The organism is Nocardioides sp. Z24_21, assembly GCF_058134345.1.
In genome coordinates, this window is sequence record NZ_JBYTTH010000005.1 from 274506 (window position 1) to 330422 (window position 55917).

The following is a 55917-nucleotide window of genomic DNA, read 5'->3' on the forward strand; positions in this document are numbered from 1 at the left end:
AGGCCACGTTCGTGGGCCGCTGAACGACGCCGGCAAGACACCGGAAGACACGGGAAGACACGGGGAGGCACTGCGCTGTGGTCACCAAGATCCGGGCGACGCTCGCCCAGCTCATCTGGCTGGCGTGCGCGCTCGCGGCACTGCTGCTGGCGGTCGGGGCGCTGCTGATCGCCCTCGAGGCCAACAGGTCCAACGCCCTCGTCGACGTCGTGCTCCGCGCCGCCGACCTCGCCGACCTCGGGGTGTTCTCCCGCCACGACGGGATCAAGGACTTCCGCGGGCGGGGCGCGGAGGTCAAGAACGCGCTGCTCAACTGGGGCCTCGGCGCGGTGGCCTGGCTGGTCGCCGGGCGGATCCTCGAGCGCATCGTCCGACCCTGACGCCGTCGGCGCCATTGTGCGCCACTGTGAGCCACCGCACCCGCACGACCATTCCGATCGGTCATGACCGGCCGGTAGCCTCACCCACACATCCGAGTGCACAGGAGGGGCCGCGAGGCCACACCACCATGAACATTGTTGTCTGTGTGAAGTACGTGCCGGACGCGACGGCCGACCGCAAGTTCGAGGACGACTTCACGGTCGACCGCGTCGGCGTCGACGGGCTGTTGTCCGAGCTGGACGAGTACGCCGTGGAGCAGGCGCTGCAGTTCCGCGAGAAGCGCGAGGGTGAGGAGATCACCGTGACCGCGCTGACCGTGGGGCCGGAGAAGGCCGTGGACGCGGTGCGCAAGGCGCTGCAGATGGGCGCCGACGCCGGTGTCCACGTGGTCGACGACGCGATCGCGGGCTCCGACTACCTCGGCACCTCGCTGGTGCTGGCCAAGGCGATCGAGAAGGTCAAGGCCGACACCGGTGCCGACCTGGTGATCTGCGGGATGGCCTCGACCGACGCCGCGGGGTCCGTGGTGCCGGCGATGCTGGCCGAGCGCCTGGGCCTGCCGCAGGTGACACTGGCCTCGGTGGTGGAGTCGCAGGGCGACCAGGTGCGGATCAAGCGTGACAACGAGGGCTCGACCGAGGTCATCGGCGCGACGCTGCCGATCGTGCTCAGCGTGACCGACCAGTCGGGCGAGGCCCGCTACCCGTCGTTCAAGGGCATCATGGCGGCGAAGAAGAAGCCGCTGGAGACGTGGTCGCTGTCCGACCTCGGGCTCGATGCCGACCAGGTCGGGCTGTCGGTGGCCTACAGCCGGGTCGAGGACACCACCGCGCGTCCGCCGCGCACCGCCGGTGAGATCGTCACCGACGAGGACGGCTCGGGCGCCGGCGCGCTGGTCGACTTCCTCGCGTCCAAGAAGTTCATCTGAGCCGGCTGCCGAGACTGGAGAGAGACACCACATGTCTGAGGTTCTTGTTGTCATCGACCACGCCGCCGGCGAGGTCAAGAAGCCGACCTACGAGCTGCTCACCATCGCGCGCCGCCTCGGCGAGCCGTCCGCGGTGTTCTTCGGCTCGCCCGAGCAGGGCGACGCGGTGGCCGAGAAGGTCAAGAAGTACGGGGCCGCGAAGGTCTACGTGATCGACGACGCCCCGATCAAGGGCTTCCTCGTCGCGCCCAAGGCCGAGGCGCTGCAGCAGCTGGTCGAGAAGAGCAACCCGGCCGCGATCCTGCTGCCCTCGACGTTCGAGAACAAGGAGGTCGCCGCGCGGCTGGCGATCAAGATCGGCTCCGGGCTGATCACCGACGCCGTCGACGTGCAGGAGGGCGGTGATGGTGGGGCTGTCACAACGCAGAGCGTGTTCGCCGGCAACTTCACCGTCCAGGCGAAGGTCACCACCGGTACGCCGATCATCACGGTCAAGCCCAACTCCGCTGCTCCGGAGGAGGCCGAGGGCGCGGGTGTGGTCGAGGCGTTCGCCGCGACCGTGTCCGACGCCGCCAAGGGTGCGCAGGTCGTGGCCACCCAGCCGCGCCAGTCCACCGGTCGTCCCGAGCTCACCGAGGCCGCGATCGTGGTCTCGGGCGGTCGTGGCACCGGCGGCAACTTCGACCCGATCGAGGGCTTCGCCGACTCGCTGGGTGCCGCGGTGGGCGCCTCGCGTGCCGCGGTCGACTCGGGCTGGATGCCGCACGCGTTCCAGGTCGGCCAGACCGGCAAGACCGTCTCGCCGCAGCTCTACGTGGCCAACGGCATCTCCGGTGCGATCCAGCACCGCGCCGGCATGCAGACCTCGAAGACCATCGTCGCGGTCAACAAGGACCCGGAGGCCCCGATCTTCGAGCTCGTCGACTTCGGTGTCGTCGGAGACCTCCACACGGTGCTGCCCGCCGCCACCGAGAAGATCGCCGAGCGCAAGGGCTGAGCGACCCGCACGCCCGACCGTGCACAGCGACCCGGCAGGACTCCTGCCGGGTCGCTGCGCGTCCGGGCCACGACCCCGCCGTCGTGATGCGAGACGCCGCCCGCGGGCCGGCCGGCTCGGCCTACCCTCGTGCGCATGAGCAGCGAGGACGACGTCAGGCAGGCGGCCCAGCGCGCCCGGACCGCGAGCCACGACCTGGCCACGGCGACACGGGCGACCAAGGATGCCGCGCTGCGGGCGATGGCCGACGCCCTCGTGTCGTCCAGCCCGGAGATCCTGGCCGCCAACGCCGAGGACGTCGCCCGGGCCGACGCGGCCGGCACGCCCGCCCACATCGTCGACCGGCTCCGGCTCGACGACTCCCGCCTCGAGGCGATGGCGCAGGGCCTGCGCGACGTGGCCGCGCTGCCCGACCCCGTCGGCGAGGTGCTGCGCGGCAGCACGCTCGCCAACGGCCTGGAGCTGCGTCAGGTGCGGGTGCCGTTCGGGGTCGTCGGGATGATCTACGAGGCGCGTCCCAACGTCACGGCCGACGCGGCCGGGATCTGCCTCAAGGCCGGCAACGCGGTGCTGCTGCGGGGCTCGTCGAGCGCCCGGTCGAGCAACGGCGCCATCGTCGCCGCGATGCGCGGTGCGCTGGCCGGCAGCGGCCTGCCGGAGGACGCCGTGCAGCTCGTGCCGGGGGAGTCGCACGACAGCGTCAAGGCGTTGATGCGGGCGCGCGGCCTCGTCGACGTGCTCATCCCGCGCGGCGGTGCCGGGTTGATCCGCAGCGTCGTCGAGGAGTCGACCGTGCCCGTCATCGAGACGGGGGTGGGCAACTGCCATGTCTACGTCGACGCCTCGGCCGACCTCGAGCAGGCGCTCGCGATCGTGCTCAACTCCAAGACCCACCGCACGAGCGTGTGCAACGCGGCCGAGTCGCTCCTCGTGCACGAGGACGTCGCCGACGAGTTCCTGCCGACCGTCGTCGAGGCGTTGCAGGACGCCGGGGTGCTGATCCACGGCGACCGCTCGTTCGCGGAGTACGACGACGTGGTCCCGGTGACCGACGAGGACCACGCCGCCGAGTTCTTGGGCCCGGAGATCTCCGCAGCCGTCGTCACCGACGTCGAGGGCGCGATCGCGCACATCCGCCGCTGGTCCTCGGGCCACACCGAGGCGATCGTCGCGCGCGACCAGGCCACGATCCGCCGCTTCGTCGCCGCCGTCGACTCCGCCGCGGTGATCGTCAACGCGTCCACCCGGTTCACCGACGGCGGTGAGTTCGGCTTCGGGGCCGAGATCGGCATCTCCACCCAGAAGCTCCACGCACGCGGCCCGATGGGGCTCCCGGAGATGACGTCGAGCAAGTACGTCGTGGTCGGCGAGGGCCACGTCCGGTGATGCCGGTAGGGTGAGCCCATGCTGAGCACCGTCATCCCGCTTGCCGCCGAGACCGGCGAGCACTCGCCCGCGATCCACCCCTACGCCGTGGGGGCCATCGCCCTGGGCCTGCTGCTCGTCCTGCTGTTCGCCGTGGTCTCCTTCGGTGGCGGTCGCGAGCACAGCTGAGCCCGTGGCCGGTCCGGTGGGGCAGCGTCGCGTCGGGGTGATGGGTGGCACCTTCGACCCCATCCACCACGGCCACCTGGTCGCGGCGTCCGAGGTGCAGGCCTGGTTCGACCTCGACGAGGTCGTCTTCGTGCCCACCGGCGACCCGTGGCAGAAGAGCGACCGGGAGGTCGCGGGCGCCGAGCACCGCTACCTGATGACCGTGGTGGCCACGGCCGCCAACCCGCGCTTCAACGTCTCCCGCGTCGACATCGACCGCGCGGGCAAGACCTACACGATCGACACGCTGCGCGACCTCAAGGCGGAGATGCCCGACGCCGAGCTGTTCTTCATCACCGGTGCCGACGCGCTCGCCGACATCTTCACCTGGCGCGACGCCGACGAGCTCTTCGCGCTCGCCAACTTCGTGGGCTGCACCCGGCCCGGCTACGAGATGGACCCCAGCGCGCTGGCCAAGATCCCGGCCGACCGGGTGACCATGGTCGAGATCCCGGCGTTGGCGATCTCCTCGACCGACTGCCGCGAGCGCAAGCGTCGCGGCGAGCCCGTGTGGTACCTCGTGCCGGACGGTGTGGTGCAGTACATCGCCAAGCACGGCCTCTACACCGACGGCGCGTCGGCTCCCGGCCGCTCCGGCCCCGGGGCCGCCCGCGTCACCAGCAGCACTCCCCGCAGCACTCCCCGCAGCACCTCCAGCAGCACCTCCAGCAGCACCTCCAGCAGCAAGGACACGGCATGACTGCCACCGACCACGCCCTCGACCTCGTCGCCGTCGCGGCCCAGGCCGCCCACGACAAGAAGGCCGACCAGGTCCTGGCGTTCGACGTCAGCGACCAGCTCGCGATCACCGACGCCTTCGTGCTGGCCAGCGCCAGCAACGAGCGCGCGGTCGGCGCCATCGTCGACGAGGTGGAGGACAAGCTCCGCGAGGTGGGCGCCAAGCCGATCCGGCGCGAGGGCCACAAGGAGGGGCGGTGGGTGCTGCTCGACTACGGCGAGATCGTCGTGCACGTGCAGCACGAGGAGGAGCGCACCTTCTACGCCCTCGAGCGCCTGTGGAGCGACTGCCCGCTCATCCCGCTGACCTTGACGTGAGACGCCTCGTCCTGCTCCGCCACGGCCGCACGGAGTGGAACGACACCGGGCGCGCGCAGGGCCACGCCGACGTCCCCCTCAACGAGGTCGGTGAGGCGCAGGCCAAGGCGGTCGCACCCGTCCTGGCCGCGCTGCGGCCCGTCGCGGTGTGGTCCTCCGACCTGGCCCGGGCGGCCGCGACGGCGGCCGTCGTGGCTGCAGAGGCCGGGCTGGAGCCCGTGCTGGACCCGCGGCTGCGCGAGTACGACGTCGGGCGCAACCGCGTCGGGCTCACCGACGAGCAGTACGCCGGCGCCCACCCCGACGAGCACGCCGCCCTGCTGGCCGGCGACATCGCGGCGATCCCGGGCCGGGAGACCCGCGCCGACGTGGTGGCGCGGCTCCTGCCGGCGCTGACGTCGTACGCCGACGGGCTGGGGGAGGGCGAGACCGGCATCGTCGTCTCGCACGGGGCCGCCCTGCGCACCGCGGTCCCTGCCTTCCTCGGCTGGGGCGACGACGCCGGGGACGGTCTGGGCGTGCTGGCCAACTGCGGGTGGGTCGAGCTCACCCACTCGGCCTCCGCGTGGACCGGTGGCGCCGTGCGCTGGCGGCTCACGGCGTGGAACCGGGTCGTGGCGTGAGCGAGCGGGCCCGCGAGGTCGACGTCACCCTGAGCCGCCAGCTGGCGCGGGTGATGGACGACGCGGTGACGGTGCCCGGGACGCGCATCGGCGTCGGTCTCGACGCCCTCGTCGGGCTCGTGCCGGGCATCGGCGACGCCGTTGGCAGCGCCCTGTCGGGGATCATCGTCCGCGACGCCATCCGTGCCCGGGTGCCGATGCCGGTGCTGGCGTGGATGGGCCTCAACCTCCTCGTCGACGCGCTGCTGGGCCTCGTCCCGGGGGTCGGCGACCTGCTCGACGTCGCCCACCGGGCCAACCGCAAGAACGTGCGCCTGCTGATGCGCGAGATCGAGCGCCAGCCGCTGCGCGAGCCCCCGAGCACGGCGTACGTCGTCGGCGCCGTGGCGCTGATGCTGGTGCCGGTGGTCGCCGGTGTGGTGGCGACGGTGCTCGGGATCTGGTTCCTCTGGCGCTGGCTGACCTGAGCAGGACCCCCCGGATTTCACCTGCCGTCGGGCGTCGGCTAGTGTTCTCGGCTGTTGGGGCTGTGGCGCAGCTGGTAGCGCATCTGCATGGCATGCAGAGGGTCAGGGGTTCGAGTCCCCTCAGCTCCACCAGGTGGAGATGGACACGAGAGGCCGGGCCTGAGGGCCCGGCCTCTCGTTCTTTCGGGGGGTGCCGCGCCGATCGCGGTGGCGCGCGGCGCGCCGCCGCCACGCGCGGGCGGGCGGCTTACCGTGGATGGCATGGCCACCGACCCGACCGCACAGCCCGACGTCGCCGCTGCTCCGCCCGACCGGCGGCGGTGGTACGGACTGGTCGTCATCAGCCTCGGCGTCTCGCTGATCATCGTCGACTCGACGATCGTCAACGTCGCCGTGCCGTCCATCATCGACGACCTCGGCATCACCTCCACGCAGGCGCAGTGGGTGCAGGAGGTCTACACGCTGGTCTTCGCGGCACTGCTGCTCGTCTTCGGCCGCCTGTCCGACCAGTGGGGACGACGACGCCTGTTCGCCATCGGCGCGCTGGTCTTCGGGCTCTCGAGCATCCTGGCCGCCACCGCCGAGAGCGGCGCCTGGCTGATCGGCGCCCGCGCGCTGCAGGGCCTCGGTGGCGCGATGATGCTGCCCACCTCCCTGTCGCTGCTCAACGCCACCTTCCGTGGCCGTGAGCGCGGGATCGCGTTCGGCGTGTGGGGCGCGACGATCGGCGGCACGGCCGCCCTCGGCCCGCTCCTGGGCGGGTGGCTCACCACCGACTTCTCCTGGCGGTGGGCGTTCGGGCTCAACGTGCCGTTCACGATCGTCGTCATCACCGGCCTCTACCTCCTGGTCAGCGAGTCGCGCGAGCCCAGCACGAAGAAGGGCCTGGACTGGGTCGGTGCGCTCCTCGCCACGCTCGGCTTCGGCGCGGTGGTGTTCGCCCTCATCGAGGGGCGCACCTACGGCTGGCTGCGCACCGACGAGACGCTGACCCTCCTCGGCCGCCGCTGGCCGTGGGAGGTCTCGCCGATCCCCCTCTCGTTCGTCATCGGCCTCGCCCTGCTGGGGATGTTCGTCGCGGTCCAGCGGCGGCGCAACGCGGCCGGCCGGGTCGCGATGCTCGACCTGTCGCTGTTCGGCATCACCTCGTTCCGCAACGGCAACATCGCCGCGTTGATCGTCAGCCTGGGCGAGTTCGGGCTGCTGTTCGCGCTGCCGCTGTGGTTCCAGAACGTGCTGGGCTACACGGCGTTCCAGACCGGACTCGTGCTCCTCGCGCTCGCCGTCGGCAGCTTCGCGGCGAGCGGGATGACGACGGTGATCGGACGCAACCACTCGCCGGTCTTCATCGTGCGCCTCGGCATCTCGCTGGAGATCACGGGCATCGCGGGCATCGCGCTGCTGCTGCGCACCGACTCGCCGTGGTGGGTCACGGCTCCGCTGCTGTTCGTCTACGGCGTCGGCGTCGGCTTCGCCACGGCCCAGCTCACCGGCGTCGTGCTGGTCGACGTCCCGGTCGAGCTCAGCGGCCAGGGATCCGGCACGCAGAGCACCGCCAGGCAGGTGGGGTCGGCGTTCGGCATCGCGATCCTGGGCACCATCCTCTTCACCGTGCTGGGCGCCCGGCTCGACGCGCACCTCGCCGACCAGGACGTTCCCGACCAGGAACGCACCCGCATCGTCGAGGCGGTCAAGGGCAGCGCCGGCGCCGCGATCCCGGAGCTGGGCAAGAACCCGGCCACCGCGTCGGCGGCGCAGGACGCGCGCGAGGCGTTCACCGACGCGACCCGCATCTCCGCGGCCGCCGCGGCCATGTTCTTGATCCTGGGCCTGCTCGCCAGCCTGTCGCTGGGCCGGTCGCGACCGGAGCAGCCAGCGACTCCGGAGCACCGGTCCGCCGAGTCGGCGAACTGAAACACCCGGTGGCACGATGGGCCCATGACCGCGACCGACGTTCCGCACGGCACCACCCCCGCCGTCTCCGAGCGCACCCGGGCCCACATCGAGGCCACCGAGCGCTACGCCGCGCACAACTACCACCCGCTGCCCGTCGTCCTCGCCGAGGGTGAGGGCGCCTGGGTCGTCGACGTCGACGGCAACCGCTACCTCGACTGCCTCGCGGGCTACTCCGCGCTCAACTTCGGTCACTCCAACGAGCGCCTCGTCGCGGTCGCGCGCGAGCAGCTCGGCCGGCTGACCCTGACCAGCCGCGCGTTCTTCAACGACAAGCTCGGCGGGTTCGCCGAGGCGCTGTGCCGGCTGACCGGCAAGGACATGGTCCTGCCGATGAACTCCGGGGCCGAGGCCGTCGAGACCGCGATCAAGGTCAGCCGCAAGTGGGGCTACGAGGTCAAGGGCGTGCCGGTCGGGCAGGCCACCATCATCACGATGGAGGGCAACTTCCACGGCCGCACCACCACGATCGTCAGCTTCTCCGACGACGACGTCGCGACCTCGGGGTACGCGCCGTTCACCACCGGCTTCCGCGGCGTGAAGTACGGCGACATCGAGGCGGTGGCGTCGGCCATCGACGAGACGACGGTCGCCGTCCTCTTCGAGCCCATCCAGGGCGAGGGCGGCGTCGTGATGCCGCCCGAGGGCTTCCTGCGCGACCTCCGCGCGCTCTGCACCGAGCGCAACGTGCTGATGGTCGCCGACGAGATCCAGTCGGGCCTGGCCCGCTCCGGGCGCACCTTCGCCTGCGACCACGAGGACGTCGTGCCCGACATCTACGTGATGGGCAAGGCACTCGGCGGCGGCCTCTACCCGGTCTCCGCGATCGCGGCCGACCACGAGGTCATGGACGTCATCACGCCCGGCTCCCACGGCTCGACGTTCGGCGGCAACCCGCTGGCCGCCGCCATCGGCACCGAGGTCGTCGCGATGCTCGAGGAGGGCACGTTCCAGAGGCGCTCGACCGAGATCGGCGAGCTGCTCGAGGCGGGCTTCTCGCCGCTGGTCGGTCGGGGTCTGTCCGAGGTCCGGGTCCGCGGTGCCTGGGCCGGCATCGACATCGACCCGACGCTCATGACGGGCCGGCAGATGTCCGAGGCGCTGATGGCGCGCGGCATCCTGGCCAAGGACACCCACGGCTCGACCGTCCGCTTCGCCCCGCCGCTCGTCGCCAGCGACGAGGACGTCGCGGTGCTCGTCGCCGCCGTCACCGAGGTCCTCACCGCCTGACGACCCGCCAAATGGCTGGACGGTGCTCCTAGCCTGTCGGGCATGGAGGCACGCTTCGACCACCTCGTCATCGCCGTCGCCGACCTCGACGAGGCGGCGCAGCGGTGGCGCGCGGCCGGCATCCGCGCCGAGCGCGGGGGAGCCCACCCGGGCGGCACGGAGAACCTGCTCGTCCGCGGCCCACGACCGGCCTACGTCGAGCTGGTGGCACCGGGGAGGCACGCGACCGGCCCGTGGCTCGACCGGCTCCGTGCGAGCCGTGGACCGATCGCGTGGGCGATCGCGGTCGACGACCTCGACGACGCGCGAAGGGCACTGCTCGCCGCGGGCTTCGCGCCCGATCCGCCGATGCCCGGCTCGCGCCGCACCCCCGACGGGGAGCTCATCGAGTGGCGCGTGTGCGAGGTCGACGGAGGGTCGGACGAGGGCTTCCTGCCGTTCCTCATCGAGTGGACGTCGCCGATGGGCCCGGGGCCGGGCGACGGGCCGGTCGTGGAGCACCTTCAGCTGACCCCGCCCGACCCGGACCGGCTCGCCGACCTGCTGCTGGCCCTGGGCCTCCACGCCGACCGCCACTTCCCGCGCCGGGTCTTCCTCGAGCCCGGCGGCACCCACATTTCCCTGCTGCCGCTCGGGCGCCCGGAGCGGAGCGAGGGCGTCGTGTGGGCGATCGTGGGGACGGACGACGGGCCGGGGGAGCTCGCCGAGCTGTCCCTCGCGCTGCCCGTCGAGGCGTCCACCCGCCTCACCCTGGACGGCGTCGTGGTCACCACCCGCCCCGATCGTCGGCGGTTCGCCGCCGCCGCGCTGCTCCCGGCGGTCGACGAGGTGTTCGCGCGGCTGCGCGGCGACCTCGCCGACTGGCCGGACCCGCACCCGCAGGGTGCCCCCGCGGACGAGGAGGAGTACTCGCGCTGCCTCGACCCGGGGAAGTACCGGCTGCTCGCCGTGCGTGCGGACGCGTGGGTGGAGGCCATCGTGTCGGCCGGGCTCGGCGTCGCCGAGCAGGTCGACCCGCGGTCGGTGCGGTGGGGCGCGCCGGTGCTCGAGCCCAGCCGGGTCACCGTGGTCCGCGGACGAGCGGGCACGCAACCGGTCGTCGTGGGCGTCGCGCCGTCGCCGGGCGCCACCGAGGCGTTCGTCGCCATCGGGGTCGGGGACCCCGCGGAGGTCCTGGTGAGCCAGCCCGACTGCGGCTGCGACGCGTGCGACACCGGGTCCGCCGACCTCCTCGAGAGGGTCGACGACGCGTTCGTGCTGGCCCTGTCCGGCGGCGTCTACGCGGTCCGCGACGGCGAGCGGGTCGTGCGCCGCTCGCTCGACGGCTGGGGGAGCTCCGGGGTCGACGACGGCGAGCGGTGGCTCGCCGACGCCGCGCAGGGACGGCGCAGGGACGGCGTCGTCGCCGGCGCGGCCTGGCTCTGACGCGCCCGACCCCGGCCGGGGCCGGCTCGGGCCGGGCTCAGGCGATCGTGAGGCCGCCGTCCACCGGGATCATCTGCCCGGTGACGTAGCCGGCGGCGTCGGAGGCCAGCCACATGGCGGTCGCGGCGAGCTCGTGCGGGCGGCCGGTGCGTCCGGCGGGCACGCGCTGCAGGGCGAGGTCGAGGTAGCCCTCGGGGTAGGTGTCGGTCATCTCGGAGGCGAAGAAGCCCGGCGCGAGCGCGTTGACCCGGATCCCCTTGCGGCCCGTCCACTGCTGGGCGAGGTCCCGGGTCAGCCCGCCGAGCCCGGCCTTGGACGCGGAGTAGGCCGCCTGCGGGAGGGCGCCGGTGGTGATGCCGAGGACGGAGGAGATGTTGATGATGCTCGATCCGGGCTGCATCACCCGGCCGCACGCCTGTGCCATCCAGTAGCAGCCGTTGAGGTTGACGTCGATCACCGAGCGGAACTGCTCGGGCGTCTCGCGCGTGGCCGGCACCGCGGTGCCGACGCCGGCGTTGTTGATGAGCACGTCGACCCGGCCGAACGTCGCCATCGTCTCGTCGACGAGGTGCTGGCACTGCTCGGGGTCGGCGACGTCGGTCACGACGGTCTGCACGCGGCGGCCGGTCGAGCGCACGGAGTCGGCGACCCGCTCGAGCCGGTCGGCGCGGCGGGCACCGAGCACCACGTCGGCCCCGCCCTCGGCGAAGCAGTGGGCGAACGCCACGCCCAGCCCGCTCGACGCGCCGGTGACGATGACGACCTTGTCGTCGAGACGGAAGAGGTCCATGACGGTCATGTCGAGACCCTACGGCGTCGCGCCGCTCGCCGTCGCCGCCGGTGCGACGGGCGCGCGCGGCAGGGTGCGCACCGACCGCGAGCACAGCACGAGCGCGCAGATCACGGCGTAGGCCACCCCGGAGGCCACGAGCACGCGGTCGTTGCCGAACACCTCGCCCAGCGGACCCCACGCGAGCTGGCCGATGGGCATCGCGATGAAGGAGCCGAGCATGTCGTAGGAGTAGGCCCGCGACAGCAGGTGGTCGTCGATGTTCTCCTGCATCGCCAGGTTCCACCCCATGCCGAAGACCTCGAGGCCCATCCCGCCGACGAAGGCGGCGACGACGAGGGCGACGAGCACGGGGTCGAGGCCGAGCATGAGCATCGGCAGGGACATGGACGCGCAGGCGAGCATGCCCCACAGCAGCGGCCGCTCGAGGCGCACCCGCAGCAGGATCACCGTCATCACCAGCAGGCCGAGCGCCTCGGCGGACAGCACGTAGCCCCACCCCTGCCGGCCGATCGTGTCCTCGGCGACCACCGGCCCGAGGGTGAAGATCGCGCCGTGGTGGATGGCGTTGAGCCCGCCGAAGCCGAGCACGACCACCCACAGCCAGGTGGTCCGGCGGAAGAACGTCCAGCCCTCGCGGAGCTCGGCGATGGTGCTGTCGGACGCGGCCCGCTCCAGGGGTGGGATCCGGACCCGGGTCAGGCACAGGGCGGCCAGCGCCCAGGCGAGCGCGTCGATCGCGAGCGCCCAGCCGGCACCGGCCGTGACGACCAACAGGGCGCCGATGGTCGGGCCGAGGACCGTGAGCCCGTTGCGGGTCAGCGACAGCAGCGCGTTGGCCGGCTGCAGCTGCTCGCGCGCCACCAGCTGGGGGACCATGCCGGCCATCGCCGGCAACGAGATCGCCGACACCGCACCGTGCACCGCGCTCAGCACGATCACCATCCACAGCTCGGCGGTGCCGGTGACGACGAGCACCGCGATCAGGCCCTGGGTGAGGGCGGAGGCGATGTTGGAGGCCTGGAGCACGACCGCCCGGGGGAAGCGGTCGGAGAGCACGCCGCCCCACAGCAGGAGCAGGATCATCGGGATCGTGTGGGCGGCCAGCACCTGTCCGATGGCGACGGCCCGGCCGTCGATGTCGAGCACCGCGAAGGTCAGCGCGATGTTGGCCATCATCGTGCCGAGGGTGTTGGTGGTGCGGGAGGCGAAGTACCACGCGAAGTTGCGGTTGCGCAGCGGAGCCAGGGCGCTCGACCAGGTCACGACGACTCCTGGCCCGGGTCGGACATCCGGAAGGCGAACAGGGACGCGCTGACGTGGATGGTGCCGGGGGAGCGGGGCGCTCGGGCCTCGGCGTGGAGGAGGTCGCCGGCCTCGCGCAACAGGTCCACGGCCCGGGCCCAGGTCTCGGGATCGACCCAGGTCTCGATGTCGGACATCTGCCCGACCCCGGAACGGTGCGAGAGCTGGCGTCGGGTGATCTCGCGGGCGGTGGCACGCACGTAGGCGATGCGGTCGTCGTTGCTCGCGCGCGTGGCGGGCGGGGCGTCGACCACCACGTAGCGGTAGCGCTTCGCGACGCCGCCGCGGATGCGTTCCTCGCTCTCGACCACCAGCTCGCCCGCCTCGTGCAGCACCCGGAGGTGGTAGGACGCGTTGGCGTGGGTCAGGTCCAGCTCGCGGGCGACCTCGGCCGCGCTCATCGCCTCCGCGGTCAGCAGCGAGAGGATCCGGAGTCGCACCGGGTGCGCCACCGCGCGCAGTGCCGAGACCGCTTCCGGGTCCGTCAGGTCGTCGGTCAAGGCTCCCCCTCCAAGAAGTCTTGGGGGGGCAAGTCTGCGCGGGTGGGTCTCGACTGTCAAACACTTCTTGGGTGGTCTGGCCGGCCGACTATGGCTCGGCTGCGCCGGAGGCCTCCGGCACACCCCTGACCCGACCCTGAATCCACCCCTGGATCCGGCCCTGAATCCGGCCCTGAACCGGGTCGAACCACGTGATTCGGCGCCCTCGACGTGCTTGGCTTGCCTTGATGAGAGCGGGCGCCCGGCCCGCCGAGGAGTGAGCCAGATGTCCGACCAGTACCCGAGCCCGTACGACCAGGGGGGCTACCAGCGGGACCCCCAGCAGCCCACGACCGCCTACCGGGCGACGCCCACGACCATGTCGCCGCAGGACGAGCGCACCTGGGGAGCGATCAGCCACGCCGGCGCGGTGGTCGCGATGGTGTGCTCGGCAGGCTTCCTCGGGTTCCTGGCGTCGATCGCCGTCTACGTGGTCCACAAGGACCGGGGCCCGTTCGTGCGGGCGCACGCAGCCAACTCGATCAACGTGCAGATCTCGATGTTCATCTGGCTCCTCGTCGCCGGGGTGCTCTACGTCGTCCTGGGCGTCATCACGCTCGGCATCGGCTTCGTCGTGTTCCTGCCGGTGTTCGCGGTCCCGTTCGTCGTCGCGGCCGTCCTGCACGTCATCGGAGCGGTCAAGGCCTACAACGGGGAGTGGTGGAACCCGCCTTTCACCCCGCAGTTCGTCCGCTGACCCCACCTGGGCCCACCTGATCCCCACCCGAGCCCACCCGAGCGAGCCGACGCGCCGAGGCCCCGACACGTTCACGTGCCGGGGCCTCGGGGGGTGCAGCCGTGTCGATCAGCGGCCGAAGGCCTGGAACTCCGTCGCCCGCACGTTGAGGTCCTGGTCGCTGCCTGCCGAGCAGTCGCTCACCGCACGCGGGTCCTGGTCCTGCTCACCGGCGTAGTCGGGCCCGCCGGTGCACTGGTTGGTGACGACCTGGAGCCACAGGTGGGTCGCCTTGGTGCGCCGGATGTCGAACGAGCGGAGGATCAGGTCCGGCGCCCGCGGCCGGGGGGCCGTGGCCGGGAACGCGTCCTCCGGGCTGACGAACACCCGGGTGAACTCGTCCTGCTCGTCGCAGTCGACCCCGCGGGCGATGGAGCACGACCAGACCTCGAACTGCCGCAGGGCCGAGTAGCGGCTCTGGCTCGGCTCGGCCGGGGTGCCGTCGGGGTTGGTCCGGGCCGGTCGCAGGTGGGTGCTGACCTGCACCCGCCGCACGTCCTGGCGCTTGGTGCCGGCCAGGTCGACGATCACGTGCTGCTCCGCGACCGGAGCGCCCAGGGCCGCCCACTGGGTGCCCTCCTCGTCGTCGACGAGGCTGACCAGGTCGGTGCCCGTGCCCTCGACCGCCGCGCCGTTGGTGACGGACGCCAGGTTGGTGTCCATCCGCGGCTTGAGGGTCTTGGCCCGGCCGGCGGCGAACGCCGTCAGCGGGATGCGGGCGTGGCCGTGCCCGGGGGCGCGGGCCACGAACTCGTAGTTGCCCGGCACCAGCTCCACCCGGTTGGGCAGCGCCGTGGTCGGGTCGGTGTCGGCCACCGGCACGGCCCGTGCCTGGTAGTGGCCCACGAAGAGCTGGGCGCCGCGCACCAGGCGACCCTGCTCGTCGCGCGGCGCGAAGGTGACCGCCGACTCGTCGGCGTAGGCCGAGCGGAAGCTCGGCACCGGGTCGGCGTCGGCGTTGCCGGCGCTGGTGGCACCCTCGCCGAGGCCGCGACGGGCGAAGGCGTTCCAGAGGATGTCCTGGTTGGCCCCGTTGAAGCGGAGCAGGTCGGCGGCCAGCATCGCGTTGCGGGAGTCGACCTGACTGACCTGGCTGTTGGCCATCAGGAGGAACGAGTCGAACACCAGCTGCATCCAGCGCCGGTTGCCCGGGCACCCGCTGACCGGTGTCTGGCCGTTGGCGCACGACTTGTTGAGGGCCGCGTCGCCGGCACCGTAGCGATCGATGAAGGCCTGCCGGATGTCGAAGTTGGTCGCGGTCCAGATCTCGCCGTCGGCGTGCACCTGCGGGCCGGTGACGTCGTAGCCGATGTCGGTGTAGTTGAGCGGGCTGCGGCTCATGTTGTAGTTGCGGATGCCGGCCACCGGGTCGCCGGTCGTGTACTGGCCGATCGTGAAGGCCTGGAGACCGGAGGCGGCGTAGCCGTGCTCGTGGAGGTACTCCATGGCCAGCTGGTCGCTCCAGCTCTCGCTCATGCCCTGCGGCGAGCTGACGCCGCCGTTGGGGCCGGCGATCATCCGGTTGCTGATCGCGTGGCCGTACTCGTGGCCGATGACGCTCATGTCGTAGTCGCCGTCGACGCACGGGGCGTAGAAGGAGCCGGCGATCGGCTGCCACATGTACATGTTGGTGATCGGCGCCTGGCCGTCGGGCGGGGTGAACTGGTTGGCGTTGTTGCGCGCGGCGAAGGTCGGCGGACCGCCCGAGATCGCGCCTGCCTGGGCGTTGCCCTGCTCGTAGTCGTTGCCGAGGCCACCCCGGCCGAGGTTGTCCTTCTGCATGTTCCAGGTGCTCTCGACGAACCCGAGGTGGTAGGACCAGTCGTGCATGCGGTTGTGCATCGCGAAGAGGTTGGCGCGGGCGGCGTCGAGGTCGACGTTGTCGGGGGACCCGAACGTCGCGGGGTTGCAGCCCTCCTCGTACCACTGGTTGGTCCACGGGTAGGCGTAGTCACGGGTCGGCGACGCGGTCGCCGTCTCGGTGCCGACGGTCCGCGAGTTGTTGCTGTTGCGGTTCTCGACCGCGATGGCGTTGTTGCCCAGCGTGGTGAACGTCGGCAGGTTGGTCGCCGGGTCGACGTCCCAGGGCAGCGAGGCGCTGGTGCCGACCGTCTCCTCGCAGCCGGTCAGCGGCGTCCAGCACCACGTCGCCCGGGCGTCGCGGGAGGAGTAGTCCACCGGCGGGCTGCTCGGGAACACCTCCCACTCGGGGTTGTCGGCGTCGTGGTCGACGAGGTCCTCGCGGACCAGCACCTCGCCGGAGCGGGCGTCGACGTAGCTGGCGAAGCCGACGGCCTCGTCGCCCTCGGAGCGGAGCACCACCTGGAAGGCGGCGCGCGCCGCGGCGCCCGGCACAGGCACCGCGACCTCGGTCGTGCCGAGCACGACGGGCGCGGCGATGCCGGCGTCGCGGGCGGCGAGCCGCTCGGCGTCGGCCGCCGTCAGGGTGGCCGGAGCCGGCGCGGCCGCGTCGCGTGCCAGCGACGAGCTGACGTAGAGCACCTTGCCGTTGCGGAGGCCCACGGCGGCGATGCCGTCGACGCCCGCCGCGAGGTCGCCGAACTGCTGGCGCACGATCACCACGTCGGCGTCCTCGCCCAGCGGGCGGCTGGCGAGCACCTCGACGGACTCGGCGGCCCGGGCGGTGAGGCCCAGGACGTCGCGCGACCCGGCGAGGAACGCGAGCGCGGCCGCCTCGGGGTCGGCGGGAAGCCCCGTGGCGAGGGGCGCGTCCGTGGCCATCAGCACGGCCGGCGTGCCGAGCTTGTTCCACCGGGCCGTGGCGTCGAGGTCCGCGGCAGCGGACCGCTGCTTCGCGGTCGGCGCGGCCCGGCCGTCGCGGACGTCCTTGTCGCGGGAGGTGGAGTCCTCTCCCTGGAACCCGGCGCCGGCGCCGGGCGGACCCCCTGGTGGTGGGCCGGCCGAGGAGGCCGGCGAGGCGAACGGTGCGAGAGCTGCTGCGAGGGAGAGCGTCACGAGGGCAGCGCCGACTCCTCCGACCCGAGAACTGAGGTGCATCGGTGGGTCCCTTCCGGCGACCGCGGCCGCCGTGTCCGAGAAACGTGGGAATCTCGTTGTACCCCGGTGGGGGACCGGTGGGAAGACTTGGACAGACATTGTCGTCGGGCCGGCCGGCGCCGCGGAGGCAGGGCTCCGGTGCCCGGTATCCCGACCGGGCCCCAGCGGGGTCGGGGCGCCGCCCCACCTGATCGGCAGGCGGCCCGGGGGGCGAGTATGCTGGTGCCGTGCACGAGCAGCTCCTTCTTGCCCAGCCGCGCTGATCGAGTCCTCCCACCCACGGAGACCGACGCGCGGCCACCCCTCCATGCGAGGGGTTTTTTCATGCCCGACCCCCGCCACAGCAACAGCCAGCACGAGGACACGCGATGACGACCGACACCGGAGCCCACGACGCGAGCGAGGCGCGCGCGACGTACGACATCGAGGCCACCGAGACGAAGTGGCAGCGGGTCTGGGAGGAGCTCGAGCCCTTCCGGGCCGACGACGACAGCCCGCGTGAGAAGCGCTACGCGCTCACGATGTTCCCCTACCCGAGCGGGGACCTCCACATGGGCCACGCCGAGGTGTTCGCGCTGCACGACGTGGTCGCGCGCTACTGGTGGCAGCGCGGCTACGAGGTGCTCAACCCGATGGGCTTCGACTCCTTCGGCCTGCCGGCGGAGAACGCCGCCATCCGCAACGACGAGCACCCCGACACCTACACCCGCGCCAACATCGCCCGCTCGATCGAGTCGTGCCGCACCTACGCCGCGTCGTTCGACTGGTCGCGCACGTTCAACACCAGCGACCCCGACTACTACCGCTGGACGCAGTGGCTGTTCCTGAAGTTCTACGAGCGCGGGCTGGCCTACCGCAAGAACAGCCCGGTCAACTGGTGCCCGGTCGACCAGACCGTGCTGGCCAACGAGCAGGTCGTCGGCGGCACCTGCGAGCGGTGCGGTGCGGAGGTGACCAAGAAGGAGCTGACCCAGTGGTACTTCAAGATCACCGACTACGCCCAGGAGCTGCTCGACGGCCTGGACGAGCTGGAGGACACGTGGCCCGACCGCGTCGTCACCGCGCAGCGCAACTGGATCGGCCGCTCCGAGGGTGCCCACGTCACCTTCACGCTGCACACCGCCGGCGGTGAGCGCGACGTCGAGGTCTACACCACGCGTCCCGACACGCTGTACGGCGCGACGTTCATGGTGGTGGCCGCCGATGCGGCGCTGGCCGCGGAGATCGTGCACCCCGACCGCGCGCAGGCGCTGCAGGACTACCTGGTGGAGGTGCGCAAGGCCTCCGACATCGACCGGCTGGCCACCGACCGCCCCAAGACGGGCGTCGACCTGGGCATCACCGCCACCAACCCGGTGTCGGGCGAGGAGATCCCGGTCTGGGCGAGCGACTACGTGCTGGCCGACTACGGCACCGGCGCGATCATGGCCGTGCCCGCGCACGACCAGCGCGACCTCGACTTCGCCCGGGCGATGGGACTGCCGGTGCGGCGGGTCATCGACGTGCCCGGGCAGGACGACCCGGCGGAGTCCGGGGTGGCGACCTCGGGCGACGGCACCTACGTCAACTCCGGGCCACTGGACGGGCTGAGCGACAAGGCGTCGGGCATCCGCACGATCATCGAGCGGCTCGAGGCCGAGGGCCGCGGCTCCGGGGCGGTCAACTTCCGCCTGCGCGACTGGCTGCTGAGCCGCCAGCGCTACTGGGGCGCGCCGATCCCGATCGTCCACTGCCCGGTGGACGGCGAGGTCCCGGTGCCCGAGGACCAGCTGCCGGTGACGCTGCCGATGCTGAAGGGCGCGGACCTGAAGCCCAAGGGCACCTCGCCGCTGGGCGGGGCGACGGAGTGGGTCGAGACGACCTGCCCGACCTGCGGGGGCCCGGCCACCCGCGACACCGACACGATGGACACGTTCGTCGACTCGTCGTGGTACATGTTCCGCTACTGCTCCCCGCACGAGACCGAGGCGCCGTTCGACAGCGCGAAGGTCAACGCCTGGATGCCGTGCAACCTCTACGTCGGCGGCGTCGAGCACGCGGTGCTGCACCTGCTCTACGGCCGCTTCTTCACCAAGGTCCTCAACGACATGGGCCTGGTCGACTTCCGCGAGCCGTGGTCGGCGCAGCTCAACCAGGGCTTCGTGATCAACCAGGGCAAGAAGATGAGCAAGTCCCTGGGCAACGGCGTCAACCTGGGCGAGCAGCTGTCGGCCTTCGGCGTCGACGCGGTGCGGCTGACCCTCGTGTTCGCCGGACCGCCCGAGGACGACATCGACTGGGCCACCATGTCGCCGGAGGGGTCGCTGCGCTTCCTGCAGCGGGCCTGGCGGCTCTCGGGCGACGTCACCTCGGCGCCCGGTGCCGACGTGTCGACCGGCGACCTCGCGCTGCGGCGTACGACCGCGCGCACCGTGCACGACGCCGCCGAGCTGGTCGAGACCTACCGCTTCAACGTGATGGTGGCGCGGGTGATGGAGCTGGTCAACGCCACCCGCAAGGCTATCGACTCCGGCTGCGGTCCGGCCGACCCGGCCGTGCGGGAGGCCACCGAGGCGGTGGCCGTGCTGCTGTCGCTCGTCGCGCCCTACACGGCCGAGGAGATGTGGGAAAGGCTGGGTCACGAGCCCACCGTCGCGCGCACCGGCTGGCCCGAGGTCGACGAGGCGCTGCTGGTCGAGGACACCGTCACCGCCGTCGTCCAGGTCAAGGGCAAGGTCCGGGCGCGCCTGGAGGTCTCGCCCGACGTCTCCGACGCCGACCTCGAGGCCGCGGCGCTGGCCGATCCCGCCGTGCAGCGGGCGCTCGAGGGGGCGACGGTGCGCAAGGTGATCGTGCGCGCGCCCAAGCTCGTCAACATCGTCGTCTGAGCGCGCGGCGCCGCCCGGAGCGGCGCCGCGCCTAGACTCGGCGGATGGGTGCCGCCTCGGAGCGCACGACCATCCTCGTCACCGGTGCGGCCGGACCCGCGGGGCGGGCCCTCGGCGCGCAGGTCCTGGCGCGCGCCGAGCGCGGTGGTGGGCTGCGCCTGCTGGGGGTCGACCTCGCGCCGGCCCCCGTGCCCGGCTACGAGACGGTCCTGCCGGTGCGGGGCGCGCCCGACCCGGCGTACGACGAGGACATGCGCGACCTGGTGTCTCGCCTCGACCCTGACCTCGTCGTCCCCACCGTGGCCGAGGAGCTGCCCCGGCTCGCCGTGCTCGGGCTCGCGGCGGGGATGGGCCCGGGACTGGTGCTCTCGGCGCCGGGCCCCGTCGCCGTCGCCGCGGACAAGCTGCTGACGATGTGGGCGCTGGCCGCGAGCGGCGTCGCGGTGCCTCCGCACGCCACCGTCGCCGAGGCCGGCTCCGCCGCCGACGCCGTGGCCTGGGGCGGCGGGCCCGTGGTGGTGAAGCCGCGGGTGAGCCGCGGTGGTCGCGGCGTGCACGTCGTCGAGGACGGTGGCGACCCGGTGTGGGACTCCCTCGACGCCACCTGGCTGGTCCAGGGCTACGCGCCGGGGGTGGAGTACAGCCCCCAGGTCTACCGCTCACCGCACAGCGGCAGGTGCCGGGTCGTGGTGCTGCGCAAGACCGAGCTCAAGCAGGGCCGGGTGGGCAACGCCGCGGCGGTCGAGAGACTCGGCGACGGTGCCGAGCCCGACGTCGAGGCGCTCGCCGTGCGTGCCGTGGAGGCACTCGACCTGGTCGGACCGGTCGACCTGGACGTACGCAGGTCGAGCGACGGCACCCCCGTGGTGCTCGAGGTCAACAGCAGGTTCGGTGCGCTGTCCGCGCAGGCCCCGGAGCTCCTCGCCGACGTGCTTGCCGAGTGGACAGGGTGACCCGTGGTCGCGTTCATGGCGGCGTTGGTCCTCGTGCTGCTCGTCCCGCTCGCGGTCGCCGGAGTCGTGCGCCTCGCGATGGTGCCGTTCGCGCTGGTCTTCGAGGTCCGGGCCCGGCGCAGCCGGTCCGGACGGGCCGGCTACGGCCCGATGTTCGCTGAGGCCCCCTCCCTGAGCGTGGTGGTGCCGGCCTTCGACGAGGCACGCGTCATCGACCAGTGCGTGCGCTCGATCGCGCGCAGCGACTACCCACGCCTCGAGATCGTGTGCGTCGACGACGGGTCGTCCGACGACACCTTCGCGCGGATGCGGCAGCTGGCCGCCGCACACCCCGGGATGGTGCGGGCGCTGCGGCAGGACAACGCCGGCAAGGGCGCCGCCCTCAACACCGGCATCGCCGCCGCCCGAGGCGAGGTCCTCGTGCTCGTCGACGCCGACGGGGTGTTCCGCCCCGACACGCTGGCCCGCTTGCTGCGGGGCTTCCGCAGCCCGCGGATCGGTGCGGTCTGCGGCAACGACAAGCCCGTCAACCTCGACCGGACGCTCACCCGCCTCCTCTCCGTCATCAGCCACGTCGGCACCGGCCTGATGCGTCGCGCCCTCGACGTGCTGGGCTGCCTGCCCGTCGTCTCCGGCAACATCGGCGCCTTCCGCCGTGACGTGCTCGAGCGGGTGGGTCCGCTGCGCACGGACACGCTCGGCGAGGACCTGGAGCTGACCTGGCGGGTGCACGAGGCGGGCTTCCAGGTGGCGTTCGCCCCCGACGCGCTCGTGTACGCCGAGTCTCCCTCCACCCTGCGTGGCCTGTGGCGGCAGCGGGTCCGCTGGGCGCGTGGGCTGCTGCAGGCCACCGAGATGCACTGGTCGATGATCGGCAACCCGCGCTACGGCGCGTTCGGCGTCTACCTGCTCTTCAACACCGTCACCCAGGTGATCGCCCCCTTCCTCCAGCTCGCAGCCGCGGTGAACGTGGGGTGGCTGGTCGCCGTGGACGGCTCCGGCTGGCTGCCCGGCACCTGGTGGTCGTGGGTGCTCCTGCTGGGGGTGCCGGCGTCGCTGGCGCTGTTGGCGCTCGCCCTCGCGCTCGACCGGGCCGCCGATGACCTGCGCCACCTGTGGACCGTCCCGTTGTGGCCGCTCTACTCGACCCTGATGACCTTCGTCGTGCTCGATGCCGTCCGGCTCGAGCTCGGGAATGCGGAGAACCGATGGAACAAGCTGGAGCGGACCGGGACGGTGTCGGTGCGTGGCCTGAGCGACGACGATGGCCCTGGCTCCTGATCGTGGCCGGCATCGTGGTCACCTCGCTGGTGGCTGCGCTGGCGATCTCGCGGCCGTGGCAGTCGGGCGAGTCGGGCACGCCGCCCACGGCTGAGACGCCGCCGACGATGCGCCCCGCGCAGCTCCCCGACCGGACCAGGTCGGTGAGCATCGACTTCGCGAGCGTCGTCGACCGGGACACCGACTGGGCGGCGGTGAACGCCCGCCTCGACGAGGCCGGGGCCAACGCGGTCGAGCTGAACGCGGGCCGGATCGAGTTCACCGCCTTCGACTGGGAGGCGCACCCCGACGCGGCCGCGGAGCCGGGCACCGACCACCTCACCCGCGCGGCCCGGGCGCTGCACCGGGCGGCGGACGGCTCGAACCGCCAGGTCGGTCTCATCGTCGACACGATGGCGCCGAACTGGCTGGCCGACCACCCGGAGGCTGCCGGGGTCGCCGCCGACGGTCGGCGGGCGGTCTACCAGGCCTCGGCGAGCGAGCTCGTCGACGGCGAGGTCGGCAGGCGCCTGGTGGACCTCGTCGGCACGCTGTGCGAGCGCTATCACCCAAGCCAGATCTCGATCACCGAGCTGTTCCTCAGCGACTTCACGTTCGGTGACGACGACCTGCGGCTCTTCCGGCGGATGACCGGACTGCCCGACTGGCCCCGCGCCAGCGACGGGTCGATCAAGGAGGACGCGTCCAGCATCAAGGCCTGGCGGGCGGCGGTGATCGCCGACCTGCTCGCGCGGATGCGGGAGCGGATGGACGCGACCCGGGGCGGCGACGGGGCGCGCGTCGACCTCGCCATGGACGTACGGATCAACTGGAAGTACCCGGCCCGGGGCGACCTGGCCAGCGGGCACGAGTACGACGTCCTGCTCGGCGAGGTCGAGCGCCTGGTCCTGTGGGCCTACCTCTACCGCACCCGGAGACCGGCGGACGTCGAGCGGATACTCGGGCGCCTGGAGGCCGAAGGGCTCGACACGTCGCGGCTCACCGTGTCGGTCGGCCTGTGGGAGCGCCCGCCCGGACCGCCGGTCGGGCCGATCGACCTCGCGCCGTTCGTCGCCGCCCTGCGCGCGGCGGAGACCCACGGCATCACCTCGGTCAACGTCACGCCCCTGTCGCTGATGTCGCCGGAGTACTGGAGCGCCCTCGCGTCGGTGTGGAACCCGGACGGCACCTAGCGGGGAGGGGCGGCCTCGGGGTCTGCGGCGAGGGGTACGTCGGGCAGCCGGACGGTCACCTCGGTGCCACGCCCGGGCTCGCTGTCGATGACGAGCGTGCCCCGGTGGTCGGAGACCAGTGCCTGGACGAGCGTGAGGCCGAGGCCGACCCCGGCGATGTGGCGTCGCCGGGTGTCGCGCGTGCGGTAGAACGGCTGGGTGATCCGGCGCAGCTCGTCGGCGGTGATGCCGGTGCCGTCGTCGGCGACCCGGATCCGCACCCCCCGCTGCCCCTCGGGCGAGGGCTCGGCCACGACCTCGACGCGGACCTCGCCCCCGGCGTCGCTGTACTTGATCGCGTTGGTGAGCAGGTTGTCGACGACCTGCCCGAGCCGCTGTGGGTCGGAGACGAGCGGCACGACCTCGTCGCCGGAGAGGGCCACCCTCACGTCCGCGGCCTCGGCCATGGGCCGCACGCTCGCGATCGCGGCGCGCGCGACCTGCACGGCGTCGACCTCCTCGGGCGACATCGGGTCGCCGGCGACGACGCGGGCGCTCATCAGCAGCTCGTCGACGAGGGACCGCAGGCGGCGGGCGTTGCGCGTCAGCACGTCGACGTACTCGCGCTGCTCGTCGGTGAGCCCACCGGGATCCAGCCGGAGCAGGTCGACGTAGCCGAGGATCGACACCAACGGGGTGCGCAGCTCGTGGCTGACCAGGCCGATGAGCTGCTCCTGGCGCCGCAGCTCCTCCTCGCGGTCGGTGACGTCGGTGGCGACGACGAGGTAGCCGCGCATCGGGTCGGGCTCGTCCGCGGGCCCGATGGACGGGCGGGACGTCACGACGTACTCGACCATGCGCGGCGAGCTGCCGACGGAGCGGCGCCACAGGGACACGTGCGAGCCACCGTCGGCGGCCGCCCCGACCAGCTCGCCCAGCGAGGGGCCGTCGACCAGCTCGGTCAGGTCGGTGCCCCTCAGCTGCTCCCGCGGGACCTCGAAGAGGCGCTCGGCGCCGCTGCTCGCCGTGAGCAGCCGGCCCGTCTCGTCGGTGGCCATGATCGCCTGCTCGGTGGCGGCGAGCATGATGCTGCGCAACAGGTCGTAGGCGGCGAGGAGCTGGCGCTCCTGGCGCCGCGTGGTCTCCATGATCGCGTGGACATGGAGCATGACCGCGCCGATGAGCACGGCGTTGATCGTGCTGTGCAGTCCCGGGTAGAGACGGCCGGTCGTGAAGATCACCGGGACGAGGGACACCACCACCACGCCGAGCAGCCCAGCCAGCAGCGGGCGGCCCCCGGGCGCGAGCGCCAGGCTCACTCCTGGCACGAAGAGCAGCATGATGACCGATCCCATGGGATCGCCGCTGCCGAGGTCGAGCAGGCCGACCGCCAGCATCTGGCCGAGGGGGAGCGCCAGGCGCCAGCCGGGGGGCCACCGGGCCGGTCTGCCCAGGCTCGCGGCTGCCTGGACCGCCAGCGCGACGGCCACGCCGGCGGCGAGCAGCAGCGGTCGGTGGTGCAGCGGGATCTCGTAGAGGATGTAGGCGACCACCAGCACCAGCACCGAGAACGGCAGGTGGCGCCAGCCCGAGGCGTCCGGGGTCGGCCAGGCGATCATCATCCGGTTGGACAGCTCCCGCGCCCGGGCGCCCACCGAGGTGCGCACCATCAGCCGCAGCCGCCGTGCGCGGCGTCGGCCGCCGGGTCGTCGACGGCCTGCGGCGCCTGCACGCTGGTCGCGACGCGCACCGTCTGGGTCACCCGGACGGTCTCGAGGGGCTCGACCTCCCGGGCCGTGGTGAAACGCGCCCAGTAGCGCGCGCTCGCCCGCACAGCGTCGGGCTGCATGTAGTCGCGGTGCGCCTGGGACGCGAAGGCGGCGAGCATCTCGAGCTTGGTGTCGACGAAGCCGTCGACGATGACGAACCGGTTGGGCCGGAAGTCGACGGTCGACGACGGGCTCTGGAAGCACCACAGGTCGCCGACCGAGCGCGCGCCGATCTCGACGGCCTCGTGCACGGCGCGGTGGTCCTGGTGGCGGTCGTGGATGCCGTGGGTGTAGATGCGGTCGGGGGCGACCTCGGCGACGGCCCGCTCGACCGCGGTGATCAGGCCGTCGGCCGGCGACATGTGGGTGTCGGCGAAGTCGAGGTGGATGAGGCGGGCGCCCACCAGCGCGGCCGCGCTCACGGCCTCCCCGTGGCGCATGTCCGTGCTGCCGCCGACCGCGCCCCCGGACAGCACGAGGGTGGTGATCTCGTCGCCGGCCGCCGCGTGGGCCGCCAGCGTCGCCCCGACCCCCAGCTCGACGTCGTCGGGGTGCGCACCGACGGCGAGCACCCGCAGCCGGGACGGCGCGCGACGACGGCGGGCCAGGTCGGCGAGCTCCTCGACGCGGCTGACCAGCTCCTCGGCGCCGACCGGCTTGACGAGGAAGTCGTCGACGTCCTCGCGCAGCGCCCCCACGGCGTGGTCGAACGTCGGGTAGGCAGTGAGCACGAGGACCGCCACGGTCGCGTCGATCGCGCGGAACTCCGGCAGCGCCTGGAGCCCGGAGCGGCCCGGGAGCCGGATGTCGGTCACGAGCACGTCGTAGCGCTGGCGTCGCATCGCCGCGACGGCCTCGTCGGCCGTGCCCGCGAGGTCGACCTCCATGCCGCCGAGCCTGCTCAGGCTGGCCCGCATGAAGTGGGCGGCGTCACGGTCGTCCTCGAGCACGAGCACTCGGATCGCTGACTCGGCCATCGGCCCCCCTGGAGAACGGCGCGTGCTCCCACGGTACGGCGTCCGGGCGCGCCCGCCCAGCGACGCGGACCGGGGAGGAGGCGGGCCGGCCGCGGCCGCCCGGAGGCTAGGGTCACGCCATGTCCCGTGTGGTGGTGGTGACCGACTCGACCGCGAGCCTTCCCGCCGAGCTGGCGAAGAGTCGCGACATCCGAGTCGTCCCGCTCCAGGTCGTGATCGGGGCGCAGGTGCTCGACGAGGGCCCCGACGGCGCGACGCCCGACGTGGTGGCCCAGGCGCTGCGCGACTTCGTCCCGGTGAGCACCTCGCGCCCGGCGCCGGCGCTCTTCGCCGAGCTCTATCGCTCGCTGGCGGCCGAGGGGGCCGAGGAGGTCGTCTCGGTCCACCTCTCCCGCGAGATGAGCGGCACCTTCGAGTCCGCGCAGCTGGCGGGGCTCGAGGTCGACCTGCCGGTGCACGTCGTCGACTCCGGCCAGGTCGGCATCGCCACGGGCTACGCCGCCCTGACCGCCGCAGACGTCCTCGACGCCGGTGGCACCGGGGAGCAGGCGGCTCAGGCGGCGCTCGCTCGCGGCCAGGCGGCCACCTCGCTGTTCTACGTCGACACGCTCGAGCACCTGCGGCGGGGTGGGCGCATCGGCGCCGCGGCCGCGATCGTCGGCAGTGCGCTGTCGGTCAAGCCGCTGCTGGAGATCGCCGAGGGCCGCGTCGCCCCCCGCGAGCGCGTCCGCACGGCCTCGCGCGCCCTGGCCCGACTCGCCGAGCTGGCCGTCGAGTCGGCCGGCGATCGCCCCGTCGACGTCTGCGTGTCGCACCTGGCCAACGCCGCTCGCGCCGAGGAGCTCGCCGAGGCGCTGGGGGAGCGGCTCTCCGACGGCCTCGAGGGTCGCGAGGTGATGTGCGGCGAGCTCGGTGCCGTGCTGGGGGCGCACGTCGGCCCCGGCATGGTGGCGGTCTGCGTCTCCCCGCGACCCGCCGGCTGACGCCGCCCCGGCTCCGGCCGGTCTCGGCGCGCGTCGTCCGTCGGCTCTCCACAGATTGCCGACGCCACCTGTCGGCCGTGCTCCGGCGTTCCTAGCGTGGAGGCATGCGCCGTTCCCAGTCCTCCTCCGAGCACGCCGAGGCGGTGTCGCGGCGACTGGCGACGCTCAGCGCCGAGCTCGCCGCTGTGCGCCACGAGCCACCCGGCCCCGTCGAGGGCCACACCCGCGTGCGCGAGCGCCCGGACCCGACCGTCGACCGGACGTCCGCGGGCGCCGGCCCCACCGGCGGGGCGGGGGCGCCCGCACCGCTCGTCGGGCCGCTCGTCGCGCCGCTCCCGGGCCGCCACGCCTCTCGCCGGCTGCGGGTCGGGGCGTTCCGGCTCGGACCGGTGCACCTCGCGGTGGTGGCCGTGGTCGCGGCCCTCGCCGTGGGCCTCGCGGCCTGGTGGGTGGTCCGCGACCAGGCGCGGGTGGTGCCGCTCGAGACGGCCGCGACCGGCACCTCCGAGACCCCTGCCGTGGCGGCGACCCCGCTGGTGCCGGTCGGGCCGCCCGGCACGGCCGGGGCTGGCGCCGAGGGGGAGGACGGCGCCGACCTGGTGGTCGACGTCGCCGGCAAGGTGCGGCGCCCGGGCATCGCCGTCCTGCCCCCGGGCTCGCGGGTGGTCGACGCCCTCGAGGCGGCCGGTGGGGCGCGGCGGGGTGTCGACCTCACCGCCCTCAACCTCGCCCGACCGGTGGTCGACGGCGAGCAGATCCTGGTCGGGGTCGCCCCGGCGGCCGGGGTCGCCGGCACGATCGACTCGCAGGTCCCGGCCGGGACGGCGCTGGTCAACCTCAACACCGCCGACGAGGCGGCGCTCGACACCCTGCCCGGCGTGGGGCCGGTGACCGCCGGCGCGATCCTGGCCTGGCGCGACGCCAACGGCGCCTTCACCTCGGTCGAGGAGCTGCTCGAGGTCGACGGCATCGGTGAGGCCACGCTCGCCGACCTCGCCCCGCTCGTCACCCTCTGAGCGGGGCGCCCGGTGCCCGACCTGCGCGCGGTGGCGCTCGGCGCGGGGGCCTGGGCCGGGGCGCTGCTCGTGCTGGTCCTGCCGGCCCGACCGGCCCTGGGCTCGGTCGCGCTGGTCACCGGCGTGCTCGTCGCCGGCGTGTGGCGCCGGTGGTGGTCTCCGGCGTGGCTCGGGCCGCTGGCGGCGCTGGTCTCGGTGGCGGGCGTCGCCGCGCTCCACCACGCCCTGGTCGCCACCTCGCCGCTGACGGCGCTCGCCGCCGAGGGAGCGGTGGTGTCGGTGCGCCTGGAGCTGACCTCCGACGTGCGCGTGGTGAGCGGGGCCTACGGCGACCTGCAGGTGGTGCGGGCCGATGCCACCCAGGTGGCGGGTCGCGGGACGGCGTGGACCCTGGACGCGCCGGTCGTGGTGATGGCCGCCGCCGACTGGCCCCGGCTGCCGCTCGGCACCACGCTCGAGACGACGGCGCGGCTGGTCGCCGCGGACGACGACGTGGCGGCGCTGGTCCGGCCGACGGGTGAGCCGAGGGTGCTCGACCGGCCCGGCCCGTGGTGGGACGCCGCGGCGGCCGTACGACGGTCGGTGCGCGACGCGGTCTCCGGGCGCGGCGTCGACGCGCGTGAGCTGGTGCCGGCGCTGGTGGTCGGGGACGACGGCGGCCTCGACTCGGACCTGGCCGACGACTTCCGCACGACCGGGCTCACCCACCTGCTCGCGGTGAGCGGCACCAACCTGACCCTCGTCGTCGGCTCGCTGCTGGTGCTCGGGCGGTGGGCCGGGGTGCGCGGACCCTGGCTCTACGCCCTCGGCGTGCTCGGCATCGTCGGCTTCGTGCTGACCGCGCGCGCCGAGCCCAGCGTCGTGCGCGCCGCCGCGATGGGCACGGTCGCGCTGGTCGGGATGGGGCGCAACGGCCTCTCGCGGGGCGTGCGGGGGCTGGGCGTGGCGGTGCTGGCGCTGCTGCTGGTGTGGCCCCGGCTGGCGGTCACGCCCGGGTTCGCGCTGTCCGCCCTGGCCACGGCCGGCATCCTGCTGCTGGCGCCGGTGTGGCGCGACGCGCTGATGCGTTGGACGCCCCGGTGGGTGGCGGAGGGGGTGTCGGTGCCCCTGGCCGCGCAGGTCGCCTGCACGCCGGTGGTGGCGGCCCTCTCGGGTCAGGTCAGCCTGGTCGCCGTGGGCGCCAACCTGCTCGCGGCGCCGGCGGTCGCCCCGGCGACGGTGCTGGGACTGGCCGGGGGACTCCTCGTGCTGGTGTGGGGTCCGCTCGGCGCGGTGGTCGCCGCCCCGGCGGCGTGGTCGGCGGAGTGGATCATCTCGGTCGCCCGGTGGGGCGCGGGCGTGCCGACCGCCGCCGTCGACTGGGGCACCGGCCCGGTGCCGCTCGCCCTGCTCACGCTCCTGTGCGTGCTGGCGGTGCCGCTCGCCCCGCGGGTGCTCGGCCGCGCCGGCACGACCCTCGCCTGCACCGGCCTGCTCGTGGTGGTGATGCTCGTCCGGCCACCGTCGCCCGGCTGGCCGCCGGAGGGCTGGGTGCTCGCGATGTGCGACGTCGGCCAGGGCGACGCCCTCGTGCTGCGGGCCGGCGAGCACAGCGCGGTCGTCGTCGACGCCGGCCCCGAGCCGGCGGCGACGGACGCCTGCCTCGACCGCCTCGACGTCGCGTCGGTGCCGCTGCTCGTGCTGACCCACTTCCACGCCGACCACGTGGGCGGAGTCGCCGGGGTGGCCGACGGGCGGCGCATCGACGTCGTCGAGGGCACGGCCCTGCGCGACCCGGAGGTCGGGGCGAGGTCGGTCGAGGAGGTCACCGGCCGCTCGGCCGTGGCGACGGCGTACGGCGTCACCCGTCGGATCGGGCAGGTCACGCTGCAGACCGTGTGGCCACGCCCCGGCGCCCTCGCGGGCGACGCGGGCGAGAGCGCGGCCAACAACGCCAGCGTCGTGCTGCTCGCCGAGGTGGCCGGCGTCCGGATCCTGCTCACCGGCGACCTCGAGCCGTCGGCCCAGGCGGCGCTCGCGCGCGACCTCGCGGGGGTGCAGGTCGACGTGCTCAAGGTGCCGCACCACGGCAGCCGGCACCAGGACCTGGACTGGCTGACGTCCCTGGGCGCCCGCCTGGCATTGGTGTCGGTGGGGGAGGGCAACGACTACGGGCACCCCGCCCCCGACCTGCTGGAGGCGCTCGGGGCGGCCGGCGCCGACGTACGCCGCACCGACGTGGCCGGCGACGTGGTCGTGGTGGTCGAGGACGGGACGCCCGGTGTCGTCGGGCGCGGATAGGGTGGGGCCCACCATGGCTCGCACCCCCTCCGCCGCGCAGGTCCTCGGCCACGTCGTCCTGGTGACGGGCAAGGAGGAATACCTCTCGGCGCGCACGGTCACCACGGTCCGTGACGCCGTCCGCGCCCACGACCCCGAGGCGGAGATGGCGGAGTCGGCGGCCGCCGACCTCACGCTCGCGTCGCTGGGCGAGATGGCGGCGCCGTCGCTGTTCTCCTCGATCCGGTGCGTCGTCGTGCGCGGCCTGGAGGACCTGCCCGACGAGTCGGTCGACGGCCTCCTGGCCTACTGCGCCGCCCCTGCCGACGACGTGGCGCTCGTGCTCGTGCACTCCGGCGGGCCGAAGGGCAGCGGCGTGCTCACCAAGCTGCGCAAGCTGTCGCCCGTCACCGAGGTGAAGTCCGAGGAGATCAGGGCCAGCGACATGCCGGGCTTCGTGACCTCCGAGGTCGCCTCCCACGGCGCCCGCATCGACCCCGACGCCGCGGCGTTCCTCGTGCAGGCCGTCGGCACCGACCTGCGCTCGCTGGCGGCCGCTGCCGACCAGCTCACCAACGACTTCCACGGCGAGCAGCTCACCGTCGACAAGGTCCAGCGCTACTTCGGCGGCCGGGCCGAGGCCAAGTCGTTCACCGTCGCCGACGCCGCGTTCGCCGGCCGGCGGGCGGCCGCCCTGGAGGAGCTGCGCTGGGCGCTCGACTCCGGCACGTCGCCGGTGCTGGTCACCTCCGCGATGGCGGCGTCCGCGCGCAGCCTGGCGCGCTACCTCGGCGCTCCTCGCGGAGCCCGCGACGGCGACCTGGCCCGTGACCTCGGCGTGCCGCCGTGGAAGGTGCGCACGGTGCGCGACCAGTCACGGTCGTGGAGCGCCGAGGGCATCGCGGCCGCGGTGCGCGCGGTCGCCCTGGCCGACGCCGACATCAAGGGCCGCGCCCACGACGCGTCCTACACGCTCGAGCGGCTGGTGCTCACCGTGGCGGGCCTGCGCGACGGGCGCTGACCCGCGCCCGCGTGACCACCGCGTACGCCCCCGAAATGCACGACACCCGCCACGAGGGCGGGTGTCGACGGTGAAAGCGGGACGTCAGAGCGACGCGGCCTTCTTGGCGATCGAGGACTTGCGGTTGGCGGCCTGGTTGGCGTGGATGACGCCCTTCGAGGCGGCCTTGTCGAGGGCCTTCATGGCGTCACGGCCCGCCGCGACGGCGGCGTCCTTGTCGCCGGCCTCGGACAGCTCGCGGAACTTGCGCACGGCAGTCTTCAGGCGAGACTTGACGGCCTGGTTGCGCTGGCGCGCCTTCTCGTTCTGCTTGTTGCGCTTGATCTGGGACTTGATGTTCGCCACGTGCGGATCCTCGAATGCTCGAACTGGTCAGGATGAGAAGTCTGGTGCTGTCGGCTGCCTGGCAACCCCGGACAGGGTCGGGCGCCGGACACGCAGTGGTGAACTCTACCGTCACCCTCCGTGGGCGCCCAAATCGCCTGCCGCGCCCCTGGCCGGTGCTCACCGGCCCGTGCGGCGCGCGACGGCCCCCAGCATGCGCTCCGACTCCCGGATGCGGAAATCGTTGAGCGTCGGCAGGTTGACGTCCACCGCGACGACCGACCGGGCGGCGAGGTGCGCGCCGAACCCGGCGAGGACCGCCGTGACGAGGTCGTCGCCGACCGCACACAGGGCGGGCGAGGCGAGGACGGAGGTGTCGAACCACGCCTCGTCGACGCGCTCGAGCCGGGCCAGGAGGGGGTCGGCCCAGGCGGGGCCGCGGGCCGCCGTGCCCCAGTCGACGAAGACGACCTCGCCACTGGGGCGGCGCAGCAGGTTGTCGACGCGGATGTCCCAGTGGACGACGTGCGGCATCGGAGCGGCGGCGTGGTGGCGGAGCACGTCGGCCCAGCCGTACGGGTCGCGGCGCAGCCAGTCCGGCACGGGGGCGGCGGCCGGGGCGTCGGCGAGCGAGGCGAGGGTGTCGGCCCACTTTCCGAGCGCCCGGCCGACGTCGACGAGGTCGACCGAGGCCGGCACGTCACGCTGCCGCAGCACCGCGCCCAGCCGGTCGACGCCCGTGAGGACCGCATCGAGCTCGGCAGGATCGCCGAAGTCGGGGTGGCGCCCCTCGACGTCCTCGACCAGCAGCGCCACCCACGCGCCGTCGTCGTACGACGCCAACAGTCGTGCCCAGAGCTCGTGCGCGCCGAGGTGGGCGAGCACCCCGGCCTCGCGGCGGAACAGGCCGGGGGTGTCGGGGTTGAGCTCCGCGCCGACGGCCTTGACGAACGCGCGGGTGCCGTCGGCGCAGGTCAGCCGGGTCGCGCAGCCCGGCGACATGCCGCCGACCTGCTCGGCGGTCGACACGACGGGGGAGCCGAGGGTGTCCTCGACCCAGGCACGGACCGCGGCGGGGACGGCGTCGTAGGCCAGGCGGACGCCGACGGCGCGCGGGGCGGTCACCACCAGCCCCGGCGCTCGCCGAGCCAGTCCCAGCACACCTCGCCCTGCCAGCGCTGGTGGTCGCGGATGTGCGGCGACGTCGGCGGCACCGGGAGCTCGCACTGGGTGAGGAAGTAGCCGACGTAGAGCGCGAGGGCGATGTCGATCGTCTCGGGGTCGACCTCGGCCAGCAGGCGACGCCCGGCGATGACCGGCTCGACGTCGATGCCCTCCCCGCGCGGGCCGATGAGGGCGGCGAGGGAGTCGAACCACGCCGCCCCGCGCACCGGCCAGTTCCAGTCGCAGACCAGCGCCCGGCCGTCGGCGTCGATGAGGACGTTGTCGGAGCGGATGTCGGTGTGGACCACGGTGTCGCCGCCGACCACCTCGGCGTAGCGGCGTGCGAGCGCCTCGGCCTCCTCCAGCCGGGCGGCGCCGAGGTCCGTACGCCGTTCGCGCAGCGTCGCCCATCCCTCGAGCAGCGGCGCGAAGTCGGACTCGGCCGGGTCGAGGTCGAGCCCCGCGGGCGGCGGGGTGAGCGCGTCGGCGACCTGCTCGAGCGCGTCGAGCACGGCGTCGAGCTCGTCGGCCCGCCACGGCCGCTCGGGCGTCCGGGCGGCGACGTACTCGATGCCGAGCACCACCCAGTCGTCGTCGAGGTGCCACAGCAGCCTCGGGGCCGGCACCTCCGGAGGCAGTGCGGCGAGCTTGCGCGCCTCCTCGCGGTAGGAGTCGGCGAACATCCGCTGGGCCTTCACCGAGGCCGCCTTCACGAAGTGGCGCGAGCCGTCCTCGCACACCAGCACGGACGCCAACCCGGGGGTGAACCCGCTGGTCTGCGAGATCGCCGACGCGACCGGTGAGCCGCACGTGCGCTCGATCCAGGCCCGCAGGCCGGGCGGGAGGAACGCCCACTCGAGGCGACGCGCGGTCCTGCCGTGCGGTGCGGGGTAGGGGGCGATCGAGGGGGAGCGGGCCATGGCGCCATCCTTGCCCACCCCGACGCGGACCACGACGGGATATCCGCTGGACAGGGCAGGCGGCGTGCGGACCAGACTGACGCCATGCCCGAGCTCGTGCTGCCGACCACCGCCGTCCGTGAGTCCTTCCTCGAGGCGATGGACGAGTTCGTCGCCGAGGGCGCCGAGGACAGCCAGACGGCGGCCTGGATCGCGCGCAACGCCCCGGGCTGGAGCGACCCCGACGTCTTCGCGGCCTTCGTCGAGGCGGTGCGTGCCGACGCCCTCGAGGAGACGCCGCGTCCGCGGGTGCACGTGCCGTGCACGACGCTGTGGTGGGTAGACGGCGAGCACTACCTCGGCCGGATCGCCGTGCGGCACCGGCTCAACGACTTCCTGCTCGAGGTGGGCGGGCACATCGGCTACGACGTGCGCCCCACCCGGCGGCGAGAGGGGCACGCGACGGCCATGCTGCGACGCGCCCTGCCGTGGGCGCGCGGGCTCGGCATCGACCCCGCGCTGGTCACCTGCGACACCGACAACATCGGCTCGATCGGGGTCATCGAGGCGGCCGGCGGCGTGCTGGAGGACGTGCGGGGGGACAAGCGGCGCTACTGGGTGGCGACGGGGCGGTAGCCCGGCGCGCAGCGGCCGGCTGCGGGCTCGCGCCCGCGCCGCGTCGCCGGTTCGGCGGCCCGCGGCGCGCGTGGAAGAATGAGCCGACCCAGCCGTCGTACCCCCGAAAGCAGTCCGTGAGCCTCACCAACGCGCCGCAGCCTGGCTCGACCGACCCGTCGATCATCCGCAACTTCTGCATCATCGCGCACATCGACCACGGCAAGTCGACCCTGGCCGACCGGATGCTGCAGCTCACCGGGGTCGTCGACGAGCGGGCGTCGCGTGCGCAGTACCTCGACCGGATGGACATCGAGCGCGAGCGCGGCATCACCATCAAGTCGCAGGCCGTGCGGATGCCGTGGACGGTGCCGGCGGGCAACGCCGAGGGCGCCGAGCCCGGCACCTACGTCCTCAACATGATCGACACCCCGGGCCACGTCGACTTCACCTACGAGGTCTCCCGCAGCCTCGAGGCCTGCGAGGCCGCCGTCCTGCTCGTCGACGCCGCACAGGGCATCGAGGCGCAGACCCTGGCCAACCTCTACCTCGCGATGGGCGCCGATCTCCACATCATCCCGGTGCTCAACAAGATCGACCTGCCGAGCGCCAACGTCGAGAAGTACGCCGCCGAGCTGGCCGGCCTGGTCGGCTGCGAGCCGGAGGAGGTGCTGCTCACCAGCGCCAAGACCGGCGTCGGCGTCGAGACGCTCCTCAACGAGATCGTGAAGCAGACCCCGGCGCCGGTGGGCGACGCGGACGCCCCGGCCCGTGCCCTGATCTTCGACTCCGTCTACGACACCTACCGCGGCGTGGTCACCTACGTGCGGGTCGTCGACGGCAAGCTCAGCCACCGCGACCGGATCAAGATGATGTCGACCAACGCGGTCCACGAGATGCTCGAGGTCGGCGTGATCAGCCCCGAGCCCGTCAAGGCCCGCGAGATCGGCGTCGGCGAGGTCGGCTACCTGATCACCGGTGTGAAGGACGTGCGCCAGTCGCGCGTCGGTGACACCGTCACCTCCCAGCACCACGGGGCCACCGAGTCGCTGGGCGGCTACAAGCACCCCAACCCGATGGTCTACGCCGGTCTCTACCCGATCGACGGCGACGACTACCCGACGCTGCGCGACGCCCTGGAGAAGCTCCAGCTCAACGACGCGGCGCTGACCTACGAGCCGGAGACCTCGGGCGCGCTGGGCTTCGGCTTCCGCTGCGGGTTCCTCGGTCTGCTCCACATGGAGATCACCCGCGACCGCCTCGAGCGCGAGTTCGACCTCGACCTCATCTCGACGGCTCCCAACGTGGTCTACGAGGTCGTCCTCGACGACGGCACCGAGGTCGAGGTGACCAACCCGAGCGAGTACCCCGACGGCAAGGTCGCCGAGGTGCGGGAGCCGGTCGTGAAGGCGACGATCCTCGCGCCGTCGGACTACATCGGCACGATCATGGAGCTGTGCCAGCTCAAGCGCGGCAACCTGCAGGGGATGGACTACCTCTCCGAGGACCGCGTCGAGATGCGCTACACCCTGCCGATGGGCGAGATCGTCTTCGACTTCTTCGACCAGCTCAAGTCGCGCACCAAGGGCTACGCGTCCCTCGACTACGAGCGCTCCGGCGAGCAGGCCGCCGACCTGGTCAAGGTCGACATCCTGCTCCAGGGCGAGCCCGTCGACGCGTTCAGCGCGATCGTGCACCGCGACGCTGCCTACTCCTACGGCGTGATGATGGCCGGCAAGCTCAAGGAGCTCATCCCGCGCCAGCAGTTCGAGGTGCCGATCCAGGCCGCCATCGGCGCCCGCGTCATCGCCCGCGAGACCATCCGCGCGATCCGCAAGGACGTGCTCGCCAAGTGCTACGGCGGCGACATCAGCCGCAAGCGCAAGCTGCTGGAGAAGCAGAAGGCGGGCAAGAAGCGGATGAAGAACATCGGGTCCGTGGAGGTGCCGCCGGAGGCGTTCGTCGCCGCGCTGTCCACCACGCAGCCCTCCGACAAGCCAGGCAAGAAGTAGGAGTCGAAGAGGGAGGACTCGACGTGGGATCCGTCGTCCGCAGCGAGGACGTGGCGCCGCAGCCGTGGGCCGCGGGCCGCAGCACCATCCGCGAGCTGGCACGCGGCGACGACGGAGCGTGGCGCATCGGGCTCGCCGAGGTCACCGCGGACGGCCCGGTCCCCACGTCGGCGGGCACGCTGCGCGTGCTCACCGTGGTCGACGGCCCGGTCCTCGACCTCGAGGTGGACGACGAGGCGCACGTCGTCGAGCCGCAACGCCCGTTCGCCCTCCCCGGCGACGCGGCCGCCGTGGCGTCGGTGCCCGAGGGAGCCGTACGCGCGCTCGACGTCGTCGTCGACCCCACCCTCGTGCGACCGTTCGTGACCGTGCTCGAGCTGGGCCGGTCCTCGGCGCTGCCGCTCGCGGCCGACCAGGCGGCGTACGTCGTCTCCGGCACCCGCGACGCGATCGCGACGGGCACGCTCGTGATCGGTCCCGGCGAGGTCACCGGACGCTGCACCGTCGCGGTCGTCACCCTCGAGCGCATCGGCTGAGCGGACCGCCGGGACCGGCTGGACGGACCGGGCCGGTCAGCGCGCCGGCCGCCAGCCGGGGTCGCGGCCCAGCCGCGCGAGCAGCCGGTCGGTGACCGAGGCGTCCGGGCCCACCTCGACCGCCGGGGCGCAGATCCCCTCGGAGTGCAGGGTGTCGCCCCAGCCGTCGGCGGTGGCGTGGAGCGCGGCGGCCTCCTCGTCGCTGACGGCCCACTCCTGGCCGGTGGCCCGGGCGACGTCCGAGCCGTGCACCACGAGGTCCCAGCCGTAGAAGTCGGCGATGGTGGCGGCGATGGTCGTGGGACCGAAGTAGCTGTCGTACTCGCGAGCCGCCACGCCGTCGGCGAGCACCGAGGTGACGTGCGCGCGCTGGCGTCGCCAGGCGGCGGCCGGGTCGGCGAGGTCGGGATCCGGGCCGGCGTCGAGGTCGCGCTGGCGCAGGAAGTCGCGCTGGGTCTCGATCACGTGCCCGACGACGTCGCGGGCGGTCCAGCCCTCGCACGGCGACGGCACGTCCCAGTCGCCGCCCGCGACCTCGACGGCGTCGAGGACCCGGGCGAACCGGTCGGCGCGCTGTTGGAACAGGGAGAGCTGGTGGGCGGGTGACGGGGTCGGTGAGGAGGTGGTGGTCTGGGTCATGCGCCCACTCTCGCCGCGGCGCTGTCGGTGCTGCTTGGAATAATCCGACAGATGAGCAGCCGGACGAGTGCGGGAGGTCCCCGGCCGGTGGACCCGATCGACCGGGCCCACCTGACGGGGGTGAGCCGGCCCTCGCCGCCGATCCACCGCTACGCCCCGAGCGAGCGCCTCGCCGACCTCGTCGACCGCCACTGGATCCCCGTCTGGTCGCTGCCCGAGCCGTCCACCCAGAGCACCCTCCAGCACCCCGTCTGCCTGGTGGTGGTGAGCAACACCTACGCCCGCTTCTACGGCGTCGCGCGCGGCCGGTCGAGCGTGACGCTCGAGGGCGACGGCTGGGCGGTCGGCACGATGCTCAGCCCCGCCGCCGGGCGGCTCGTGCTCGGGCGCTCGGTCGCCGAGGTCACCGACACGTGGATCGAGCTGCGCGGCCTGCTGCCCGACCCCGGCCTCGTCGACGAGGTGCGCGCGGCGATGGCCGCCGACCCCCACGGCCCGGCCGCCCACCTCGCGGCGATCGGGCACGTCGAGGGGTGGCTGGCCACCCACCTGCCCGTCGACGCCCCGGGCCTGCTGGTCAACCGGCTGGTGGCGTGGCTGGGCGAGCACCCGGAGGTGACCCGTGTCGACGAGCTCGCCCGGGCCGTGGGGCTGTCCGAGCGCAGCCTCCAGCGCCTGGTCGAGCAGCGCGTCGGGCTGAGCCCCAAGTGGCTGCTCCAGCGGCGCCGGCTGCACGGGGCCGTCGAGGCGCTCAAGGCCGGCGCCGGCACCCTCGCCGAGGTCGCGGCCGACCTGGGCTACGCCGACCAGGCGCACTTCACCCACGACTTCCGCACCGTCACCGGCATGACGCCGGGGGAGTACCTCCGCGACCAGCCGGCCCCGCCGTCAACCAACGGTTGACAGACCGCGTCCTCGCGGGCATGGTGCGGGCGTGCGCCCGCTCCCCGGACACCTGGCCGTCGCGCTCGCCGTCACGCTCGTCGTCGGCGGTGCCTCCGGTGGCGGCTGGCACTTCCTGGTGGGCGCCGTCCTCGCGCTGGCCCTCTGGATGATGCTCTTCCTCGGCTCCTACGGCCGTCCGCCCGGCGAGGGGACGGGGCGCGTGGAGCTGCGCCACTACGCCGTCTCGGCCGCCGTCGCCCTGGCGCTCGGCTACGCGATGTACCTGAGCGGCGACGGCAACGCGGCGTTCTGGTCGGTCGGGTTCGTCTTCGCCGGCGTGCTGACGCCCGCCGCCACCCGCGCCCGGGAGGCGTCGACCGGGGACGGCGCCGACACGATCTGAAGGAGCTCGGAAGGTGGAAACCCCCGGGTTGAGCGGGGATGTCCCCGCTCAACGGCCCGGATCCGGGTGTCCTAGCGGGGACGGGACGTGTCTAGTTGTGATGTTCAGGAACGTTGGTCGAGATCGTGTGACGACACGCCCGCGTCGCCTACGTCGAGGCTCACGACGACGAGACGAAAGAGACCGCAGCCGCAGTGCTGCGCAACGCGGTGGCGTGGTTCGCCGGGCGCGGCGTCACCGTCCGCGAGTCCTGACCGACAACGGCGGCTGCCACCGCTCGCACCTGTGGCGCGACACCTGTGCCGAGCTTGCCATCACCCGCAGCGCACTCGGCCCTACCGCCCGCAGACCGACGGCAAGATCGAACGCTTCCACGTGTACACCGACCACCGGCCCCACTCGGCCACCGGCAAGCAATCACCCATCACCAAGTCGGACAACCTCGCTGGGCCTCACACCTAGCGCTCCTGGTCGGGGAAGCCGCCGGACCTGAGCAGGGCGCCGGGCAGACGCTTGTGCAGCCGCTCCTCCAGCCAGGCCGTCGTCGCGGTGGTGGCGGCCAGGTCGATGCCGGTGGCCACGCCCATCCGGTCGAGGAGGTAGACGAGGTCCTCGGTGGCGACGTTGCCCGTCGCGTCGGGGGCGAAGGGACACCCGCCCGTGCCGCCGATGCTGGCGTCGAGGGTGGTGACGCCGGCGGTGAGCCCGGCCACGGCGTTGGCCACTCCGGTGTGGCGGGTGTCGTGCAGGTGCAGGCGCAGCGACACCCCCGGACCGGCGACCTCGGCGGCCAGGGCCACCCGGGCCGAGACGTCGCTGGGCACCGCCACCCCGATCGTGTCGGCCAGCGCCAGCTCGTCGGGGCCCGCGTCGGCGACGCGGCGCACCACCTCGCGCAGCCTGCCCTCAGCGACCTCCCCCTCGAACGGGCACCCGAACGCCGCGCCGATCGTGACCGTCGTGAGGACGCCCGCGTCGCGGGCCCGCGCCACGATGGTGGCCGCCTGCTCGCACGCCTCGGCCGTGCCGACGCCCTGGTTGCGCCGGCAGAACGTGTCGGTCGCCACGACCACCACGTCGACCTCGTCGACTCCGGCGGCGAGGGCACGGTCGAGGCCGCGCTCGTTCATCACCAGCCCGGCATAGCTGACGCCGTCGGGGCGAGGCAGGGCGGCCATCACCTCGTCGGCGTCGGCCATCTGCGGCACGCGGGCGGGGTTGACGAAGCTGGTGACCTCGATGCGCCTCGACCCGGCGCGCACGGCGCGCTCGACGAGCTCGACCTTGTCGTCGGTGGAGAGGATCGTCTCCTCGTTCTGGAGCCCGTCGCGCGGTGCCACCTCGAGGACGGTGACCGAGCCGGGGGCGCTCACGCGGGCGCTCCCGGGGCGGGGCGGTCGGCGAGGTAGGCGAGCGCCGTCGCCTCGTCGACCACCTCGGCGTACTTGGTGGACAGGTCGTGCAGGTTGGCGTGGTGAGGCCCGGGCTCGCGGTCGCCGACCGCGTCGGCCACCACCAGCGGCACGAAGCCGTGCTGGACCGCGTCGACGGCGCTGGCCCGGATGCAGCCGCTGGTGCTGACCCCGACCACGACGACGGTGTCGACGCCCCAGGCGTGCAGGGTCGAGGCGAGCGTGGTGCCGAAGAACGCGCTCGCGTACTGCTTGACCACCACCAGCTCGTCGTCCGAGGGCGCCACCTGCGGCACCAGCTCGCCCATGGGTCCGTCGCCGACCAGGTCGCGCAGCGCGGGCACCTTGCGGAAGAACACGCCCCCGTCGGCGCCGCCGGCGGCGTAGCGGACCCGGGTGTGCACCACGGGCACCCCCTGCTGCCGGGCGCACGCCAGCACCCGCGCGGCGGAGTCCAGGCACGCGTCCGACGGCAGGCACAGTGCGCTGGCGGGGTCGAAGTAGGCGCGCATCATGTCGACCGCGAGCACCGCCGGGACCGCGCCGGGACGCAGCGAGCCCCCGAAGGGCTGCGGCGTCCCGGCATCGGAGGGCTGGTCGCCCACGGGCGTCACCGGGGGACCGGGGGACGCGGGGCGGGCAGCCCGGTCTCCTCGAGCGCCCGCTCGAGGATCGTCTCCATCGGCGGTCCCATGTCGAAGGTCGGCAGCGGGCTGGGGCGCCCGGCGCCCAGCTCGGCGCGCAGCGACTCGGTGGCGGGGGCGTCCACCGTGCCCGACTCGTCGCACACCACGCCGTAGCGGCGCGCGCCCTCGGCGCTGACCAGGCCGCGGGTGACCTCCAGCCCGACCAGCGCGGGGTCGCGGGCGAGCGGGTCTCCCCAGCCGCCGCCGCCCCAGGTGACGAAGTGCAGCAGGTCGCCCGGCGCGACGGGGACGTCGTGGACCTTGCTGGGCAGCACCTCGGTGGTGCCGTCGGCGCGCACGAGCCACTTGCGCCCACGCGCGCCGGGCTCGCCGCCGTTGACGCCCCACGGGTAGGTCAGCCACCGGTCGTCGTGGATCGCGATGGTGCCGCCCTCGAGGAAGCGGTAGGTGACGTCGACGCCGTTGCCGCCGCGGTGCAGCCCGGCCCCACCGGTGTCGGTGACGGTCTCCCAGCGTTCGATCCGCAGCGGGTAGTAGGACTCGAGGTACTCACACGGGATGTTGACGAACGACGGCCACAGCGAGTGGCCGTCCGGGCCGTCGCCGATCGGCCGGCCCGGGATGCCGCCGAAGCCGATGGAGTAGAGCTGGAACCACTCGCCCTTGCGGTCGCCCTCGCCGTAGGTGCCGGAGTACATGAAGTGGGGGGAGGAGGAGAACCCGGCGGCGTTGAGCAGGTCGGGGTTGGTCTGCCCGAGCAGGCCGCCGAAGAGGTCGAAGACCCGTCCGATGCCGTGGTTGCGGGCGTTGAGGGCGGCGGGGTACTGCGGCTTCCAGAACGAGTCGTCGGGGATCTCGACGTCGACGAGTGGGTAGAAGCCGTCGTTCCAGAGGATCTGCGGGTCGGCGACGGTGATCATGTAGATCCCGAAGAACATCCGCACCAGGTTCTCGTTGATGTAGTAGTTGATCGGGCCCTGGGCCTGCGGGCTGCTGCCGGTGAAGTCGAGCAGCACCTTGTCGCCGGTGCGGGTCAGGCTGAGCCGGAGCTCGTAGGGGCCGTAGCCGAGGCCGTCGTCGCAGATGTAGTCGGTGAACGACAGCGTCCGGCCCTCCTCGAACACCATCGCCAGCAGCGTCTTCATGGCGCGGTAGTTGCGCTCCAGCAGCGCGTCGAGCGCGGAGCTGTAGGTGTCGACGCCGAAGCGGGCGCACAGCTCCTGCACCCGACGGGCGGCCGTGCGGCAGGCCGCCACGATGCCGTTGAGGTCGGCGCGGTTCCAGTCGGGCTTGCGCACCTGGTTGAGGATGATCCGGAGCGCGTCCTCGTCGAGGACGCCCTTCTTGTAGAGGCGGAAGGGCGGGATGACGACGCCCTCCTCGAAGATGGTGCGGGCGTCGGTCGGCATCGAGGCCGGGGTCTTGCCCCCGACGTCGGACATGTGGCCGAACATCGACGTCCACCCGACGATGCGGCCGTCGAAGAACACCGGGATGACCACCAGCCAGTCGTTGGCGTGGCTGATCGCGGCCCCGCACGAGTAGGGGTCGGAGGTGAGCAGGACGTCGCCCTCCTCGATCGTGCCGTCGAAGTTGTCGAGGAAGTCGGGGATGGACAGCCCGAACTGGCCGACCATCATCTTCCCGTCGCGGTTGGCGATGAGGGGGAACTCGTCGTGCTGCTCGCGGATGCCGGGGGAGAGGGCGGTGCGGAAGAGCACCTCGTCCATCTCGTAGCGCGCGTTGCGCAGGGCGTTCTCGACGAGGTCGAGGGTGACCAGGTCGACGTCGACCTGCTGCAGGGGGGAGGTGTTGGTCTCGATGAGGTGTGCCACGGCTCAGCCCTCCTGGGCCTGGTCGACGGGTCGGATGAGGAGGCTGCCACTGGGATGCACGGTGGCGGCGTGGTCGCGCAGCACGAGGGTGGTGGAGTCCATCTCGGTGATCACCGCGGGGCCGACGACGACGTTGCCGGCCCGCAGCAGCGAGCGGTCGTAGACGTCGGCATCGACCATCGCGCCGTCCGACCAGATCCGGTGCTGCTGCACCCGCGCCGCCGAGGGGTCGTCGCCGCCCTCGGCCAGCACGACGGCGCCGACGTCGGGGCGGGGGGCGTCCGCGGTGGCCCTGAGGGTGACCAGCTCGTGCTCGGTGTCGAGCACGAAGGAGAAGAGCCGGTCGTGCTCGGTGTCGAACGCCTTGCCGAGCGCCTCGAGCCCACCCCCGCGGCCGTCGAAGCCGTCGATGTCGACGGTGACGGGGATCTCGAAGCCCTGCCCGTGGTAGCGCAGGTCGGCCGCGTAGGTGACCCGCAGCTGGTGGTCAGGGACGCCCTCGGCGCTCAGCGTCGCCCGGGCCGCGGTGGCGAGGTCGTCGAGGATGGTGCGCAGGGCGCCGTCGGTGAGGTCGCCGAAGCGGCGGACCAGGGTGCGGACCGACTCGTCGCGCAGGCTGGTGGTGGCGTCGCCGTAGGCGCAGAGCACGCCCGGGGACGGCGGGATGATCACGGGCCAGGAGCCGGTGAGCCGACCGAGGGCGTTGGCGTGCAGCGGGCCCGCGCCGCCGAAGGCGACGAGTGCGAAGTCGCGGGGGTCGTAGCCCTGCTGGACCGACACCAGCCGCAGCGCACCGAACATGTTCTCGTTGACGATGTCGATGATCCCGGCCGCCGCGGCCTCCACCGAGTCCAGTCCGGTCGCGTCGGCGATCGTCTGCACCGCGGTCCTGGCGGCGTGGGGGTCGAGGGTGACCTCGCCGCCCGCGAGCGCGGTGGGCAGGTGGCCGAGCACGACGTTGGCGTCGGTCACGGTGGGCTCGACGCCCCCGGCGCCGTACGCAGCGGGCCCGGGCGCGGCGCCCGCCGACTGCGGGCCGACCCGCAGCGCCTGGGTCAGCGCCGGCACGTGGGCGACGGAGCCGCCGCCGGCCCCCACCGTGCGGACGTCGACCGAGGTCGCGCGCACCTTGAGGTCACCGACGGTGGTCTCGCGGCCGACGCGGGGCGTGAGGTCCTCGACCAGGGCCACGTCGGTCGAGGTGCCGCCCATGTCGAAGGTGAGGAAGTCGCGGTGGCCCGTCTGCGCGGCCACCCAGGCGGCGCCGGTGACCCCTCCGGCGGGGCCGGACAGGAGCAGGTTGACGGGGTTGTCGGCGGCCACGCCCGCCGAGACCAGACCGCCGTCGCTGCGCAGGATCGACAGCGAGCCGTCGACCCCGGAGTCCTGCAGCTGGCCAGCCAGGTTGGCGACGTACCTCTTGACGTGCGGCTGCACGGCCGCGTTGGCGACGGTCGTGATCGTGCGCTCGTACTCCCGCAGCTCGGGCAGCACCTCCGACGACAGCGACACGGCGATGTCGGGCAGCTCCTCGGCGGCGATCTCGCCCACCCGCTGCTCGTGAGCGGGGTTGGCGTAGGAGTTGATCAGGCAGATGCTCAGCGCCTCGATGCCACGCCCGGCCAGCCTGCGGAGCTGGGCGCGGACGTCGTCCTCGTCGAGCTCGGTCACGACGCTGCCGTCGCTCGCGATGCGACCGCGCACCTCGACGGTGTCCTCGAGGGCCGCGAGGGGCTCGGGCTTGGGCCAGATGATCCAGCCGGCCAGCCCGCCCGGGACGAACGACCGTCCGATCTGCAGCACCTGGCGGAAGCCGTGGGTGGTCACCAGGCCGACCCGCGCGCCCTTGCCCTCCAGGATCGCGTTGGTGGCGACCGTCGTGCCGTGGAAGACGTCGCCGACGACGCCGCGGTCGATCCCGGCCGCGGCGCACGCCTGGTCGATGCCGCGCAGCACGCCCACCGACTGGTCCTCGGGTGTGGAGGAGGTCTTCGCGCGGAAGGTCGCGCCGGAGTCCTCGTCGATGAGCAGGATGTCGGTGAACGTGCCGCCCACGTCGACTCCGAGCCGATAGGTCATGGGTGCTCTCCTTGGTGGTCGGTGCCGGGGTCGGGGGAGTGGGGTCGGAGGGAGTGGTGCGGATCAGATGACGCCCGCGGCGCGCAGGGACGAGAGCTCGTCGTCGCTGATGCCGAGCAGGCCGCGGTAGACGGCGTCGTTGTGCTCGCCCAGGGCCGGTCCGACGTGCCGGACGGACCCGGGGGTCTCCGAGAGCCTGGGGGCGACGTTGTGCATGGCGAACTCGCCCAGGTCGGGGTGCGCGAGCCGCACGATCGCCTCGCGGGCGGCGAAGTGCTCGTCGGCCAGCATGTCCTTGGCGCGGAAGATCCGGCCCGCCGGGACACCGCCGGCGTGCAGCCGCTCGAGCAGGTCGTCGGCCGCGATCGTGCTGCTCCACTGGGCGATCAGGCCGTCGAGCTCGTCCATGTGCCGGCCGCGGGCGCCGTGAGTCGCGTAGCGCTCGTCGCTGGCGAGCCCGGGCTGCCCCATCACCTCGGCGAGGCGACGGAAGACCGTGTCCTGGTTGGCCGCGATGAGCACCATCTCGCCGTCGGCGGTGGGGTAGACGTTGCTCGGCGACACGTTGGGCAGCGTCGTGCCGGTCCGCTCGCGCTGGTAGCCCGCCACCTGCCACTCCGGCACGAGCGACTCCATCATCGCCAGCACCGCCTCGTAGATGGCGGAGTCGACCACCTGGCCCCGGCCCGTACGCCCGCGCTGGTGCAGGGCGACGAGGGTGCCCAGGCAGGCGAAGGTGGCGGCGAGGGAGTCGCCGAGGGAGACCCCGGCGCGGGCCGGGGGGCGGTCGGGGTCGCCGGTGACGTAGCGGATGCCGCCCATCGCCTCGCCGATCGAGCCGTAGCCGGCGCGCGCGGCGTAGGGGCCGGTCTGGCCGAAGCCGGTGACCCGGGTGACGACCAGGCCGGGGTTGGTCTCCCACAGCGTCTCGGGGGCCAGCCCCCAGCGCTCGAGGGTGCCCGGGCGGAAGTTCTCGATGAGCACGTCGGCCCTGTCCACCAGGCGCCGCGCGAGGTCCTGGCCGCGCTCGGTGCGCAGGTCGGCGGTCACCGACTGCTTGTTGCGGGCCACGACCGGCCACCACAGCGACTGGCCGTAGGGCTTCTCCCGGCCCCACTGGCGCATGGGGTCGCCGTGGGCGGGGTCCTCCACCTTGATCACCTCGGCACCGAAGTCGCCGAGCAGCTGGCCGCAGAAGGGCCCGGCCAGCAGCTGACCGAGCTCCACCACGCGCAGGTCGTCGAGGGGGAGGGGGCGTGGATCCGGCACAGCGGAGCCTTTCGTATGCAAACGCGGCGCCGAGTGTGAGGTAGATCATACGGCGATGACGCGACGCTAGCGGTGTGTCCGGCGACCCGTCAACGGCCGTGCAGAAAGTTGCATACAATCGTCCCCCGCGAGCGGCGCTGCTAGGGTTCGCGACCATGACCCTCGACGCGGGCGCGGACGCCGGCAAGGCCGCCGAGGTCACCTACCTGACCATCCGCCGCCAGATCCTCAGCGGCGAGCGGGCCGGCGGCGAGTGGCTGCGCGAGGGCGACCTCGCCGCGGTGATCGGCGTGAGCCGTACGCCGGTGCGCGAGGCGCTGCGCCGGCTGGCCGCGGAGGGCCTGGTCAGGCACGAGCCCAATCGCGGGGTGCAGGTCGAGGACTGGGGCGTGGGCGACCTCGACGAGATCTTCAGCCTCCGCTCGCAGCTCGAGCCGTGGGGGTGCGGCCTCGCCGCGACCACCGGCGGTGCCGACCTCGAGCTGCTCGCCGGGCTCGCCGACGGCATGGACCGCGAGGCCCGGCGCGTGCCGCCCGACCTCGACGCCATCACCGAGCTCAACAACCGCTTCCACCGCGCGATCCTGGAGGCCTCGGGCAACACCCGCCTGGTCGGGCTGGTGTCGTCGGTGGTGGAGGTGCCCCTGGTGTGGCGCACGTTCTCGCACTACTCGGCCGAGGCGATGCAGCGCAGCCTGGCCCACCACCACGAGATCGTGCATGCCCTGCGGGCGGGCGACGCCGTGTGGGCGGAGTCGGTCATGCGCGCCCACGTCCGCGCGGCCTGGGTGACCCTGCGCGAGGAGCGCGGCGGCGAGCCCTCGCTCGACCAGCCCGCTCGCCCCTAGCCCTCGCCGCAGGCCGCCGGTCCGGGTCGCGCGCTCACACGGACTCGCGCGTGATCCCCACCTCGGTCACCGTGATGCCGAGCGCGGTCTCGAGCGCCGCCACCGGCTGCTCGAGCTCCGCGCGGCGTGGACGACGGGTGCGGGCGAACCACGTCACCTCCATCGGCCGGCGTCGTGCCGTCCCGCCGGCACGCCAGTGGCCGGTGATCCGGCCGTCGACGAGCAGCGGCGGCAGCAGCATGCCGTTGGACTCGCTCCACAGCCGCCTGTGGTGCTCCGGGGTCACGAACCGGTCCCGCGCCTTGGAGTCGTAGCCGCAGAGCAGCGCGTCGAACTCCGGCAGCAGGCGCACCCCGGGGAGGTCGCGCGGGGGCGGCGCGTGCGGCAGGTCGACGTACGCCCGCCCGCCGGGTCCCTCGTGCTCGACCACCTCGAGCCCGGCGATGCCCTCCTCGACCGCCCTGAGCGGCAGCCCGGCCGACCAGCCGACGTCCTGGCGCGACGCGGGGCCGTGCGCGCGCAGGTGCAGTGCGACGACGTCGGCCAGCGTGGCCGGGCCCGTGGGGTGGAAGGTGCCGTAGACCGGCGTGCCCTGGCCCTCCCACCGGTCGCGCGAGGCCGGTCGCCGCACGAGGCCGCCATGGGCGAGCGCCACGTGGCGGGCGGGGCCGTCGTCGACCACGCCCGCCGACGCGGGGGCGTGCTCGTCGAGCCAGCGACGCGCGTGCTCGCGCAGGTCGTCGGGGCTGCGCCACTCCCGGGCGTGGTCCTCGACCGACGCCCACAGGTCGGCGATCTGCTCGTCGGTGATGCCGAGCATCCGGGCCCAGCGCTGGTGCTGCCCGACGCGGGTCGCCTCGGCGAGCACGGTGTGGGTCTCCGGCGTCGCGGTGTGGACGGTGCCGCGGATCGTGCTGCCGCGGACGATCTCGCCACGGTCGTACGCCTCGCTGATCGCCGCGTGGCGCACGCCGGGGAAGCGCGCCCCGAGGCCGATGAACGCCGACCGCGCGGTCTGGGTCTGCATGGCGCCGATGGCGCGCACCTGCTCCGCGACCGTGCCGGGGTCGTCGGGGAACTGACGCGCGAGCGCGGCTGCCGCGAGGTCGTCCCAGCCGAGCGCCACCTCAGCCGCGCATCGGACCGCCGGGGCGGCCGTAGGACTCGGCGACGACCTCCGCGACCACCGAGAGCGCGATCTCGCCCGGCCCCTTGCCGCCGAGGTCGTGGCCGGCCGGCACGTGGAGGGCCGACGTGTCGACGCCCTCCGCGGCGAGCTCGTCGAGCAGGCCGGCGGCGCGGGCGCGGCTGGCCATCATCGCCACGTAGGAGGCGTCCGAGGCCAGTGCCGCGCGCAGCACCGCGGGGGCGTCGGGGGCGTCGTGGTCGCAGAGCACCACGGCGTCGCCGGGCTGCGGGTCGAGCCCCGGACCGCCGTCGTCCATGGCCTCCACCACGACGTTGCGACCGGCCGCGGAGGCGATGGCGGCGATGGCGCGGGAGATGGGGTTGTCGGTCAGGACCAGGATGCGGCCGTGCTCGGCCCTGTCGTCGGACCACGGCTGCTGGCGCTCACCCATGCGGGCCACCCTAGGCTCGCCCGCATGCCGGTCACCATCCCTTCGGGGCTGCAGTCGCGCCGTGCGCTCGGGGAGGACTGGGCGCGCTGGCTCGACCGGCTGCCGCGACTGACGAGCGAGCTGCTCGCCGACTGGGGGCTGCGCCCGGACGGGGACCCGCTCCACGGCTGGTGCTCGCTGGTCGTCCCGGTGCGCGACGCCGACGGCCTCACCGGGGCGCTCAAGATCAGCTTCGACGGCGACGAGGAGTCCCTCCACGAAGGGCTGGCGCTGCAGCACTGGGGCGGGAGCGGTGCCGTCCGGCTGCGCACGGCCGACCCGCGCAGGCGCGCACTGCTGCTCGACTGGCTCCCCGGGCCCGACCTCACCGACGCGTGGGACGTCGAGGCGTGCGAGGTGGTGGGCGAGCTCTACACCCGGCTCCACATCCCCGCCCTGCCGCAGCTGGCGAGCGTCACGTCGTACGTCGAGCGGTGGCTGAGCGAGCTCGAGGCGCTCGGCCTCGACATCCCGGTGCCGCGGCGCTACGTCGAGCAGGCCCTGTCCCTCGGCCCCGACCTCCTCGCCACCGATGCGCCCCCGGTCGTCGTCCACGGCGACCTGCACTACGCCAACGTGATGGCCGACGAGACGGGGGAGTGGCGCGCGATCGACCCCAAGCCGATGGCCGGCGACCCCCACTACGAGCCGGCGCCGATGCTCTGGAACCGGATGGAGGAGCTCAGCGGCCCGCTCGCGGTCGGGTCGGTGCGCGACGGGCTGCGCCGGCGCTTCCACGCGCTCGTCGACGCGGGCGGCCTCGACGAGTCGCGCGCCCGTGACTGGGTCGTGGTCCGCATGGTGCTCAACGCCGGCTGGACGGTGCAGGACGCCCAGGGGGCCGGGCGCCGGCTGACGGGTGACGAACGGGACTGGATCACCCGCTGCATCGCGGTGATCAAGGCCGTGCAGGACTGACGGGAGCGTCTCGGCCCTGCGCGCGGGGCCGCGACGCGACGGCCCACGGACGTGTCCCGCGATCGCGTCGGAGTGGGTCGAAAGTCGGAAAGTCGGCGGCAGGACTGGACATTCCCCCCATTTGCTACCGCTCGGTAAACGCAGTGATCTAGGTTACAGCCCACACGTCACCAGCATCCCCCTCCAGCACGCCCCCCAGCATCCCCTGTGGCGCCCGCCGCCACGTCCCGACGAATGAGTAGGTAACAGATGCCGACCACGATCGACACGGCCTTCCTCGACCAGATGCCGCCCAACGTCGCCGTGCAGTTCTTCGACCGCGTGAGCGCCACTCCCGACGCCGAGGCGTTCCGCTTCCCGCGGGGGGAGGCGTGGGAGTCCGTCACCTGGAAGCAGGCGGGCGACAAGGTCGAGGCGCTCGCCGCCGGCCTGATCGCGGTGGGCGTCGAGCCCGAGCAGCGCGTCGGCATCGCCTCCGGCACGCGCTACGAGTGGATCCTGGCCGACCTCGCCGTCATGTGCGCGGCCGGGGCGACCACCACCGTCTACCCGACCACCAACGCCGAGGACACCGTCTACATCCTCGCCGACTCCGAGAGCCGGGTGGTCTTCGCCGAGGACGACGAGCAGGTCGCCAAGCTGACCGCGCACCGCGGCGAGCTGCCCCACGTCACCAAGGTCGTCGTCTTCGACGGCGCCACCGACGGCGACTGGATCATCTCCCTCGACGACCTCGCCGCGCTCGGCGCGGAGCGGCTCGCCACCGAGCCCGACGTGGTGCGTACGACGTCGCAGGCCATCCGTCCCGACCAGCTCGCCACCCTCATCTACACCTCCGGCACGACCGGACGCCCCAAGGGCGTGCGGCTGCGGCACTCGTCCTGGGTCTACGAGGGCGAGGCGATCCGCGCGCAGGGCATCCTCGGCCCCGACGACCTCGAGTTCCGCTGGCTGCCGATGGCGCACTCGTTCGGCAAGGTGCTGATGTCGACGCAGATGGCGTGCGGGTTCGCCGCGGCGATCGACGGTCGCGTCGACAAGATCGTCGACAACCTGGGCGTGGTGAAGCCGACGTTCATGGGCGCCGCGCCGCGCATCTTCGAGAAGGCCCACGGCCGGATCGTCACCATGCAGGCCGCCGAGGGTGGAGCCAAGGAGAAGATCTTCAAGAAGGCCTTCGAGGTCGGTCTCGACGTCGAGCGCCGCAAGCGCGAGGGCAAGCCGGTGCCGCTGGGCCTCAAGGTGCAGCACGGCCTGTTCGACAAGCTGGTGTTCAGCAAGATCCGCGACCGGTTCGGCGGAAACGTCCGCTTCTTCATCTCCGGCGCCGCCGCGCTCAACCGCGACATCGCCGAGTGGTTCGGCGCCGCCGGCATCACCATCCTCGAGGGCTACGGCCTCACCGAGAGCTCGGCGGGGTCCTTCGTCAACCACCCCGACGACAACAAGTTCGGCACGGTCGGCTCGGTCTTCCCGGGCAGCGAGGTCAAGCTCGGCGAGAACGACGAGGTCATGATCAAGGGCCCCGGCATCATGGACGGCTACCACAACCTTCCCGAGGAGACCGCGAAGACGCTGACCTCCGACGGCTGGCTGCACACCGGTGACAAGGGCGCCATCGACGAGGACGGCCACCTGGTCATCACCGGGCGGATCAAGGAGCTCTTCAAGACGTCCGGCGGCAAGTACATCGCCCCGCCGGCGATCGAGTCGAAGTTCAAGGCCGTGTGCCCCTACGCCAGCCAGTTCATGGTGTTCGGCGACGAGCGCAACTACTGCGTCGCGCTCGTCACCCTCGACCCGGACGCCATGGCCGGCTGGGCCGAGGAGAACGGCATGAGCGGGGCCTCCTACACCGAGATCGTCACCTCCGACGCGGTGCAGAAGATGGTCGGCGACTACGTCGAGGAGCTCAACAGCCACCTCAACCGCTGGGAGACCATCAAGAGGTGGCGGCTCCTCGACCACGACCTCACCATCGAGTCGGGCGAGCTGACCCCCTCCATGAAGGTCAAGCGCAACGTGGTGCAGGACAACCACCGCGCGATCATCGAGGAGATGTACGCCTGACGGATCCGGCGCGCCCGGCCGCGGGCGCACGCGCGTACTGGTGAACGGGTGCCGGTGGGAGACCACTGGCACCCGTTCGCACGTGGCCCACATGGTTGGATACCGGCGTGCCCCCCGCCCAGCCCGACGGCGACGTCGCCCCCGAGGACGGCCTGCTGCCCGACGAGGCGTGGGCCCAGTTCGGCACCAAGCCGTTCGGTCTCTACGTCCACGTCCCGTTCTGCTCGGTGCGCTGCGGCTACTGCGACTTCAACACCTACACCGCCGAGGAGCTCGGTGACGAGGTCGGCGCCGGCCGCTCGTCCTACGCCGAGGCGGCGATCCGCGAGATCCGGTTCGCCCGCCAGGTGCTCGGCCACCGCGACGTCAAGATCGACACCATCTTCTTCGGCGGCGGCACGCCGACCCTGCTCAAGCCGGCCGACCTCGGCGCCGTGGTGGCCAGCGCGGCCGCCGAGTTCGGCCTGTCCGACGGCATCGAGATCACGACCGAGGCCAACCCCGACAGCGTCGCCGTCTGGGACCTCGAGGAGCTGCGCACCGCCGGCTTCAACCGGATCTCCTTCGGCATGCAGTCGGCCGTCGACCACGTGCTGCGCACCCTCGACCGCACCCACGACCCGATGCGGGTGCCCGCGGTCGTCGAGTGGGCGCGCCGGGCGGGCTTCGACGACGTCAGCCTCGACCTGATCTACGGCACGCCGGGGGAGTCGCTGGCCGACTGGGAGACCTCCGTCGACGCCGCCCTCGCCTGCCGTCCCGACCACGTATCGGCCTACTCGCTCATCGTCGAGGAGGGCACCGCGATGGGCCGCCAGGTCGCCCGCGGCGAGCTGCCGATGCCCGACGAGGACGACCTCGCCGACAAGTACCACCTCGTCGACGAGAAGCTCTCGTCCGCGGGGATGAGCTGGTACGAGGTGTCCAACTGGGCGACCTCGCCCCAGCACTGGTGCCGCCACAACCTCCTCTACTGGACCGGCGGGCACTGGTGGGGCGTCGGGCCGGGGGCGCACTCGCACGTCGGCGGTGTCCGCTGGTGGAACGTCAAGCACCCGGCGGCCTATGCCGCGCGGCTGGCCCGCGGCGTCTCGCCCGCCCTCGCTCGCGAGGTCCTCGGCTACCAGGACCAGCGGGTCGAGCGGATCCTGCTCGAGATCCGCCTCGTCGAGGGACTCCCGGTCTCCGCGCTCGAGGCGACCGGCCGCTCGCAGGTGGCCCGGCTCGTCGCCGACGGCCTCGTCGAGCTGGCCACCGAGCGCCTCGTGCTCACCCAGCGCGGCCGTCTCCTCGCCGACGCCATCGTCCGCGACCTGGTGGACTGACCCGCCGCTCCCGCTGACGGTTCATCAAGGTATGCAGCCCAGCAGGCACTTCCCTCGATCAGTTCACGCCGGGAAGTGCGGGTTCGCCTGCATACCTTGATGAACCATCGTCACGGGAAATACGGCTACGGCGCTGTCGTGAAGTCGATGAGCTCCTCGACCCGGCCGAGGAGGGCCGGCTCGAGGTCGGCGTAGGAGCTCACCCGGCCGAGGATGTGCTTCCAGGCGCGGGCGATGTCGGCCTGGTCGCGGTGCGGCCAGCCGAGCTGCTGGCAGGTGCCGGTCTTCCAGTCGATGCCGCGGGGGACGCTGGGCCACGCCGGGATCCCGAGCCGGTCGGGCTTGACCGCCTGCCAGATGTCGATGAACGGGTGCCCGACCACCAGGACGTGCTTGCCGATGGGGGAGCGGGCGATGCCTTCGGCGATCCGCGCCTCCTTCGAGCCGGGCACGAGGTGGTCGACCAGTACGCCGACGCGGCGCTGCGGGCCGGGCCGGAAGTCGCGCAGGTGCTCGGCGAGGTCGTCGACGCCGCCGAGGTACTCCACCACCACGCCCTCGATGCGCAGGTCGTCGCCCCAGACCTTCTCGACCAGCTCCGCGTCGTGGCGGCCCTCGACGAAGATGCGGCTCGCTCGGGCGACGCGGGCCGGTGCGTGGGGCACCGCCACCGAGCCCGACGCCGTACGCGTGGGGGCGGCGGGCGCGCCGGCGCGGACGGGTCGGGTGAGGATCACCGGCTTGCCCTCGAGCAGGAAGCCGGGGCCGAGCGGGAAGGTGCGTCGCTTGCCGCGGCGGTCCTCCAGCGTGAGGGTGTCGATGTCGCGGTCGACGGCGACGACCTCGCCGCACCAGTCGGTGGTGACCTCCTCGACGACCATGCCGAGCGCGGTCGGCACCTCGGTGGCGCGACCGTTGCGAGGCGCGCGCCAGTCACCGGAGAGGACGTCGGTTCCGTAGCGATCCTGAGGCACCGGACCACGGTAGGGGCCCGACGCCCCGAGGTGGGGGTGGCACGCCGAGCGGTCGTCAGCCACCACCCGCGACACCGCACCTGACGGGGCTCAGCCCCCGGCGATGCCGGCGCCCTGGGCGCCGTCGCCACTGTTGGCGTCGTCGCCGGTCTCCCCGCCGTCCCCGCTGTCGCTGTTGCCCAGGTCCTCCTGGGTGGCGTCCATCTCGAGCTCGTCGCGGCTCTTGGTGGCCTCGTCGTCGGGGTCGAGCGGCTCGGCCAGCGGGTTGTCCTCGCCCGGCTGGAGGTCGTCGGGGAGCTGGTCGTCGGAGATGCCGCCGAGGGTGGCCTCGTCGGGCGACGCGGTGCCGCCGGAGTGGTCGGAGTCGGCCGGGCTGGTGCGGCTGCCCGCCTTCGGCGTGTCGGTCGACTCGGTGTTGTCGGTCTGGGACTCGCTGTTCTCGCTCATGCACCAGTCCTACTGGCCCGGCGCCGCCGAGACCAGCCCCCGCGGGGTGGGGGCTCAGATGAGGGGCAGTCGCTTCTGGCTGCGGGGCAGGTGCTCGTAGCCCAGCCGAACCGCGCTCACCAGCCACTCCGGGTCCCACGGCCACTCCCCGGCGGCGAGGGCCTCGGACTGCGGCACGCCGCGGCCGGCGAGGTCGCGGATGGTCTCGGCGATCACGCCGAGCTCGAGTCGCTGGTCCTGCACGAACGCCTTGTCCACCACCGCGCCGTGCCCGGGCACGACGACGGTCGCATCGGTCATCAGGCCCAGGACCAGGTCGAGCGTGAGCGGCCACTCCAGCGGCCAGGAGTCGTCGCCGATGAACGGCGGGTCGGACTCCTCGACCAGGTCGCCGCCCAGCAGCACGTCGGCATCGGGCACGCGGACGACGAGGTCGCCGGCGGTGTGCCCGCGCCCGGGGTGGATCAGCTCGACCGCCCGGTCGCCGAGGTCGAGCTGGACGGCGGAGGAGAAGGTGCGGGTGGGCAGCCGGAGCGTGGTCGCCAGCACCTCGTCGCGCCGCGGGTCGTCGGCGTCCTGCTCGAACTTCTCGAAGGTGCGGGCCGCCGACTCCTCCATGTGCTCGGCCGCCCAGTCGGTGGCGTGGATGGGCAGGTCGCCGAACTGCTCGACCATGGTCGCGTTGCCGAAGTGGTGGTCCCAGTGCTCGTGGGTGTTGACCAGCGCGGTGAGCGGTCCGGCGCCGAGCCGGCGTACGTCGTCGGCGACCACGCGCGCCTGCGCGGTGGACCCGTGGGTGTCGACCATCAGCAGGCCGTCGGAGCCGCCGACGAGGGTGATGTTGACGTGCATCCAGTCGTAGTGCGCGACCCACACGCGCGGGGCGACCTCGGTGAACCGCGGGGTGTCGTCGGGCATGGGCGCGAGCCTACGGAGTGCGAGTAGTCTTGGCACTCAGGGCGAACGAGTGCCAGAAACCGGATCCGATGCGAGAGGAGAGCAGATGGTCGACGACCGCAAGCTCGACGTGCTCCGCGCGATCGTGGAGGACTACGTCGCCACCGAGGAGCCGGTCGGGTCCAAGGCGCTGGTCGAGCGCCACGGACTGGGCGTCTCACCGGCCACGGTGCGCAACGACATGGCCGCGCTGGAGGAGGAGGGCTACATCCACCAGCCCCACACCAGCGCCGGGCGGGTGCCCACCGACAAGGGCTACCGGCTCTTCGTCGACAGGCTCGCCACGCTCAAGCCGATGAGCGCAGCCGAGCGGCGCGCGATCGCCACCCTCCTCGACGGGGCGGTCGACCTCGACGACGTGGTGCAGCGCTCGGTGCGGCTGCTCAGCCAGCTGACCCGGCAGGTCGCCATCGTCCAGTACCCCACCCTCTCCCGCTCGACCGTGCGCCACATCGAGCTGGTGTCGCTGACCCCGACCCGGGTGATGGTGATCCTCATCCTGAGCACCGGCCGGGTCGAGCAGCGCCTCGTCGAGCTCGACGAGCCCAAGGTGGACAGCGACCTCGCCGAGCTCCGCGTGGCGGTCAACCAGGCCAGCTCCGGCGTGCAGATCGCCGCGGCCGCCGCCGCGCTCGCCGACCTCCCGGACGGACTGCGCCCCGAGCAGGCCGACTCGGCCCGGGCGATCGTGCGCGTGCTCACCGAGGCGATGTCCGACCACC

52 protein-coding genes, 1 tRNA gene and 1 pseudogene (2 of these 54 running past the window's edge) are annotated in these 55917 nt (G+C 73.2%); 34 read left to right on the top strand and 20 right to left on the bottom strand.

Translation table 11 applies throughout. The features are described from left to right. The 14 genes from AC3X7Z_RS16770 to AC3X7Z_RS16835 form a co-directional block, all read left to right on the top strand. Positions 1-23, top strand: the end of a protein-coding gene (locus AC3X7Z_RS16770) for an enoyl-CoA hydratase/isomerase family protein (protein WP_186341682.1). It extends 754 nt beyond the left edge of the window; the window shows 23 of its 777 coding nt (coding positions 755-777); its start codon lies beyond the left edge, outside the window; it ends in the stop codon at positions 21-23. 54 nt (positions 24-77) lie between these two features. Continuing rightward, complete coding sequence (locus AC3X7Z_RS16775; RefSeq protein ID WP_186341683.1) at positions 78-380, top strand: hypothetical protein; 303 nt, start codon at positions 78-80, stop codon at positions 378-380. A gap of 146 nt (positions 381-526) precedes the next feature. Beyond that, positions 527-1309: an electron transfer flavoprotein subunit beta/FixA family protein gene (locus AC3X7Z_RS16780; protein WP_241005370.1), complete on the top strand. Its 783-nt coding sequence runs from the start codon at positions 527-529 to the stop codon at positions 1307-1309. Positions 1310-1340: 31 nt separating this feature from the next. After that, a complete protein-coding gene (locus AC3X7Z_RS16785) occupies positions 1341-2306 on the top strand; it encodes an electron transfer flavoprotein subunit alpha/FixB family protein (protein ID WP_489976649.1) in 966 nt (321 codons plus the stop codon). A gap of 135 nt (positions 2307-2441) precedes the next feature. Continuing rightward, the gene (locus tag AC3X7Z_RS16790) at positions 2442-3692 is read left to right on the top strand and encodes a glutamate-5-semialdehyde dehydrogenase (protein ID WP_186341686.1); all 1251 of its coding nucleotides are present in this window, start codon (positions 2442-2444) and stop codon (positions 3690-3692) included. 18 nt (positions 3693-3710) lie between these two features. Continuing rightward, positions 3711-3860: a hypothetical protein gene (locus tag AC3X7Z_RS16795; RefSeq protein ID WP_206054541.1), complete on the top strand. Its 150-nt coding sequence runs from the start codon at positions 3711-3713 to the stop codon at positions 3858-3860. A 16-nt stretch (positions 3861-3876) separates the two neighbouring features. Then, positions 3877-4599 carry a nicotinate-nucleotide adenylyltransferase gene (nadD, locus tag AC3X7Z_RS16800; RefSeq protein ID WP_489976713.1) on the top strand — a complete coding sequence of 241 codons (723 nt, stop codon included), beginning with the start codon at positions 3877-3879 and terminating at the stop codon, positions 4597-4599. Continuing rightward, positions 4596-4955 carry a ribosome silencing factor gene (rsfS, locus tag AC3X7Z_RS16805; RefSeq protein ID WP_186341688.1) on the top strand — a complete coding sequence of 120 codons (360 nt, stop codon included), beginning with the start codon at positions 4596-4598 and terminating at the stop codon, positions 4953-4955. Before nadD ends, rsfS begins: the two co-directional genes overlap by 4 nt. Then, positions 4952-5578: a histidine phosphatase family protein gene (locus AC3X7Z_RS16810; RefSeq protein WP_489976650.1), complete on the top strand. Its 627-nt coding sequence runs from the start codon at positions 4952-4954 to the stop codon at positions 5576-5578. The genes rsfS and AC3X7Z_RS16810 overlap by 4 nt, the downstream gene beginning before the upstream one ends. Then, positions 5575-6045: a DUF4112 domain-containing protein gene (locus AC3X7Z_RS16815; RefSeq protein ID WP_206054543.1), complete on the top strand. Its 471-nt coding sequence runs from the start codon at positions 5575-5577 to the stop codon at positions 6043-6045. The genes AC3X7Z_RS16810 and AC3X7Z_RS16815 overlap by 4 nt, the downstream gene beginning before the upstream one ends. Positions 6046-6101: 56 nt before the next feature. Continuing rightward, positions 6102-6177, top strand: a tRNA-Ala gene (locus AC3X7Z_RS16820). 129 nt (positions 6178-6306) lie between these two features. Next, a complete protein-coding gene (locus tag AC3X7Z_RS16825; protein ID WP_489976651.1) occupies positions 6307-7959 on the top strand; it encodes an MFS transporter in 1653 nt (550 codons plus the stop codon). A gap of 24 nt (positions 7960-7983) precedes the next feature. After that, positions 7984-9228 carry an ornithine--oxo-acid transaminase gene (gene rocD / locus AC3X7Z_RS16830; protein WP_489976652.1) on the top strand — a complete coding sequence of 415 codons (1245 nt, stop codon included), beginning with the start codon at positions 7984-7986 and terminating at the stop codon, positions 9226-9228. Between the two features lie 42 nt (positions 9229-9270). Next, complete coding sequence (locus AC3X7Z_RS16835) at positions 9271-10653, top strand: DUF6226 family protein (RefSeq protein WP_489976653.1); 1383 nt, start codon at positions 9271-9273, stop codon at positions 10651-10653. A gap of 37 nt (positions 10654-10690) precedes the next feature. Here the strand turns inward: AC3X7Z_RS16835 and AC3X7Z_RS16840 are convergent, their stop codons facing one another. The 3 genes from AC3X7Z_RS16840 to AC3X7Z_RS16850 are packed head-to-tail and all read right to left on the bottom strand — an operon-like array spanning position 10691 to position 13248. Further along, a complete protein-coding gene (locus tag AC3X7Z_RS16840) occupies positions 10691-11452 on the bottom strand; it encodes an SDR family NAD(P)-dependent oxidoreductase (RefSeq protein ID WP_489976654.1) in 762 nt (253 codons plus the stop codon). Positions 11453-11461: 9 nt separating this feature from the next. Further along, on the bottom strand, positions 11462-12709 hold the full coding sequence (locus tag AC3X7Z_RS16845; protein ID WP_489976655.1) for an MFS transporter: 1248 nt from the start codon (positions 12707-12709) through the stop codon (positions 11462-11464). After that, positions 12706-13248 carry an ArsR/SmtB family transcription factor gene (locus tag AC3X7Z_RS16850; RefSeq protein WP_206054544.1) on the bottom strand — a complete coding sequence of 181 codons (543 nt, stop codon included), beginning with the start codon at positions 13246-13248 and terminating at the stop codon, positions 12706-12708. The genes AC3X7Z_RS16845 and AC3X7Z_RS16850 overlap by 4 nt, the downstream gene beginning before the upstream one ends. Positions 13249-13513: 265 nt before the next feature. On the opposite strand from AC3X7Z_RS16850, the gene AC3X7Z_RS16855 reads away from it, so the two are divergent. Continuing rightward, complete coding sequence (locus tag AC3X7Z_RS16855; protein WP_489976656.1) at positions 13514-13984, top strand: DUF4870 domain-containing protein; 471 nt, start codon at positions 13514-13516, stop codon at positions 13982-13984. 108 nt (positions 13985-14092) lie between these two features. Here AC3X7Z_RS16855 and AC3X7Z_RS16860 read toward each other — a convergent pair whose 3' ends face one another. Then, a complete protein-coding gene (locus tag AC3X7Z_RS16860) occupies positions 14093-17041 on the bottom strand; it encodes a M36 family metallopeptidase (protein ID WP_186341695.1) in 2949 nt (982 codons plus the stop codon). Positions 17042-17409: 368 nt separating this feature from the next. Between AC3X7Z_RS16860 and leuS the strand changes: the two genes are divergently transcribed. Genes leuS through AC3X7Z_RS16880 form a run of 4 tightly spaced genes read left to right on the top strand, consistent with a single transcriptional unit; the run spans position 17410 to position 23314 of the window. Next, positions 17410-19908, top strand: coding sequence for a leucine--tRNA ligase (leuS, locus tag AC3X7Z_RS16865; protein WP_186341696.1), 2499 nt, complete (start codon positions 17410-17412; stop codon positions 19906-19908). Between the two features lie 44 nt (positions 19909-19952). Then, positions 19953-20861, top strand: coding sequence for an ATP-grasp domain-containing protein (locus AC3X7Z_RS16870; protein WP_489976657.1), 909 nt, complete (start codon positions 19953-19955; stop codon positions 20859-20861). A gap of 3 nt (positions 20862-20864) precedes the next feature. Further along, positions 20865-22142 carry a glycosyltransferase family 2 protein gene (locus AC3X7Z_RS16875; RefSeq protein WP_206054545.1) on the top strand — a complete coding sequence of 426 codons (1278 nt, stop codon included), beginning with the start codon at positions 20865-20867 and terminating at the stop codon, positions 22140-22142. Between the two features lie 2 nt (positions 22143-22144). Next, on the top strand, positions 22145-23314 hold the full coding sequence (locus AC3X7Z_RS16880) for a hypothetical protein (RefSeq protein WP_186341698.1): 1170 nt from the start codon (positions 22145-22147) through the stop codon (positions 23312-23314). Here the strand turns inward: AC3X7Z_RS16880 and AC3X7Z_RS16885 are convergent. Then, positions 23311-24963 carry a sensor histidine kinase gene (locus tag AC3X7Z_RS16885; RefSeq protein ID WP_489976658.1) on the bottom strand — a complete coding sequence of 551 codons (1653 nt, stop codon included), beginning with the start codon at positions 24961-24963 and terminating at the stop codon, positions 23311-23313. The two genes, AC3X7Z_RS16880 and AC3X7Z_RS16885, sit on opposite strands and share 4 nt — an antisense overlap. Continuing rightward, positions 24963-26039: a PIG-L deacetylase family protein gene (locus AC3X7Z_RS16890; protein WP_489976659.1), complete on the bottom strand. Its 1077-nt coding sequence runs from the start codon at positions 26037-26039 to the stop codon at positions 24963-24965. The genes AC3X7Z_RS16885 and AC3X7Z_RS16890 overlap by 1 nt, the downstream gene beginning before the upstream one ends. Before the next feature lie 119 nt (positions 26040-26158). Here AC3X7Z_RS16890 and AC3X7Z_RS16895 point away from each other — a divergent pair, with 119 nt between their 5' ends. The 4 genes from AC3X7Z_RS16895 to holA all read left to right on the top strand — a co-directional run bounded on the left by AC3X7Z_RS16895 (position 26159) and on the right by holA (position 31318). Next, positions 26159-27022: a DegV family protein gene (locus AC3X7Z_RS16895; RefSeq protein WP_489976660.1), complete on the top strand. Its 864-nt coding sequence runs from the start codon at positions 26159-26161 to the stop codon at positions 27020-27022. Positions 27023-27126: 104 nt separating this feature from the next. Further along, positions 27127-28038: a ComEA family DNA-binding protein gene (locus tag AC3X7Z_RS16900; protein WP_489976661.1), complete on the top strand. Its 912-nt coding sequence runs from the start codon at positions 27127-27129 to the stop codon at positions 28036-28038. A 12-nt stretch (positions 28039-28050) separates the two neighbouring features. Further along, on the top strand, positions 28051-30318 hold the full coding sequence (locus tag AC3X7Z_RS16905; protein ID WP_489976662.1) for a ComEC/Rec2 family competence protein: 2268 nt from the start codon (positions 28051-28053) through the stop codon (positions 30316-30318). A 13-nt stretch (positions 30319-30331) separates the two neighbouring features. Beyond that, on the top strand, positions 30332-31318 hold the full coding sequence (gene holA, locus AC3X7Z_RS16910; RefSeq protein ID WP_489976663.1) for a DNA polymerase III subunit delta: 987 nt from the start codon (positions 30332-30334) through the stop codon (positions 31316-31318). An 84-nt stretch (positions 31319-31402) separates the two neighbouring features. Here holA and rpsT read toward each other — a convergent pair whose 3' ends face one another. From rpsT to AC3X7Z_RS16925, 3 genes are all read right to left on the bottom strand, one after another. Further along, positions 31403-31663, bottom strand: coding sequence for a 30S ribosomal protein S20 (gene rpsT / locus AC3X7Z_RS16915; RefSeq protein ID WP_186341704.1), 261 nt, complete (start codon positions 31661-31663; stop codon positions 31403-31405). A 159-nt stretch (positions 31664-31822) separates the two neighbouring features. Then, entirely contained in the window at positions 31823-32767 is a 945-nt protein-coding gene (locus tag AC3X7Z_RS16920) for an aminoglycoside phosphotransferase family protein (RefSeq protein ID WP_489976664.1), read from the bottom strand. Continuing rightward, positions 32764-33726 (bottom strand): phosphotransferase family protein, encoded by a 963-nt coding sequence (locus AC3X7Z_RS16925; RefSeq protein ID WP_489976665.1) that lies wholly within the window; start codon positions 33724-33726, stop codon positions 32764-32766. Before AC3X7Z_RS16925 ends, AC3X7Z_RS16920 begins: the two co-directional genes overlap by 4 nt. An 84-nt stretch (positions 33727-33810) precedes the next feature. On the opposite strand from AC3X7Z_RS16925, the gene AC3X7Z_RS16930 reads away from it, so the two are divergent. The 3 genes from AC3X7Z_RS16930 (at position 33811) to AC3X7Z_RS16940 (ending at position 36868) form a co-directional block, all read left to right on the top strand. Further along, positions 33811-34341, top strand: coding sequence for a GNAT family N-acetyltransferase (locus tag AC3X7Z_RS16930; RefSeq protein ID WP_489976666.1), 531 nt, complete (start codon positions 33811-33813; stop codon positions 34339-34341). 116 nt (positions 34342-34457) lie between these two features. Continuing rightward, on the top strand, positions 34458-36332 hold the full coding sequence (lepA, locus tag AC3X7Z_RS16935; protein ID WP_186341708.1) for a translation elongation factor 4: 1875 nt from the start codon (positions 34458-34460) through the stop codon (positions 36330-36332). A gap of 23 nt (positions 36333-36355) precedes the next feature. Continuing rightward, positions 36356-36868: a HutD family protein gene (locus AC3X7Z_RS16940; protein ID WP_186341709.1), complete on the top strand. Its 513-nt coding sequence runs from the start codon at positions 36356-36358 to the stop codon at positions 36866-36868. Between the two features lie 36 nt (positions 36869-36904). Here the strand turns inward: AC3X7Z_RS16940 and AC3X7Z_RS16945 are convergent, their stop codons facing one another. After that, complete coding sequence (locus tag AC3X7Z_RS16945; RefSeq protein ID WP_489976667.1) at positions 36905-37507, bottom strand: TIGR03086 family metal-binding protein; 603 nt, start codon at positions 37505-37507, stop codon at positions 36905-36907. 51 nt (positions 37508-37558) lie between these two features. Here AC3X7Z_RS16945 and AC3X7Z_RS16950 point away from each other — a divergent pair, with 51 nt between their 5' ends. From AC3X7Z_RS16950 to AC3X7Z_RS16960, 3 genes and pseudogenes are all read left to right on the top strand, one after another. Continuing rightward, a complete protein-coding gene (locus AC3X7Z_RS16950) occupies positions 37559-38410 on the top strand; it encodes a helix-turn-helix domain-containing protein (protein WP_186341711.1) in 852 nt (283 codons plus the stop codon). A 31-nt stretch (positions 38411-38441) separates the two neighbouring features. Next, the gene (locus AC3X7Z_RS16955) at positions 38442-38795 is read left to right on the top strand and encodes a hypothetical protein (RefSeq protein ID WP_489976668.1); all 354 of its coding nucleotides are present in this window, start codon (positions 38442-38444) and stop codon (positions 38793-38795) included. A 134-nt stretch (positions 38796-38929) separates the two neighbouring features. After that, a pseudogene (locus AC3X7Z_RS16960) lies at positions 38930-39257 on the top strand (DDE-type integrase/transposase/recombinase); the annotation flags it as partial. Here AC3X7Z_RS16960 and AC3X7Z_RS16965 read toward each other — a convergent pair. The 5 genes from AC3X7Z_RS16965 to AC3X7Z_RS16985 all read right to left on the bottom strand — a co-directional run bounded on the left by AC3X7Z_RS16965 (position 39254) and on the right by AC3X7Z_RS16985 (position 46037). Continuing rightward, the gene (locus tag AC3X7Z_RS16965; RefSeq protein WP_489976669.1) at positions 39254-40168 is read right to left on the bottom strand and encodes a hydroxymethylglutaryl-CoA lyase; all 915 of its coding nucleotides are present in this window, start codon (positions 40166-40168) and stop codon (positions 39254-39256) included. The pseudogene AC3X7Z_RS16960 and the gene AC3X7Z_RS16965 sit on opposite strands and share 4 nt — an antisense overlap. Next, positions 40165-40812, bottom strand: a complete 648-nt coding sequence (locus AC3X7Z_RS16970; protein ID WP_489976670.1) for an isochorismatase family protein — start codon at positions 40810-40812, stop codon at positions 40165-40167. Before AC3X7Z_RS16970 ends, AC3X7Z_RS16965 begins: the two co-directional genes overlap by 4 nt. 5 nt (positions 40813-40817) lie before the next feature. Further along, entirely contained in the window at positions 40818-42689 is a 1872-nt protein-coding gene (locus AC3X7Z_RS16975) for a hydantoinase B/oxoprolinase family protein (protein WP_186341715.1), read from the bottom strand. Positions 42690-42692: 3 nt separating this feature from the next. Beyond that, a complete protein-coding gene (locus AC3X7Z_RS16980) occupies positions 42693-44768 on the bottom strand; it encodes a hydantoinase/oxoprolinase family protein (protein WP_489976671.1) in 2076 nt (691 codons plus the stop codon). A 63-nt stretch (positions 44769-44831) separates the two neighbouring features. Next, on the bottom strand, positions 44832-46037 hold the full coding sequence (locus AC3X7Z_RS16985; RefSeq protein ID WP_489976672.1) for a CaiB/BaiF CoA transferase family protein: 1206 nt from the start codon (positions 46035-46037) through the stop codon (positions 44832-44834). 155 nt (positions 46038-46192) lie between these two features. Between AC3X7Z_RS16985 and AC3X7Z_RS16990 the strand changes: the two genes are divergently transcribed. Next, on the top strand, positions 46193-46885 hold the full coding sequence (locus AC3X7Z_RS16990) for a GntR family transcriptional regulator (protein ID WP_186341717.1): 693 nt from the start codon (positions 46193-46195) through the stop codon (positions 46883-46885). Between the two features lie 34 nt (positions 46886-46919). On the opposite strand, the gene AC3X7Z_RS16995 is transcribed toward AC3X7Z_RS16990, so the two are convergent. Beyond that, the gene (locus tag AC3X7Z_RS16995) at positions 46920-48011 is read right to left on the bottom strand and encodes a winged helix DNA-binding domain-containing protein (protein ID WP_489976673.1); all 1092 of its coding nucleotides are present in this window, start codon (positions 48009-48011) and stop codon (positions 46920-46922) included. Position 48012: 1 nt separating this feature from the next. Further along, positions 48013-48465 carry an XdhC family protein gene (locus tag AC3X7Z_RS17000; protein WP_186341719.1) on the bottom strand — a complete coding sequence of 151 codons (453 nt, stop codon included), beginning with the start codon at positions 48463-48465 and terminating at the stop codon, positions 48013-48015. A 24-nt stretch (positions 48466-48489) separates the two neighbouring features. On the opposite strand from AC3X7Z_RS17000, the gene AC3X7Z_RS17005 reads away from it, so the two are divergent. The 3 genes from AC3X7Z_RS17005 (at position 48490) to hemW (ending at position 52817) form a co-directional block, all read left to right on the top strand. Beyond that, positions 48490-49422 carry an aminoglycoside phosphotransferase family protein gene (locus AC3X7Z_RS17005; RefSeq protein ID WP_489976674.1) on the top strand — a complete coding sequence of 311 codons (933 nt, stop codon included), beginning with the start codon at positions 48490-48492 and terminating at the stop codon, positions 49420-49422. A gap of 249 nt (positions 49423-49671) precedes the next feature. Beyond that, on the top strand, positions 49672-51492 hold the full coding sequence (locus tag AC3X7Z_RS17010; RefSeq protein WP_186341721.1) for an AMP-dependent synthetase/ligase: 1821 nt from the start codon (positions 49672-49674) through the stop codon (positions 51490-51492). 107 nt (positions 51493-51599) lie between these two features. Further along, the gene (gene hemW, locus AC3X7Z_RS17015; protein ID WP_489976675.1) at positions 51600-52817 is read left to right on the top strand and encodes a radical SAM family heme chaperone HemW; all 1218 of its coding nucleotides are present in this window, start codon (positions 51600-51602) and stop codon (positions 52815-52817) included. Between the two features lie 125 nt (positions 52818-52942). Here hemW and AC3X7Z_RS17020 read toward each other — a convergent pair whose 3' ends face one another. From AC3X7Z_RS17020 to AC3X7Z_RS17030, 3 genes are all read right to left on the bottom strand, one after another. Continuing rightward, positions 52943-53791, bottom strand: a complete 849-nt coding sequence (locus AC3X7Z_RS17020; RefSeq protein WP_489976676.1) for a DUF3097 domain-containing protein — start codon at positions 53789-53791, stop codon at positions 52943-52945. A gap of 90 nt (positions 53792-53881) precedes the next feature. Then, complete coding sequence (locus AC3X7Z_RS17025) at positions 53882-54238, bottom strand: hypothetical protein (protein WP_186341724.1); 357 nt, start codon at positions 54236-54238, stop codon at positions 53882-53884. Positions 54239-54292: 54 nt separating this feature from the next. Next, positions 54293-55156 carry an MBL fold metallo-hydrolase gene (locus AC3X7Z_RS17030; RefSeq protein WP_489976677.1) on the bottom strand — a complete coding sequence of 288 codons (864 nt, stop codon included), beginning with the start codon at positions 55154-55156 and terminating at the stop codon, positions 54293-54295. An 85-nt stretch (positions 55157-55241) separates the two neighbouring features. Here AC3X7Z_RS17030 and hrcA point away from each other — a divergent pair, with 85 nt between their 5' ends. Continuing rightward, positions 55242-55917 carry the 5' portion of a heat-inducible transcriptional repressor HrcA gene (gene hrcA / locus AC3X7Z_RS17035; protein WP_489976678.1) on the top strand. 347 nt of this gene lie beyond the right edge of the window, so 676 of the gene's 1023 nt are visible here — the first part of the coding sequence; the start codon lies at positions 55242-55244; its stop codon lies beyond the right edge, outside the window.

What these genes read in the sequence shown, in the direction of transcription:
- AC3X7Z_RS16980 (WP_489976671.1), bottom strand. Translation starts at nt 44,768, where the DNA reads ATGACCTATCGGCTCGGAGTCGACGTGGGCGGCACGTTCACCGACATC.
- AC3X7Z_RS17030 (WP_489976677.1), bottom strand. Translation starts at nt 55,156, where the DNA reads ATGCCCGACGACACCCCGCGGTTCACCGAGGTCGCCCCGCGCGTGTGG.
- AC3X7Z_RS16930 (WP_489976666.1), top strand. Translation starts at nt 33,811, where the DNA reads ATGCCCGAGCTCGTGCTGCCGACCACCGCCGTCCGTGAGTCCTTCCTC.
- AC3X7Z_RS16860 (WP_186341695.1), bottom strand. Translation starts at nt 17,041, where the DNA reads ATGCACCTCAGTTCTCGGGTCGGAGGAGTCGGCGCTGCCCTCGTGACG.
- AC3X7Z_RS17000 (WP_186341719.1), bottom strand. Translation starts at nt 48,465, where the DNA reads ATGGGTGAGCGCCAGCAGCCGTGGTCCGACGACAGGGCCGAGCACGGC.
- AC3X7Z_RS16870 (WP_489976657.1), top strand. Translation starts at nt 19,953, where the DNA reads ATGGGTGCCGCCTCGGAGCGCACGACCATCCTCGTCACCGGTGCGGCC.
- holA (WP_489976663.1), top strand. Translation starts at nt 30,332, where the DNA reads ATGGCTCGCACCCCCTCCGCCGCGCAGGTCCTCGGCCACGTCGTCCTG.
- AC3X7Z_RS16950 (WP_186341711.1), top strand. Translation starts at nt 37,559, where the DNA reads ATGAGCAGCCGGACGAGTGCGGGAGGTCCCCGGCCGGTGGACCCGATC.
- AC3X7Z_RS17025 (WP_186341724.1), bottom strand. Translation starts at nt 54,238, where the DNA reads ATGAGCGAGAACAGCGAGTCCCAGACCGACAACACCGAGTCGACCGAC.
- AC3X7Z_RS16825 (WP_489976651.1), top strand. Translation starts at nt 6,307, where the DNA reads ATGGCCACCGACCCGACCGCACAGCCCGACGTCGCCGCTGCTCCGCCC.
- AC3X7Z_RS16785 (WP_489976649.1), top strand. Translation starts at nt 1,341, where the DNA reads ATGTCTGAGGTTCTTGTTGTCATCGACCACGCCGCCGGCGAGGTCAAG.
- AC3X7Z_RS16790 (WP_186341686.1), top strand. Translation starts at nt 2,442, where the DNA reads ATGAGCAGCGAGGACGACGTCAGGCAGGCGGCCCAGCGCGCCCGGACC.
- leuS (WP_186341696.1), top strand. Translation starts at nt 17,410, where the DNA reads ATGACGACCGACACCGGAGCCCACGACGCGAGCGAGGCGCGCGCGACG.
- AC3X7Z_RS16840 (WP_489976654.1), bottom strand. Translation starts at nt 11,452, where the DNA reads ATGACCGTCATGGACCTCTTCCGTCTCGACGACAAGGTCGTCATCGTC.
- AC3X7Z_RS16855 (WP_489976656.1), top strand. Translation starts at nt 13,514, where the DNA reads ATGTCCGACCAGTACCCGAGCCCGTACGACCAGGGGGGCTACCAGCGG.
- rocD (WP_489976652.1), top strand. Translation starts at nt 7,984, where the DNA reads ATGACCGCGACCGACGTTCCGCACGGCACCACCCCCGCCGTCTCCGAG.
- AC3X7Z_RS16885 (WP_489976658.1), bottom strand. Translation starts at nt 24,963, where the DNA reads ATGGTGCGCACCTCGGTGGGCGCCCGGGCGCGGGAGCTGTCCAACCGG.
- AC3X7Z_RS16890 (WP_489976659.1), bottom strand. Translation starts at nt 26,039, where the DNA reads ATGGCCGAGTCAGCGATCCGAGTGCTCGTGCTCGAGGACGACCGTGAC.
- AC3X7Z_RS16795 (WP_206054541.1), top strand. Translation starts at nt 3,711, where the DNA reads ATGCTGAGCACCGTCATCCCGCTTGCCGCCGAGACCGGCGAGCACTCG.
- AC3X7Z_RS16945 (WP_489976667.1), bottom strand. Translation starts at nt 37,507, where the DNA reads ATGACCCAGACCACCACCTCCTCACCGACCCCGTCACCCGCCCACCAG.
- AC3X7Z_RS16990 (WP_186341717.1), top strand. Translation starts at nt 46,193, where the DNA reads ATGACCCTCGACGCGGGCGCGGACGCCGGCAAGGCCGCCGAGGTCACC.
- AC3X7Z_RS16900 (WP_489976661.1), top strand. Translation starts at nt 27,127, where the DNA reads ATGCGCCGTTCCCAGTCCTCCTCCGAGCACGCCGAGGCGGTGTCGCGG.
- AC3X7Z_RS17010 (WP_186341721.1), top strand. Translation starts at nt 49,672, where the DNA reads ATGCCGACCACGATCGACACGGCCTTCCTCGACCAGATGCCGCCCAAC.
- AC3X7Z_RS16835 (WP_489976653.1), top strand. Translation starts at nt 9,271, where the DNA reads ATGGAGGCACGCTTCGACCACCTCGTCATCGCCGTCGCCGACCTCGAC.
- AC3X7Z_RS17005 (WP_489976674.1), top strand. Translation starts at nt 48,490, where the DNA reads ATGCCGGTCACCATCCCTTCGGGGCTGCAGTCGCGCCGTGCGCTCGGG.
- rsfS (WP_186341688.1), top strand. Translation starts at nt 4,596, where the DNA reads ATGACTGCCACCGACCACGCCCTCGACCTCGTCGCCGTCGCGGCCCAG.
- AC3X7Z_RS16895 (WP_489976660.1), top strand. Translation starts at nt 26,159, where the DNA reads ATGTCCCGTGTGGTGGTGGTGACCGACTCGACCGCGAGCCTTCCCGCC.
- AC3X7Z_RS16925 (WP_489976665.1), bottom strand. Translation starts at nt 33,726, where the DNA reads ATGGCCCGCTCCCCCTCGATCGCCCCCTACCCCGCACCGCACGGCAGG.